This is a genomic window from Paenibacillus cymbidii (assembly GCF_004764705.1).
GTDB lineage: Bacteria > Bacillota > Bacilli > Paenibacillales > NBRC-103111 > Paenibacillus_AN > Paenibacillus_AN cymbidii.
The window spans coordinates 576,717-634,387 of record NZ_SHLX01000001.1 but is presented as its reverse complement, the minus strand read 5'-3'; the positions used below and the strand labels follow the sequence as shown (position 1 = coordinate 634,387).

Sequence of the window (57,671 nt, the reverse complement as noted above, 5' to 3'; positions counted from 1 at the left end):
ACGAGGTTGCCGATCGCGCCATTCTCAAACTGCATAATCACTTGCGTGTTGGACCAAATCGCCCGACCTTCGCCTTTCATCATGAACGCCGATACTTTCTTCACATCGCCGCAGAAGTAACGAATGACGTCGAACGAATGCGGATGAAGCGCGCGCAGATGGAACCACGGCGACGTTTCCACCGGATTGTTGATCCACATGCGCATGTTAATCATATGCAGCGCGCCGAGTCTTCCTTCGTTAACCCACCCTTTGGCGCGCAGCGCCGCCGGCGTAAACCGGTGGTTGAGGTTGACGGCGTACGGGATGCGTTTCTCCGCGGCAAGCGCCACCATTTCTTCGCCTTCGGCGATTTTGTTGGAGATCGGCTTCTCGCCCAGCACCGGAATGCCGGCGCGCAGCAGCTCCATCGTTGGCGCATAGTGCTCGCCGCCGTTCTCTTCGCCCTTCGTTGCGACGCTTACCGCATCGAGCTTGATGCCGCTGGCCAGCATTTCCTGCACGCTATAGAACGCTTGCCCGCCGAACTTGGCGGCGGCGGCGTCCGCCTTCTCCTTGACGATGTCGCAAACGGCGACGATTTCGGTGTTCGGGTTGTCCTTGTACACGCCTGCGTGGATGGAGCCGATATTGCCGACTCCGACGATGCCGACTTTTAATGTCATGAGGAGATGGCCTCGCTTTCGTTCGATTTGACACCAGTGTATCGAAAACGGGCCCCCTGCGGCATTGCCAATACCGCCATCCGCATGGTCGATTCGGTCATCCGCGTAAGCGTTTGCGGCATGAACGGGCGGCATTACGGGCGAAGACGTTCCCTCCCATTCATATATTTCCGCAAGGCATGCGGAATGCGAATGGAGCCATCCTCCTCCTGGTGATTTTCCAGAAGCGGGATGAGAATGCGGGGAGAAGCCACGGCAGTATTATTGAGCGTGTAGCAAAATCGCACCTTCCCGTTGTTGTCCCGATATCTGATGTTGGAACGGCGCGCCTGGAAATCGAGAAGGTTGGATGACGAGTGGGTTTCGCCATAAGCTTGCCGGCTGGGCATCCACGTTTCGATATCCACCTGTTTGTATGTTTTTTGCGACATGTCTCCCGTACAAACAGCCATGATGCGATAAGGAAGCTCCAACATCGTTAACACTTCCTCCGCATTTGCCGTTATTTCCTGAAACAGTTGCTCCGCTTGTTCCAAACTGTCCTCGCAAACCACGACTTGCTCCACTTTTGAAAATTGATGCACCCGGTAAAGGCCATGAACATCTTTCCCTGCCGACCCCACCTCGTTCCGGAAGCAAAGGGAGACGGCCGCCAGCCGGATGGGCTCCGTTACGTCAACGATCTCATTGTCATAATAAGCCACAAGAGGAACCTCCGACGTGCCAACCAGCCATTTATCATCCTCGGCCATTCGATACGTTTGCTCTTGACCGATCGGGAAATACCCGGTATGAAATAACGCTTCCGTCCGCACCATCAAGGGAACCTCGAGAAGCGTAAACCCTTTTGCGACCAGCAAGTCAAGCGAGAGCTGCTGCACGGCCCGATGTAAAATAGCCCCCGCACCGGCAAGATAATAATTCCGGCTTCCCGCTGTTTTTACCCCGCGAGGGATATCGATCATGTGGTGAAGTTCGCCGAGTGTCACATGATCCTTCGGTTCGAAGGGAAACGCTGTCGGTTCGCCTGCCCGTTTGACTTCGACGTTGTCTTGATCCGAAAGACCGATGGGCGTGTCCGGCGAAACCACGTTGGGAACGTACATCATGAGCTGGTTAACTTGTTTTTGCACCGCTTGATGTTCCTTCTCGACCCCGCTTAACCGACGGCCGATTTCCTGACCCAGCTGCTTGCGCTGCTCCGCTTGTTGAAGCTCGCCCTCTCGAAGGAAGGTTTCGATTTCTTGGGAAATCCGGTTTCGGTCTTGCCGAAGCCGCTCCACCTCCTGGAGCAGCATCCGCCGGTGGTCGTCCTGTTCGACCAGTTGGGCGATGGAGACAGGGATCCCTTTCCGATCGGCTGCCACTTGAACCTCAGCTTGATGTTGTCGGATCCATTTGATGTCCAGCATGGAAACGCACTCCTTTGTTCATTTTATGAAAATGCAAAAAGCGCTCTCTGTCCGATTGGGACGAAGAGCGCTATATTCTCGCGGTGCCACCCAAATTGATTGAACAGCTGATCTGTTCAATCCACTTAGTTCCGCGTTAACGGGCGGGTCCGGTTAACTTAGGGAGAAGGGTCGCTTCCCCTTGGCGAAAACGCCTCCGAGTTGGATTCTCTTCACTGGCTTGATGGCAATATTTTTATTAGTATAGCCGATGTGGCTCAGTTTATTCAAGTGCTAGACGCACATCACTTTTTTGATGGCTTCTTCCACCCGGTTCTTGTTGAACGGCTTGACGAGAAAATCGCGCGCCCCCGCCTGAATCGCGTCGATGACCAGGCGTTTCTGCCCCATCGCCGAGCACATGATCACATTGGCATGCGGGTCATGCCGGCGAATCGCCGCCAGCGCCTCAATGCCGTCCATCTCCGGCATCGTAATGTCAAGCGTGACCAGATCGGGCTTCAGCCGCTTGTACAAAGTCACGGCCTCCACGCCGTTGCAGCCTTCCGCCACTACATGGAATCCGCTCTCCGACAATATGTCCTTCAAAATTTCGCGCATAAACGCGGCATCGTCGACAACCAGTACGTTCATCGTTCGTGCCATCCTTTCGTCGGCAACCGCTCCTCTTCTGTTTGGCTCATGCTGCTGCGGCGCCGGAATCTTATTGCCTTACCCAGTTTACCAATCGATTCTGACAAATTTCTCACAAGCGCGCCCCTGCATGCAAAAAAAGCAAAACCCAACGGGTTTTGCTTCAGAGGCCCGATTCGCGGCGGCCGTTCCGATCGTTCTCCTACAAGACAACTTCTCTTCCCAGACGCGCCGATTCGTAAATGCCCATCAGCACGCGGATCATGTCGACTCCTTGCGCCGGTGTCACGACCGGCTCCGTGCGTCCCCGCACGACATCGACGAAATGCGCCAGCTGAGTCGCATGCGGCTGCTGGGAGTCGATTTTTTTGAACTGCGGCTCCAGGTTGCAAAGGGTGCCTTCGATTTCCGTGAACAGCTTCGCTTCGCCGTTCTTTAAGCTTAATCCGGCGTCCGAGCCGCGAAGCTCAAGAAACAGCGTCTCCTCCTCGATATTGGAGGCCCAGCTGAACTCGATCTGCAGCGTGGCGCCGTTATCGAAACGAATAAAACCCGTCGCCAAGTCCTCCACGTCGAACGTCCCCGTATCCTTCGTTTCGCCGAACTGGCTATGCACCGAGTCGGACAACGAGCTGCCGTCGAATTTGCGGTACGTCGCCCCCGACACCGCCACCGGCTTCGGATTGCCCATCAGCCAGATGGCCAGGTCGATATAATGAACGCCGAGATCGATCAGTGGCCCGCCGCCGGACAGCTCCTTCGTCGTAAACCAGCCGCCTTTGCCGGGAATGCCGCGGCGGCGGATCCAGCCGCAACGCCCCGTATACACGTCCCCCATATGGCCCGCCTGCACGTACCGACGCAAAAATGCGGCGACCGGCGTAAACCGGTTGTTGCGGATCGCCATCAGCACCTTGCCGCTTTGTTCCGCGGCCTGCGCCATCTTCTCCGCTTCCGACGCGTCGATGGCGTCCGGCTTTTCGCAGATCACGTGAACGCCTGCCCGCAGCGCGGCAACCGCCACAAGGGAGTGAAACAAATTCGGCGTGCAGATGTCGATCAGATCCAGCGACTCCTGCTCCAGCATGTCTTCGTACCGCTTGTACACACGCGCAACGCCATACTGGTCCGCCAGCGCCTGCGCCTTTTCTTCGACGATGTCGCACAGCGCGACGATTTCCACTTCCGGATGCTTCAGCCACGCAGGCAAATGCACAAGGCGGAAAATACCGCCCGTCCCGACGACGCCAAGCCGCAATTTGTCGCTCATCCCGGTCCCCCCTTATTGAAACAGCAGCTTCCGGAAATAGTCGATCGTAAACCGGATGCCCTTCTCTCCCAGCTCGTCTTTCCATGTGGCGGAATGCGGCTCGATGCTCAAATTGCCCGCATAGCCCTGGGCGTACAGAATGCTCATGAACGTCGGCCAATCGGTTTGGTCGAGGCCGGCCGGCGGATCGTCGAACCGCTTGCCGTCGATGACGACGGAGCCTTTGAGATGAACATGGTAGAAACGATGCCCCCAATCGCGCGCCTCCTGCAAATAATCTTGCCCGGCGTAACGGGCGTGGGAAGGATCGTATTTGATGCCCAGCTCCGGCAGATGGCCGTGAATCAGCTTCCATGCGTTCGCGTCGACCACGTAAGAATTCCAGTGACAGTTGTACGTGGCAATGCGCACGTTGCGGCTGCCGCCGTATTCGATCAACTTGGCAAAATAAGCGATCGCCGCGGTCGCGTTGTCATACAGCGACAGCTCTTCGACATAATTGCAGCCGCACACGAATACCGGACAGCCGAGTTGCTGCGCCGCATCGATCAGGCGGTAGGAGGTTTGCAGCTCCTCCTCGATCAGCGAGCCGTCCTTGGCGACACGGTCCGGTCCCCAGCGGCCGATGGAAGCGACGGCGACGCCGGTTCGTTCGGACTCCGCCCGATACGCCGCAACGCTCGCCAAAAAATCGGATAAATCCACATTCACATTGCACGTAAATTCGACGTACGAAAGCCCGAGCGACCGGACCTGCTCGAAGCTGGCCAGCTGCCGCGGCTTGATGATGCCCATATGCATGCGTTTGGTCCTCCCTGTAAGCGAAATGATGGTGTATACTGGATAAGTTCGCTATGTCTAGTTAACCACGACATGCCCGGGAAGCCAATATAGCCAATCGCAGAAAAGGTGGAAGTATTTGATATGAATTCATGGCCCGTCATTCGAATGGCCGGCGATTTCCTGCTCCCTCCCGGCAAAGGTTATACGCGCGTCATTCCCGATTTCGAGCTGATGTATTTCCCGGACCCGCCCGCCGGCTTATATCGGATGGACGGGCTGGACATTCGGCTGGATCGGCCCCTTGTCGTCGTGCAGCAGCCCGACATTACGCACACCTATATCCGCAGCGGCAGCCGGCCGGCTCGCCAGCAATTTGTCCATTTTGAGCCAGGTTCACATCTACGGGAGCTTGCGGCCCAACATCCGTGGAAAAGCCATTATTTGCTCGATGGCACATCGCCATTCCCCAAGCTGCTGAACGAACTGCTCGGTCTTCTCGCCGCCCGGCCGTTCAAATGGGTCGAGCGCAGCGAAGCGCTGCTGTTTACGCTGTGCAGCGAGCTGCTGACGGGCGAAGCGGAACGATCGCCGTCCGCGATGCTCCCGGTCGAATTGCAGATCGCGATCCGCTACATTGCCAGCCATCTGGAGCAGCCGATCACCGTTGCGGACGTGGCGAAGCAGGTCGGCTGGTCGCATGCGCATCTGACGCGGACGTTTCAGCGGCATCTGAAAATGAACGTGCGCGGCTACATCGTGAGGGAGCGGGTGGAGCGCGGAGCCAGGCTGTTGGCCGTCACCAACAGCCCGGTGAAAGAAGTGGCGCAGCAGACGGGGTTCGAGGATGAGCGCTACTTTTCGCGCTGCTTCAAAACGTTGAAAGGCTATACGCCATCGGGCTTTCGCGCGATGTTCGCCAGCTATATCGGGCCATCGGAGCCGCCCGCTGCCGATTCCGGTCTCCACCCGTTCAACGTGTATTTCCGATTGTAAATGCCAAAACTACGCGTTCAGCCACATCTCGCGGTATTTGCCGGGCGAGCACCCGACCGTACGGGCGAACAACTGGCTGAAAAACGCCGGGTCCTCGTAACCGACGGAAGTGGCGATCGTGATGACCTTCTCGTCCGTTTCCTGCAGCAGCAGCTTCGCCTTCTCGACGCGGATGTGATGCACGTGGTCGAGCACGCTGCAGCCGGCTTCCTGCTTGAACGTGCGGTTCAACTGGCGGGTGCTGATGTTGAACAGCTCGGACAACGACGTCAGCGAAATGCGTTCGTCGTAATGGCGCTCCAGGTAGCCGCAGATGCGGCGCACGAGCAGCTCGTTTTTGTTCGAGCGGGCCGGCTTTGTCCGCACCGCGTGCCGCATGCCGTAGCAGCGCGACAGCAGAATGAGCAGTTCGATCATTTGCAGCCGGATGAATGCGGTGAACCCGGGATGGCGCTGGTTCAACTCGCCCATCATGCCTTCGAGCAGCGCAAGCGCTCTGGCCGCATCCGGACCGCGCAAATTGAGCATATGATGAAACCGTTCGGTCGGATTCAGGAACGGGTGTACGTAGAAGTAGTCCATCGACTGCGAGACGCCCAGCTCCTTCAGCAGCGTATCGCTGATGAGGCCCGGCTCGAACAGGCAGTTGATGATGTCCAGCTGCTTGCCGGGCACAACGTGATAGGCGTGCTCTTCCCCGGGATTGATAATAAACACGTCGCCCGCGCACACCTCGTAACGCTCATCCGCAAACAAATGTTCGCCTTCGCCTTTGACAATGTACACCAACTCGACAAAATCGTGCCCGTGAAATTCGCCGGAATTATGCTCGTTATGGAATGCGGTCATGATCGAAAACGGGAATTCCCGTTTCATGAACCGGTCGCTGGTCAATGTTCTCATGCGCGTCACCGCCTGAATGGAAGTTTCGCTATCGAAACCAATTAGCCTTATTGTAGCACAATCCGGCACGTTTTACGTACGGCGGTTCGCCGCGAACCGCTCGTGATGCCGCTCGTCGAACAGGGCGCGGTCCGGACTGGCCAGCCACTCGTCCCAGTTCAGCCCGACTTCGGCCAATATTTGTTCGATGCGCCGGCGAAACGGCAATCCCGGTCCCGTGAGCTGGCGCACCATCGGATCGGGCCGGCCGTTCAGCGTGCGTTTCACCCACAGGTCGAGCTCCCGCTCCATCGCGTCGGCCAGCTCCGGCATCGTTTCCGCCAGGTTGCGAGTTTCCTGCGGATCGTCCTGCAGGTCGAACAGCTCCCGGCGCGGCCGTGCGAACGGTCCCGGATCGTAAATGCGGATAAACTTGTAGCGCTCCGTCCGGATGCCCCGGCACGCCTGCCAGGCGCATTCGCTCAAATAAACGCGGTCTCGCGTCCCTGCCTCGTCGTGCAGAATGCACGGCCACAAGCTGGCGCCGTCAAGCCCTGCCGGTACCGGCAAAGACGCGGCCTGCAGCAATGTCGGCATCAGGTCCGCCTGCTGCACAAGCCCCTTCACCCGTTTCCCCGGCGGGATATGGCCCGGCCAACGCATGATGACCGGCACATGCACCGTCGTATCGTACAAACCGCAGTGATCCCAATAAATTTCGTGTTCGGTCAAGCTTTCGCCGTGATCGCCGAACAGCACGAGCAGCGTATCGTCGCGCAAGCCCTGCGCTTCCAGGTATTCGTCCAGCTCGCGCAGCTTGTCGTCCAAATAGCGGATTTCCGCGTCGTACAACGCGTCGACATACGCGGCGTCCGTCACGCCGCCCAGCAAATCGTAGTGATGATGCTTAAAAAACGGATAGGCGCTATGGTTGTACGCCCCCTCCATGCTGCGGTTCGCCGGATCGAACGGGTCGCGTCCCGGTTCGTAAAAAGGCGGCACATACGATTCCGGTGGCAAATAAGGCGTATGCGCGTCCCAATAGTGCAGGAACAGGAAAAACGGTTCGTCCTTGTGGCCGCCGATCCATTCTTTAGCCAGTTGGTTCACCGTTTCGCCGTCGATCCAGCGCTGCTCTCCCACGGAATTGATGTAATGCCGATAGCCGCGGGCAAACCATTCCTTCAGTTGGTACAAGTTGTCGACGGCGGCCGTCTGGAAGCCCGCCTTGCGCAGCATCGTCGGCAGCCAGTCCGTCGTTTTGGGCAATTGGCTCAAATCGGAGCCGTGCGACACGACGCCGGTCGTCAAACCCACTTTACCGGTAAAAATGTCCGTATGCGCCACTTCCGTCGGAATATCGGCGGCAAACGCCCGCTCGAACAGCACTCCTTGCGAAGCGATCGTATCGAGATACGGGCTGGTCGGCTTCTCATAGCCGTAACAGCCGAGGCGCGAAGCCCGCAGCGTGTCGAGCGAGATCAGGATGATGTTCATGCGCCCGCTCCTCCGCTGCCCGTTCCGGCAGCAACGCGCGGCGCCAGCGCCTGCGGCACTCCGTTCGCCGCGAGCCATTCCAGAATGCGGCGCGTATTGTGTTCAAGCGGCGCCAGATCGGTGCGGATGGTCAACTCCGGCCGCTCCGGCGTTTCGTACGGATCGCTGATGCCGGTGAAGCGTTCGATTTGGCGGTTGCGCGCCTTGGCGTACAGCCCCTTCACGTCGCGTCGCTCGCATTCCGCCAGCGCGCAATCGACGTGGATTTCCACGTAGCCGGGCAATTGCTCCCGCGCATGTTCCCTCATCTCGCGATACGGCGTAATCGCCGAAACGAGCACCGTTACGCCGTGGCGCGAAAGCAGCTTGCTGAGATAAACGACGCGGCGGATGTTTTCGATCCGATCCTCGCGCGAGAAGCCGAGCCCCTTGCATATCGTCTCCCGCAGCTCGTCGCCGTCGAGCAGCTCGCACGCGACGCCGCTGGCGGCCAGCTCGCTCGCGACGGCGCGCGCCGTCGTCGTTTTGCCGGCGCCCGACAAACCGGTGAACCACAGTACTTTCCCTTGTTGACCCGAATCGTTGTGCATAACCGGTTCCCCTCTTCTGTCGCTTGTCATGGCAGCCAGCTTTCGACGACGTCGATCGCGGCTCCGCCTTCCTGCTGGGAGCGGATCGCCGCTTCGATCACTTCTTGCGCGGCCAGCGCATCGACGCCCGAGCCGGCGATCAGCTCCGGCGCCACCCGCTCTTTCACCTGGCTGATGAAATGGCCGATGCGATTGCCAAACGTATCGTTAAATCCGTTCATCGGCCCCATGATGGAGCTGTCGATGACGATTTTTTCTTCGCTTTCATGCGGATAGTAAACCAGCTTGTCATACACATTGTCGAGCGTAAACCGTCCTTGATCGCCGGCCACCTCGCAGCTTTCGATCGGATGCTTGAACGACATGTCGTAGCTGCCGGTCAAATGGCCGACCGCTCCCGAAGCGAACAACATGTTGATGGATACCGTCGACCAGCTAGTTCGTCCCGGCGCCTGCGTCATGAAAGCCTGTACCCGCTTGATGTCCCCGGCAAAATAGCGCATCACGTCGATCGAATGCGGATGAAGCGCGCGCAGATGGAACCAGGGCGTATCGTCGCGTTTGTTGCGGATCGTCAGCTTCATGTTGACGAACAGCAGCGTGCCGAGCTTGCCTTGGGCGATCCACTCCTTCGCTTTGTACGCCGGTTCGACGAACCGATGGTTCATGTTGCAAGCCAGTCGGACGCCGCGCGCCCTCGCTTCGCGGACGAGCGTCCGCGCTTCCTCGATATCGTTCGAAATCGGTTTTTCGACGAGCACGTCTTTGCCCGCCTGAATCGCCAGCATCGCCGGAGCAAAATGATGGCTGCCGTTCTCCAGCCCGGCCGTCGCCACATGAACGACGTCAACGTCCGTTTCCGCCAGCAGGCGGCTCAAATCCGTATAGGCCGTAGCCCCAAAAGCGGCGGCGGCGGTTTTCGCCCGATCCTCCATCAAGTCGCATACGGCCGTCAGCTCCACGTCTGGATGCGCCTTCAGCACGCGGCAATGAATGTTGCCGATATGGTTGCAGCCGACTACGGCAGCTTTAATCATGGGCAGGAGCACCTCGCCATTCGATATGGTGTCGCTTCCCTTTCATCGTAATCGCTCGCGCCGCGGCCGGCATTGCCGATTGCGCCATATCGATGGTGAAATCGGTCATATTGCGCCAGATGCACCGCTATCGGCGTGCATGAAAACCGCCCTTCCCAGGCATACGCGGTCATTTCCGCAACGAACTTCGTTTCATCCCGCTCAGCAACGAAATAGCCCACAAAAAGTGGCTTATTGCCCCCGTTTCGGCCGTCTCATCGAAAATAACCCGTGAAAACACTGGTTATTTCGGCCAAATAGCTTCAATCCGGGCTGATTGACACGAATAGCCAGTGAAATCACTGGCTATTATGCGACGACAGGCTATTTTTGACGATATAAGCAATAAAAGATGGCCTATTTCGCCATCCCCTTCGAAGTCAGCTAACGGAAAAAAACCGTACGGTACCGCCAAGCGGACCATACGGTTCTTGTGCATAGCCTGATCTTACCCGCCGTAACGATGCGTCGGCAGTCCCGGCACATCCAGCCGGATGCGGAACAACCCGCCGGATTGCGGATACTTTGCGAGCACGTCTTCGCTATTGTCGGTACGGGCAGACGTGATATACAAGTCGCGCAAATCGTCGCCGCCGAAGCAGCAAGACGATGCGTTGGCTGACGGCACGGCGATCGAGCCCAACTTCTCGCCGGTCGCAGGGTTCCAATGGGATACCTGGTAGCCGCCCCACTGCGCGACCCACAGATTGCCCGCCGCGTCGGACGCCATGCCGTCCGGAACGCCTTCTCCTTCGCCCAACTGCACGACGACCCGTTTGCCGGAGATGTCGCCGGTGGCGCGGTCATAATCGAAGGCAACTACTTGCAGCGTCGGCGAGTCGATATAGTACATGGTGCGATAGTCGGGACTCCAGGCGATGCCGTTCGAACAACTGACGTCGCCGAACAGCTTGCGTACGCCGGTTTTCGGATCGAGGCAATAGAACGAACCCGTTCCTTGTTCGCCCGACAACGACATCGTGCCCGCCCAGTACCGTCCTTCGGGATCGCATTTGCCGTCATTGAACCGGTTGTTCGTCAGTTCCGGCTCCGGGTCGACAATCGGCGTCAGCTGCTCCGTCTCGATGTCCAGCGAATGGAAGCCTTGCTGTGTGACGACATATACCAGATTGCCTTTGCCGGGCACGACAGCCCCTACCGGGGAACCAACCGAAATCGTACGATCCGTGCCTTGCGCCGGATCGTAAATATGTACTTCGCCTGCCATAATGTTAACCCAATAAAGCACCCGCTTCTCCGCATCCCAGCTCGGGCCTTCGCCCAAATTCGCCTTGACGTCAAGCACGAGTTCGACTTCGCTTCCCGCCATCCCGATTCCTCCCCATGATCGCTTTCGCCTCAACTTGCGCACTTGTTCCGCTGTCGGCGGTCGCCGCCGGAGCTGCTTGGCCGTTTAGTCGCTGCAGTTTTCCGGCTCGCCGGCAGTTTCCGTTTGTTCCACTTCAATCTGTTTCGACACGGTATCGCGCACGACCGACATCACCAGTTGCAGCAAGTAGTTGATGTCGCTTTGCGATTGCTGAAATTCGCTGACGATCGGAATGTTGTCCAGTTCGTCCTGAAGCGCGTTGATTTCCCCTTCGATCTTCTCGACCATCTTTTTGTTCTCGAACGATTCGAAGGCAACGATTTCCTTCTGTTTCTTCTTGATCGATTTGATCAGCGATTGCACATGATCGTTCGTATCGATCTGTTTTTCCGCCCGCTTGTAAAACTGCACCTCGGACGAAGTCGAGATCAAATCGGCGAGTTCCTTCGCCTTGGCCATAATATCGTCGCGAATGAGCAGTTCGTTCGCGTGGTGATGCTCGATGGCGCAATTGCCATGTTCGTCCAAATGCTCTCTCATGATCGTTCAACCCCTTGCCAATGGTAAAAATCGTTCCGATCGCCGCAATCGTCCGCCCGCCGGAAATGACTTGTCTCTTTCCCGGCGGCAGTGCGGCTAAATGGCGTTTCGCTGCGGCTCCCGAATCAGTTCCGCCCGGAGCAGCCACGACTGCGGTTCAGTAATGCGCACCTGGACGACTTGGCCGACAAGCGTGCGATCGCCGGTAAAATGGACCAGTTTGTTCGTACGCGTGCGCGCTGCCAGCACGTCGGGATTGGTCCGCGATTCGCCTTCTACCAGCACCTCGACGGTTTGGCCGCGCAGCCTATCGTTGCTTGCCTTGCTCAAGTCGGTGAGCAGATCGTTCAGCCGCTGCAGCCGTTCGCGCTTCGTCTGCTCCGGCACGTCGTCGGCCATCGCCGCGGCCGGCGTGCCTTCGCGCGGCGAATAAATGAACGTGTACGCGCCGTCGAAACCGACTTCGCGCACCAGAGACATCGTTTCCGCGAACTGCTCCTCCGTTTCGCCCGGGAAGCCGACGATTATATCGGTCGTCAGCACCACATCGGGCATCGCCGTGCGGATGTCGCGGACAAGCTGCAAATATTGCTCGCGGTTGTACTTGCGGCTCATGGCCTTCAAGATCGCACTGCTTCCCGACTGCACCGGCAGATGAATATGCTCCATCAGGTTGCCCTTCTTCGCCAGCACCTCGATCAGCCGCGCGTCAAAATCGCGCGGATGCGACGTCGTAAACCGGACGCGCGGAATGTCGATCTTGCGCACGTCGTCCATCAAATCGCCGAACGTATACGTGCGGTCGGTGAAATCTTTGCCGTACGCATTGACGTTCTGGCCGAGCAGCATAATTTCCTTGTAGCCTTGGCGGGCTAGGTCGCGCACTTCCGCCAGCACGTCCTCCGGACGGCGGCTCCGCTCTTTGCCACGCGTATACGGCACAATGCAATACGTGCAGAACTTGTCGCAGCCGTACATGATGTTGACCCAGGCTTTGATGCCTTCCCGCTTCTTCGGCAAGTTTTCGATGATGTCGCCTTCTTTCGACCACACCTCGACGACCATTTCCTTGCCGAACACCGCTTCCCGCAGCAAGTGCGGCAGCCGGTGAATGTTGTGCGTGCCGAAGATCAGATCGACGAACGGGTGCTTCTGCATGATGCGCCCGACGACCGACTCTTCCTGCGACATGCAGCCGCAAACGCCAAGCATGAGGCCCGGCTTCTCCGCCTTCAAGCCTTTCAGGTGGCCGAGCTCGCCGAACACCTTGTCCTCCGCATTTTCACGCACGGCGCACGTGTTCAGCAGGATGATATCGGCTTCCTCGCGGTCCTCGGTCGCCCGGTAGCCCATTTGCTCCAGCAGCCCTTTGATCGTTTCCGTATCGTGTTCGTTCATTTGGCAGCCGTACGTCACGACCAAATAACGTTTGCCTTCGCCAAACGCCTGCATATCTTCGGGAATGCCAAAATCGTAATGAACCTGTATATCTTCTTTGCCTCTTCGTTTTTCGTCCTTGTAGGAGGGCGCGGCATTGATCGTGATCTCTCTTCCTTTGATTCGATACGTCGTTTTGCCGTCTTGCTCGCGCACCACCTTGGCAGTCGAAAAATCGAAATAAGCCGAGTAGTCTTTCTGCGTCACTTGCTCACTTCCTTTGGCCTGGCCGCATCGCGGCAGGCAGCCTTAACAACTCAAAATTGCATCGCTCAATTTTTTATTATAGCATTCCGGCTGACCGGAATCCATCCCATAATGCTGCCATGTCCGGACCCGGGCGATTCGCACCGCTCCATCACCGCACGCCGCATCGGACTTCCGGATGCATCAGCCGATGATTTCGGCCAAATCGCCGCTACTGACGCCGGCGGCATTCGCTTCGTCCGTATCGATATGCATGTCGAGCGCGAACCGGTCTGACACGCGGGCAATCACGTCGAGAAAGACAAGTGGACGCTCTCCGTTCAGCTTCACCTGGAGGCGCTGCTTGTCGGCGATGCCCCAGGCTGCCGCCTCGTTCGGATGAAAATGAATGTGACGCGCCGCCACGATCACGCCCCGTTCCAGCTCGATGACGCCACTCGGACCAACCAGCCGAATGCCGGGTGTGCCGTCCAGCCTGCCGGACTCGCGAATCGGCGCCTGTACGCCAAGCGCCAGCGCGTCGGTACGGGACAGCTCCAGCTGCGTTTTCGGCCGGGCCGGCCCCACGATCCGCACAGCGGGGAATACGCCGCGCGGCCCTTCCACACGGACAGCTTCCTCGGCTGCATATTGATACGGCTGCGACAACTGCTTAAGCTTCCGCAGTTCGTATCCTTCTCCGAACAGCGCGGCGATATGATCGGTCTGCAGATGAATATGTCTGCCCGACACGCCGATCGGCACTACCTTCATCGTTTCTCCCCCTGCTTCTTCCAGCATTCCCATACCGTATGACGTCGCTTCCTCCGGCTTTGCAAAAAAGGCATACGGGCTGCCCCGTATGCCTGATTTCGGTACGATCGTTTATTTGAATTCGGCTACCAGCTTGTCGAATTCCGCTTCGGTCAACTTGATGTTCTGATTGGCAAGCGCTTCGGGCTTGAAGCCGCCGACCATGTCTTCATAGCTTTTCTTCTGTTCGTTCTGGTAAATGAGACCGGTCAACAAGCCGCCGGTTTCCATAATTTTGGTCATGGCCATGACGCGGTTCGACGGATCGTAGTCCGGCGTTCCTTCCAGATCGACGATATGCTCCTTGAACCAATCGTAAGTATTGACTTTGTTGAACGTGACGCAAGGGCTGAATACGTTGATCAGCGAGAAGCCTTTGTGCTTCATGCCCGCTTCGATCAGCGACGTCAATTGTTTCAGGTTACTCGAGAACGATTGCGCCACGAACGTAGCGCCAGCCGCCATCGCTACTTCGAGCGGCGACAAGGCTTGTTCGATGGTGCCCATCGGCACGTTTTTCGTTTTGAACCCTTCGGCGCTGCGCGGTGAAGGCTGGCCTTTCGTCAAGCCGTAAATCTGGTTGTCCATAACGATGTACGTGATGTCGATGTTGCGGCGAATCGCATGCACTGTATGCCCCATGCCGATCGCGAAACCGTCGCCGTCGCCGCCGGAAGCAAGTACGGTCAACTCGCGGTTGGCCATCTTCAAGCCTTGCGCGATCGGCAGCGAACGGCCATGGACGCCGTGGAAGCCATATGCGTTGACGTAGCCGGAAATGCGGCCGGAACAGCCGATCCCCGATACGATAGCGAGTTGTTCCGGTTCCAGCCCTACATTCGCGGCAGCGCGCTGAATCGCCGCTTGTACGGAAAAGTCGCCGCATCCCGGGCACCAGTTCGGTTTGACGTTATTGCGGAAATCTTTTAACGTTGCCATGCGATCAGCCCCTTACATTCTTTATACACTTCGGCCGGCAAGAACGGATTGCCGTTGTATTTGAGCACGCTGCTGATTTTGTCCGCGTGTCCCACGTTCAACTTGATCAAATTGGCCAGTTGGCCGGTTGCGTTGTTCTCGACGACGACCACTTTTTTCGCCTTCTCGATGTACGGGCGAAGCTGTTCCGTCGGGAACGGATTCATCAGCCGGACATGAATATGGCTCGATGCGATGCCTTCCGCGGTCAGACGGGCGCGGGCTTCGTCGATTGTGCCGCCGGTGGAGCCCATGCCGATGATGAGCATATCCGCCTTGTCGTCAGCGTCAACCAGAATCGGATTGGTCACCTGAATATGCTTCAGTTTCTCCATCCGCTTATCCATCATTTTTTTGCGGTTGACCGTGCTTTCCGACGGACGGCCGGTTTCATCGTGCTCGACGCCGGTTACATGGTGCAGACCGCCCTTGACGCCCGGCAGCACGCGCGGCGAAACGCCGTCTTCGGCGAAGGCATACCGCTTGAACAACTGGTTCTCTTCGAGCGCCGGCGGTTCGGTCACAAGATTGCCGCGGTCGATGACGATCCGGTTGTAGTCGAGCATTTCAGCCGATTGTTTGCCGAGGCTAAGCTGCAGGTCGGTGACGAGAATGACCGGCACCTGGTATTTCTCGGCCAGGTTGAATGCTTCGATCGTATCGTAGAAACACTCTTCCACGGTGCTCGGACACAGCACAACCTTTGGAATTTCCCCGTGCGTACCGTAAATCATGGCGAAAATATCGCTCTGCTCCTGCTTCGTCGGCAACCCCGTCGAAGGCCCGCCGCGCTGCGTATCGACGATAACGACCGGCGTTTCCGTCATGCCCGCCAGGCCGATCGCTTCCATCATCAGCGACAAGCCGGGGCCTGCCGATGCGGTCAACGTACGCACGCCGCCGTAGTTGGCGCCGATGGCCATCGTAATGGCGGCGATTTCGTCTTCCGTCTGGATGACCGTGCCGCCGAATTTCGGCAATGCTTTGATCAAATATTCCATGATTTCCGACGCTGGCGTAATCGGATAAGCCGGCATGAAACGACAGCCTGCCGCTACGGCGCCGAGGCCGATCGCATCGTTGCCGATCATGAACAGCTTCTGCTTGCCGTCGGCCGGCTCGAGGTTCAACTCGACTATCGGACCGCCCGCCTCGTCCAAAACGAACTTGGCGCCGCGCGCCACGGCTTCGACGTTCTTCTCGACAACCGCCGGACCTTTGCGTCCGAACTCTTCTTCCACCGCTTTATTGAATACTTCAAGCGGCAACCCGAGCAACGCCCAGGATGCGCCGGAAGCGACCATGTTCTTCATCAGGGAAGTTCCCAGCTCTTCGGCGATCGCCGTAATCGGCACCGCGAACAAACGAGCTTGGACACCTTCGGGCACAACCGGATTGAATTTGGCGTCAGCGACGATCACGCCGTTGGCGCGCAGTTCGTGCGCATTCAGATCGATGCTTTCCTGGTCGAAAGCGACCAAAATATCGAGATCGTCCGAAATCGCGCGAATCGGCTTCGTGCTGATCCGGATTTTGTTATTCGTATGACCGCCCTTGATCCGCGAGGAGAAGTGGCGGTAGCCGTACAAATAATACCCCAATCGGTTAAGCGCAGTCGAGAAAATACGGTCGGTACTTTCGACGCCTTCGCCTTGTTGCCCGCCGATCTTCCATGACAATTGACTAATCACTTCGTCCAACTCCTTTAGGTGGTCGTTCAAAAAGTTTTTTGGAAAGCCAACTTTCTGAACTTGCGCATCGGTACCCGGCGACGTCCAAAAAAAATCGCCGGCGAGGCGGCTTGTTGAAAACGCAATCTTGCCCGTCGCTACTGGTTTTCTCCGACAATTGGCAAGTTTGTTTGTCAACCAAATTTTAAGACGGGGAGTGACAAAAAGCAAGCGAATTCGCCGGAATATCGTATAGTTATTTTCGATGAAACCAATACCGGAAGAAGATTGTTCTAACGACTTAGTATCTACAAAATAGATGTGAGCTATTCACTGCGGCAGCTGATTTTGCAAAAAAGAGTGCCAATTCCGGAACAGAAACCCATCCACTTCCGAAGCGCGGTAATATTTCAGCAGCTCATTGTGCAGCTTGCCATAGTCGGCGGGAGTAGCCAGTTCGGGCACCCATTCGTCGATGCCGTCAAAATCCGAACCGAAGCCGAGCTGCGCCGCGCCGCCGAGTGCGCAAATATGTTCGATGTGGCGCAATACCCCGGCGATCGTCGGTCGTTCAGACGCAACAAAATAAGGAACGAACGTAATGCCGATCCGCCCGTCCACGCGAATGATCGCTTCGATTTGCCCGTCGCTCAAATTGCGGCGGTGCGCACACACGGCAGCGGCGTTCGAATGAGAAGCGATGAACGGTTTGCCGCGAAGCGTCTCGTGCAGCTCCCAGAACCCCGCTTCCGCCAAATGCGATACGTCCAGAATAATGCCGAGCCGCATGCATTCTTGCAGCAACAGTTTGCCTTTGGCCGTAAAACCGCCGCCACGCGGCTCCACGACCCCATCCGCCGCCCAGTTGGCATGATTCCATGTCACCCCCATCGCGCGCACGCCAAGCTGCCAGGCGATCCGCAAGTTCGCCAAATCGCCTTCCAACCCATCCGCCCCTTCAAGCGACAGCATCGCGCCGATTTTGCCGCCAACAAGCGCCGCTTCGAGTTCCCCTCGCGTTCTCACCGGTTTGACGTCGGGCTGCGACACGACGCGGCTGTAGAAATGATCGATCATCTTCAGCACCTGCGCGAACCGGGGTTCCCCAAGCCGCTGCGACAAATACACGGCGAACCACTGCAACGCTATTCCGCCTTCTCGCAAACGCGGTACATTCACATCGGAAGCGGTGTCTGCGGCGGCGATGTCGAGTGACAAGTCTTCGGTCAATTTGCTAAGCAAATCGCAGTGGGCATCGATGACGCGCATGGCTTCATCCCTCCGGCGAATCGATTTTTTGGCGCAAAAAAAACCTGCCTACAGGGTAAACAGGTGTATGTTCTTCGTTATATTGGCCCAAGGCCGCCTGAAGCGATTACCTCGGTTCTACGATAAGCTTGATCGCCGTTCTGTCTTCCCCGTCGATGACAATATCGGTGAAGGCCGGGATACATATCAGATCCACACCGCTGGGAGCAACAAATCCACGTGCAATCGCAACCGCTTTGACAGCCTGGTTTAAAGCGCCGGCGCCGATCGCCTGCAATTCCGCGGCGCCGCGCTCCCGCAGCACGCCCGCCAAGGCGCCGGCAACGGAGTTGGGGTTGGATTTTGCTGAAACTTTTAATACATCCATGGATAGTTCCTCCTCGGGAAAGATGGATTGAATCCAGTACCCATCATATTCTAGGTTTTTCGCAATAATTCCTGCTTTTCCTCCCCCTCCTTTCGCAATATTTCGAATATTCGCCTAATTCATATAAAACCGATCTTCCTCCAAACGAATCAGCTCGATGCCGCCCGAGCGCCCGGTTTGTTCGTCCATGTCGATGATAACGGCGTGAAAGTGCCATTTGCCTTCGTCAACCACGAAACGTACCGGCAGTTGCGTCTTGAATTTGTACAGCACCGCTTCGCGTTCCATACCGAGCACACCGTCGCGAGGCCCCACCATGCCAACGTCCGTCACGTATGCCGTTCCGCCCGGAAGCACCCGCTCGTCATGGCTTTGCACATGCGTATGTGTGCCGACAACGGCCGATACGCGTCCGTCGAGGTGCCAGCCCATGGCGATTTTCTCCGACGTCGCTTCCGCGTGGAAGTCGACCAGTACGCAGCGCGGCTTGCTGCCAAGCGAGTCCAGCAATTCGTCGGCCTTGCGGAACGGACAATCGAGCGGCGGCAGGAAAGTGCGGCCTTGCAGATTAATAATCGTAAGTTCCTTCCCGTTCGCCCGGATCGTCATCATGCCGCGCCCGGGCGTGTCCGGGGGAAAATTGGCCGGCCGAATCAGGCGCTGCTCGTCGTCAATGAAGGAAGCCGTCTCCTTCTGGTCCCAGGCATGGTTGCCGAGCGTGATGCCGTGAATGCCCATATCGTGCATTTCCTTGACGATTTGTTTCGTGATGCCGCGCCCGGAGGCGGCATTTTCGCCGTTGGCGATGACGATCGCCGGATGATGCTTGCGCACGAGCTCCGGCAGCTTTTCTTTGAGCGCCTTGCGCCCGACGGACCCGACAATGTCGCCGATGAATAACACTTTCAAATCGTGTTGCCTCCCTCTTCATTTCGGAACAAACTCGCAAGATATGGAAAAGTGGCCCCGTATCGGCGGCCACTTCTCGCGCGGTTCCAGCTTATTTGGCGTACTCGACGGCTCTTGTCTCGCGGATGACCGTCACTTTGATGTGACCCGGATAGTCGAGCTCGTTTTCGATCTTCTTCGTAATGTCGCGTGCCAGTCGGAACGCTTCCGTATCGTCGATCTTCTCCGGCTGCACCATGACGCGAATTTCGCGTCCAGCCTGAATGGCGTACGACTTCTCGACACCGTCGAACGATTCGGAAATTTCCTCGAGCTTCTCGAGACGTTTGATGTACGTCTCCAGCGTCTCCCGACGCGCTCCCGGTCTTGCCGCGGACAACGCGTCCGCCGCGCCGACGAGCATCGCGATGACCGACGTCGCTTCACAGTCGCCGTGGTGCGATGCGATACTGTTGATGACGACCGGATGTTCCTTGTATTTTTTGCCGATTTCGACGCCGATCTCCACATGGGAGCCTTCGACTTCGTGGTCAAGCGCTTTGCCGATGTCGTGAAGCAGACCGGCACGTTTCGCCAGCGTGACGTCTTCTCCCAGTTCACCGGCCATCAGTCCTGTCAAATACGCCACTTCCATCGAATGCTTCAGGACGTTCTGACCGTAGCTTGTACGGAATTTCAGTCTGCCCATGATTTTGATCAAATCCGGATGGAGCCCGTGAACGCCAACCTCAAAGGTCGCCTGTTCACCATACTCGCGTATGCGCTCATCAACTTCTTTACGCGACTTCTCCACCATTTCTTCGATGCGGGCCGGATGGATCCGGCCATCCGCAACAAGCTTCTCGAGCGAAGTGCGGGCAATTTCGCGGCGAATGGGGTCAAACCCGGACAGGATAACCGCTTCCGGCGTATCGTCGATAATCAGATCGATGCCCGTAAGCGTCTCCAGCGCACGAATGTTGCGCCCTTCGCGGCCGATGATGCGGCCTTTCATTTCTTCGTTCGGCAGCGATACGACCGATACGGTCGTTTCTGCTACGTGGTCGGCGGCACAACGCTGGATCGCCAGCGTGATGATTTCCCGCGCCTTCTTATCCGCTTCTTCTTTGGCCTGATGCTCGATATCCTTGATGAGCTGGGCCGTTTCGTGCCGCACTTCCTGTTCGACGTTCGTCAAAATGATGTTTTTGGCGTCGTCCATCGTCAAGTTGGAAATGCGTTCGAGCTCGGAAACCTGGCTTTTGTAAAGCTGATCGATCTGGGCTTGCGTCTCGTCAATGCGCTTTTCTTTCCCCGTGATCTGCTCTTCTTTGCGTTCCAGCGATTCCAATTTTTTATCCAGCGATTCCTCTTTTTGCAACAATCGTCTCTCTTGTCGCTGTGTTTCGTTTCGACGTTCACGAATGTCTTTTTCAGCTTCGGTGCGGAGCCGGTGAATTTCGTCCTTGGCTTCCAGCACCGTTTCCTTTTTCTGTGCTTCTGCGCTTTTCTTTGCATCTTCGATAATTTGCGCGGCAGCGTGTTCAGCACTCGAAATTTTCGCTTCAGCAAGAGATTTGCGGATAAAATATCCAATCCCAGCGCCTAGAAGAAGCCCGACAACGAGTGAGATCACGCCCCACATAATGGGCGGCATCTTGTACCACCTCCTCGTTGTTACTCCAAGGGGTTAGCTTGGGATCGATTCGGTTTGATCCGATTCAGTTGTCACACGAATGCGAAAACATGGGCTAGATCTACTGCATGCTGAATGGTTTCGTTCCTTTTGGCGAAAGGCGAAATCGGTGAAACATTTTGGGATATACAGGTTCATTTTATCTGTACACGAAGTTTCTTGTCAAGCTGGCGGGTTGACGGACAAGCAATAATTAAACCCGATAATGATTAATGGGGTGAAATTGAACAACCAATCAAAAATCGTCCAACGATTCCATCTCTTCGACGCTGCCCGCCTGCAAAGCGGCCAATACACGATTGACGATGGAAAGCGTATACCCCCGCCGCAGCAGGAAAGCTGCCAGCTTGCGCTTGCGGGCCGGAAGCTCGGCATTTGCAGACGAAGCCCACTTCTTCCGAGCCAGCTCATAAGCGCCCGTGTATTCCGTCTCTTCATCCATCCCGGCTAACGCTTCTGCGATATGTTCCTTATCGACGCCCTTCTCCCTTAGCTCCTGCTGCACCCAGCGTTTGCCTTTCTTCTGGGAACGAACGCGGAATTCGGTCCACTGCTGCGCAAATTGCCGGTCGTCGATGTAGCCTTGCTCCTTGAGCCGGCGCACGGCTTCCGCCGCGCCTTCTTCTTCGTATCCTTTGCCAAGCAAGTGCTGTTGCACTTCTTGCGCCGCCCGCGGCTGCCGACCGACGTATCGCGCCGCTTCGTGATAACAGCGCAGCCGCTCGTCTTCGGCCACGGCAGCCGCGGCGGAATCCGCATCGATTTCGGCGCCTTTCATGAGGCGAAACTTGACCATCACGTCCTCATGAACGGAAAAGGCAAACCGGCCATCGACAAAAATATGGTATCGATGCGCCTTCGTTTTTTGTTTTTCTACCTGTGTAATGATCGAACGGTTCGTTTCGTCCATCCCTGACCCTCCTCCTGCAGCAGTGCCGTCAACGCGCAATGGGGAACGTCAAACGGCAAATGTCAACGGCAAACAGCGCATCTCCGCTGCCGGAAATGCGCTGATGCCTCCTCGCCTGTATTATTATTCGAATTCCGCTTCGTCCTCGTCATCGTCGCTGCTGACCGGCGCGTGGGAACCAACCTGAATCAAGTTGCTGGAATTGCGAATCTTCTGCTCGATCACGTTTGCCTTCTGCGGGTTTTCCTTCAGGAACGTCTTGGCATTCTCGCGGCCTTGACCGAGCCGTTCGCCTTCGAACGAATACCAAGCGCCGCTCTTGTCGACCAAGTCCATTTCGGTGCCGATATCGATGATGCTGCCTTCCCTCGAAATGCCTTCCCCGTACATAATGTCGACTTCCGCTTGTTTGAACGGCGGCGCCACCTTGTTCTTGACCACCTTGATCCGCGTCCGGTTGCCGACCATATCGTTGCCTTGTTTGATCGTCTCGATACGGCGTACGTCAAGCCGAATGGTCGAATAAAACTTCAGCGCCCGACCGCCAGGCGTCGTTTCCGGATTGCCGAACATGACGCCTACCTTCTCGCGAAGCTGGTTGATGAAGATCGCAATGACCTTCGATTTGTTGATCGCGCCCGACAGCTTGCGCAGCGCCTGCGACATGAGACGCGCCTGCAAACCGACGTGTGAGTCGCCCATCTCGCCTTCGATCTCGGCCTTCGGCACGAGCGCCGCTACCGAGTCGATGACGAGGATGTCGACGGCGCCGCTGCTGACGAGCGCGTCGGCGATTTCCAGCGCCTGTTCGCCTGTGTCCGGCTGGGAAAGCAGCAATTCATCGATGTTGATGCCGAGCTTGCTCGCATAAAGCGGATCGAGCGCATGCTCGGCGTCGATAAAGGCGGCTTGTCCGCCGGCCCTCTGTACCTCGGCGATCGCGTGCAGCGCAACAGTCGTTTTACCGGACGATTCCGGTCCGTATATTTCAATGATCCGGCCTTTCGGGAAGCCGCCCACGCCAAGCGCGATATCAAGCGCAAGCGATCCGCTCGGCACCGTCTCCACCTGCATGTGGGTCGACTCGCCCAGCTTCATGATCGAACCTTTGCCGAATTGTTTCTCAATATTGCGCAATGCCATTTCCAGTGCCGCACGACGGTCTGCCAAATGTTTCACGTCCCCTATCAAATTATTATAGACTCATCATACCCTCTTTTTCCTGCTTTGACAAGCATTTTTACGAACATATATTCGTTTTTCTTCTTTACCTCCTCTCTTGCCCTCGCCAAAAACAAAAAACACCGTGCGAAGTTAGCTACTTCGACACGGTGCTTCCGTTCTCGATCAGATGGTTCCATTATACGCCACCGCAACCGCGAATGGCAAGCTTGCCCGGACAGTTTCCCTGCGAAACCGCCGTCAATGCGTGTCAATGCGGCCCGTTGGCAAGGATTGCTCGGGTTTGCTTTGAAATAGGCCATGTTTTATTGGCTATTTCCCCAAAAATGGCCTCCAACAACAAAATAGCCAGTGATATCGCTGGCTATTTCGCAAAAAAGGTCGATTTGGGGGCTGTTCGGTTCGAATACCCAGTATTTTCACTGGCTATTTTCGTCGAAACGGTCAGAATGGGGCCAATAGGCCATTTTTTATGGGCTATTTTGAAAAGGCACGCTGGAGCAATTTCGAGCAGAGATCAAACCTTGTCTACTCAAGATCCGCAAAGCCAAAGGCATGGTTTCGTTGCTCCTGCTCTTGTGTCTGCACCCGTTCTTGCTTCTGTTTATGCTTCTGTTTCTGCTTCTGTTCCTGTTCCTGTTCTTGCTCTTGTTCTGGTTCTGGTTCTTGTTCTTGTTCTGGTTCTTGTTCTTGTTCTGGTTCTGGTTCTGGTTCTGGTTCTGGTTCTGGTTCTGGTTCTGGTTCTGGTTCTGGTTCTGGTTCTTGCTCTGGTTCTGGTTCTAGTTCGGGTTCGGGTTCTGGTTCTTGTTCTGGTTCTTGTTCTGGTTCTTGTTCTGGTTCTTGTTCTTGTTCTGGTTCTTGTTCTGGTTCTTGTTCTGGTTCTTGTTCTTGTTCTTGTTCTGGTTCTTGTTCTGGTTCTTGTTCTGGTTCTTGTTCTGGTTCTTGTTCTGGTTCTGGTTCTGGTTCTTGTTCTTGTTCTGGTTCTTGTTCTTGTTCCTGCACCTGCCACTGCTCCTGTTGCTGCCACTGTTGCTGCCACTGGTCCTACTCCTGCACCTGCACCTGCACCTTTTCCTGTTCTTGTCCCTGCTCCTGCCCCTGTTCTTGTCCCTGCTCCCGTCCCTGCCCTGTTGCCGTACCTTCTCCTACTCCCTGCCCTGTTCCCGTGCCTACTCCTACTCTTATTCCTGCTCCTGTCACTGCTACCCTGCCGGTGCCTCCGCCCTACCACACTCTCCGCACCGGGTCCCTCGCTTACCCTCCGTGCCTGCCCTTCGGTCCGTCCCCTTCGTGCCGAACCGGCGCCCAATCAATCGGCCGCCACGCCCGCTTACGCCGGCTACGGCTGCCGAATCCGCAGCCATACCCGGTACATCGCCATCTTCGCCGCCCGCCGCTTGATCTGCTCGCGGCCGCCGGCGTAGTTCGCCTCATGCACCGCCGTCGCGCCGTCGGGCCCCGCGATGCCGACGAACACAAGCCCGACCGGCTTGCCTTCGCTCGGATCGGGGCCGGCAACGCCGGTGATGGCGACGCCGATGTCGGCGCCGGTCCGTTCGCGCACCGCCTCGGCCAGCAGCGCGGCCGTCTCTCGGCTGACGGCGCCCGGCGCCCCTTCGCCTTCGAGCACATCCATCGGCACGCCGAGCAGCCCGTGCTTCACCGCGTTCGTGTAGCAAATGACGCCGCCGCGAAAGACGCTCGAGCTCCCCGCCACCGAAGTGAGCATGTCGCCGAGCAAGCCGCCGGTGCAGCTTTCGGCGACGGCAAGCGTCAACCCGGCTTCTGCCAGCTTCCCGACGACGACATGCTCCAGCCCGACGTCCTCCGTCGCATACAGATGGTCGCCGACCCGCTCCCGAATCGCTTCGTATGTCGCCGCCATGCGCGCCTCGGCCTGCGCCGCGTCCGTCGCCCGCGTCGTCAGCCGGATTGCCACTTCGGCTTCCTTCGCGTAAGGCGCGATCGACGTGTGCGTCTGCGCCTCGATCAGATCGATCAGCGCATGCTCCAGCGCCGACTCGCCGATGCCGGCGAACTTCAGCATCTTCGAATACAGCGGCAGCTCGTCCGTCATGACGCCGCGCAGCCACGCTTTGCCGTAGCGGTCGAACATCGTTTTCATTTCCCGCGGCGGACCGGGGAGCAGCATGTAATGCGTTCCTTCGTGCGTCAACGCAACGCCGACGGCCATGCCCGCATCGTTCGTCAGCGGATCGGCGCCTTCGAGCGTCAGCGCCTGCCGCGCGTTGCTGTCGGCCATGACGATGCCGCGCTTCGCGAAGAAGTCGGCGATATAGGCCATCGACGGCTCATGCAGGTCAAGCTTCCGGCGCGTGTACGCCGCCAGCGCGTCCTTCGTCAAGTCGTCCTGCGTCGGGCCGAGCCCGCCGGTGCAAATGACGACGTCGGCCCGGCCTTTGGCGATGTCGAACGCCTGCACGAGCCGCCCTTCATTGTCGCCGACAACGGTCTGGAAGTACACGTCGACGCCGATCAGCGCGCACTGCTCCGCCAAATATTGCGCGTTCGTATTGACGATCTGGCCGAGCAGCAATTCGGTGCCCACGGCGATAATTTCCGCTTTCATAACCTGCGCCTCCGCATCTGGATTCGATTTTCGGCCAAACGGCCCCGCCCCCATCAAAAGAAGGGAACGGAGCCGCAGCCGGTACATTTATGTAGCTTATTTCTCGCTTACGCTGATGACATGCCAGTTTTTCGAAAAATAGTCGACGCCGGAATAAATCGTAATGATCGCTGCAACCCATGTCGCCCAATAATCGAAGCGAATATCGATAAAGGCGAACGGAAAATTGTTGACGAGCAGCGCGATAATTGCCGTGATTTGCGCCGCTGTCTTCCATTTGCCCCACTTGCTTGCAGCCAGCACGATGCCGTCGGCGGCGCAAATCGAACGCAGCCCCGTCACCGCAAACTCCCGGCTGATGATGACGATCACGATAAACGCGTCCACTTTGCCCATCTGTACGAGCGAAACCAGCACGGCGGACACCAGAAGCTTGTCCGCCAGCGGGTCGAGCAGCTTGCCAAGATTCGTCACCAGCTTGCGCTTGCGGGCGATATAGCCGTCCAGCGAGTCGGTGCTGGCGGCGATAATGAAGATGAGCGCAGCGATAATCTGGTTGTACGTGATGCTGAATTCTGCGAACTTGATCGCCGGAAACGGCACCTTGATCAACAGGAAAAACATAATGATCGGCACGAGAAAAATACGCGCCACCGTTATCCGATTGGCCAGGTTCATGCGATGCCCTCCCCGGTCAGATCAAATTCGTAGGCGTGTGTGATCCGCACCTTGGCGATATCGCCGATCTGCGCTTGTACGCCCTTCACGAACACTTCGCCGTCGATCTCTGGCGCGTCGAACTGCGTGCGGCCGATGTAGACGTCGTTGCGGCCGTCGTACCGTTCCAGCAGTACGTCGAGCTGGCTGCCGACGCGGCGCGCATTCTGCTCGGAGGCGATCAAGCGCTGCAGTTCCATCAGTCGTGCCGCCCGATATTCCTTTACGTCGTCCGGCACCTGGTCCGGCAAGCGCGATGCCGGCGTGTCTTCTTCCTTGGAGTAGGCGAACACGCCCAAGCGATCGAACTTGACGTCCCGAACGAACGCTTCCAGGTTGAGAAAATCTTGCTCCGTTTCGCCCGGGAAGCCGACGATCAGCGATGTGCGCAGCGACACTTCGGGAATGCGCGCCCGAATCTTCTCGATCAGTTCCCGCGCGTCGCGCTGGCGGCCCGGACGGCGCATGCGTTTCAAAATCGAATCCTCGCTGTGCTGCAGCGGCATATCGACGTATTTGCAAATTTTCGGGTTGGCGGCAATCGTATCGATCAGCTCATCCGTAAAAAATCCCGGATAAGCATAATGGAGCCGCACCCACTCCACGCCGGGCACTTCGCTGACCTTGTCCATGAGCGCAGGCAGCATGAATTTGTCGTACAGATCCGTGCCGTAGTTGGTCGAATCCTGGGCGATCAGGCTGATTTCCTTGACGCCCTGCATCGCCAGTTGGGTCACTTCGGCGATCACCGACTCCATGCTGCGGCTGCGGAACTTGCCGCGCATGATCGGAATGCTGCAGAACGTGCAGGCGTTGTCGCAGCCTTCGGCGATTTTTACGTATGCGGTGTAACGCGGCGTCGTGACGCGGCGCGGCAGCGCGGCTTCGTAATTAAACACCGGGTTGCCGACATGAACCGGCTTGTGGCCGGCCAGCGCTTCGTCAACGATGCCGGTGATGTTGTGAAAGTCGCCGGTGCCGACGATGCCGTCGATTTCGGGCATTTCCTTCATCAGCTCTTCCTTGTACCGCTGCGTCAGGCAGCCTGACACGATAAGCGCCTTCAAGTTCGCCGTTTTCTTCAAATCGGCCATATCGAGGATCGTATTTACCGACTCTTCCTTGGCCGCGTCGATAAATCCGCACGTATTGACGATAATTACAGTCGCTTCTTCTTTATCCTCGACCAGCGAATAGCCCCGGCCGTGGATCAGGCCCGCCATAATCTCGGAATCGACGAGGTTCTTCTCGCAACCGAGCGTGACGACCTTCACTTTTTCTGTCATGACTATGGTCCCCCATTCCGTTCATCCTACCAAGTATATTATAAATGAAAATAGGGTGTCAAAAGGAACCATTGCCATCCCGTCTGCGTTCCCCGCTTCGTTCGCTCCGCCCCGCCCGCGATCAGCGGAAATTCAAAAATTGCAGCTCCAGCGGCAACTCGGCTTGTTTGAGCAGATGGATCACCTTCTGCAAGTCGTCCCTGCTTTTGCCTGTGACTCGAATTTGATCGGCCTGGATCTGGCTCGTCACCTTCAGCTTGGAGTCGCGGATCAGCACGTTGATTTTTTTGGCGTTGTCCTGATCGATGCCTTGCTTCAGCGTCACGCGCTGCCGGACCGTGCCGGAAGATGCCGGCTCCACTTTGCCGTAAATCAAGTTTTTCAGCGAAATCCCGCGTTTGGCCATCTTGGCGTGCAAAATGTCGACTACGTTCTGCAGCTTGAACTCGTCGTCGGAAACGATGACCAGCACGTCCTTCTCAAGCGCGATGCTGCTTTTGCTGCCTTTGAAATCGAAGCGGGTCTGGATTTCCTTCTCCGCCTGGTTGATAGCGTTTGTCAGCTCCTGCATGTCGATTTTGGAAGCGATGTCAAACGAATTGTCAGTAGCCACGTCAAAATCCCCTTCCTGTTCACCCGATTTAGTTTCCATTATACCTGTTTTTTCCGCTCAAATACAAAGAAGGCACCTTTGCGTAAGGCGCCTCCCGAACTTGAAAACGATTGCGGCAAACCGGTTCAACGGCTTCTGGCGGGAGCGCGGAACATGTCGAGAATGCCGAGCACGATCCAGGCCAGTCCGAATCCGAAAATGCCGTAGCCCCAATTGCCCGGGGTCATGTACCAGCCGAGCAAACTGACAATCACGCCGATTCCGGCAACGATCCAACTCGCGGTCATGTGCATCTTCCCTCGTGTGCTGAAATATGTAGCTGCGGGTAGGATGCCCCATTCGCGAGGACGTTATGCGGGAACGGTCCGTTATGCCTTGACCAGCTCGAAGCGGAAATGCTTCACGTTCGGCAAATCGCCGACCGGAACGGGCGTGCCGTTCACGGTGACGGAGACGGCATTGGCTTTGCCGAGGATGAGGAAGGCGTTGGCGTCAATCTCCCACGTCTTCGGCCCAGAGCCGGTGCGGATAATACCCATCTCGATGCGTTTGCCGTCCGGTCCGTCCTCCGGGCCCATCCGATCGACTTCGTACCAGCATTCGTCGCCGGTTACGGCCAATTGCAGCGTCACTTTCTCGGCGTTCTGGATCGTATAAATATCGACGCCTCTTTCGCTCTTCGTCAGCTTCACGACTTGCGGCGTCGGCGTTGGCGTTGGGGTAGGCGTCGGCGTATGCGACGCATCCGGCGTCAGGCTCGGCAGCGGCGACGCCGTTTCGGACAGCGCCTTGTCGGTCAAATGCTGCCCTTGCTCGGACGACACATTGTTGTCGCTGTTGTCCTTGTAGTTGTTGCTGATAAAGTAGTAAATAATCCCGATAATAAGCAGCAGGAACGACCAAAGCATGATACCTGTCGCCCATTTGCTCCAGCGATCGGAATTTTTGCCGCCGGAGCGCTTCAGCCGGCGCGGCTCCGCTTTCGGTTCGGCCGGCCCGGCGGGGATGGCGTTTTTGTAATGGCGCATCACTTCGTTCGGATCGAGGCCGACGGCCTCGGCATAACTCTTGATGAAGGCACGCACGTAGAACGATCCGGGCATCACCTTGTAGTGGCCTTCTTCGATCGCTTCCAAATAACGTTTGCGTATTTTGGTCGTTTCCTGAAGCGTGTCGAGCGAGATGCCGCGATCCAGTCTCGCTTTGCGCAGCATTTCTCCCAGCTCCGACATGTCGCTCACCTCCCTGCTGTCAGGCGTCGCTTGATGTTCACTCAGAACCCGTCGTCATTGTTCACGGTAAAGCTTTCGTACGAAATTTCTTCGTCCGGCGTGTTGCGCAGTTCGACAATATAGTCGAAGTGGCTGAACTCGTATTCCGAATCGCGCACGAAGATGTCCGGATGCTCGATCACCTTGGTCGAAGGCATCGCCATCAGTTCCTGCATCAGGCTGTGATGCTTCTCGTTCGCCCGCATCGTCGACACGATGCCGTCGATGATGAACACGTTGTTCGGGTTCATCTCGTCCTCGGACAACTGGCTGCGCACCGTCTGACGCAGCAGCGTCGACGAAACGAACGTCCAGCGCTTGTTCGAGCAGACGCTGCCGGCAATAATCGATTCCGTCTTGCCTACGCGCGGCATGCCGCGAAGACCGACGACCTGGTTGCCTTCCTTCTTGAAAATTTCACCGAGAAAGTCGACCAGCAGTCCAAGTTCGTCGCGCGTAAAACGAAACGTTTTGCGATCGTCGGAGTCCCGCTCGATGTAGCGGCCATGGCGTACGGCCAATATATCGACCAGCTTGGGCGCGCGCAACGCCGTCACTGTAATATTATCCACTTTTTTTAACATTTTACCCATCAATTCGATTTTTTCGTCGTCGTTCGTTTGCAGCAGCATGCCGCGGGTTCGGTCCTCGACGCCGTTGATGGTCAAAATATTGATTTCCAGCATCCCCATCAGCGAAGCGATATCGCCGAGCAAACCGGGGCGGTTCTTATGAATTTTGTATTCCATGTACCATTGCTTCATTTCCATCCGCATCATCTCTCCATACCGCGCATCGGCGCATGTCATATTATTCTACACGTTTCGTCAATTTCCTCTCCCGAATCGGGAGCCGCCGCATTTATTTGTGCCCTACCGCAAGCATGTCGGGGCCGTAAACGGTTACCCCTTGCTTCCAGCGGTCATCCTTGATCTCCTGCAGCTGGCTTTTCAGCACATTAACCCAATCGAAGACGAGTCTCGCATCCTGCGCCATGTTCATGACCGGAATGCGAAGCGACTGCAGTTTCGTCTCGTCGGCAGGCTGCAGCGGCACAAGCGTCACCAGCCAGGACGGACGATGCTGCGCCGATTGCGCCGTCAGTTGGTTGAACCAATAAGTACCGAATATGTCGAGCATGACGATATGATCCGCCTCTTCGCTGGGCGCCCAGGAAGCCGGGACCGGATGCGCCGTATCGCTGATCCATTCGAACGTTCGTCCGGCCGCCGTCTGTTCCGCGACCCAATCGTTCCACATCCGGTCCTGAGCGGCGGGATCCGTTATGTAAAGCGCGACGTTGGCCTCATTGGCGACGGATGCGGACGGATCGGCGGTTGTGTTGGCGAAAAAAGTCCAGTTACGCTGCGGCGTTTGTTTGGCTGCCGCGACGCCGCCTTCGATCAATTCACTGCCAATCACAACGATTCTGTCGTAAGAAATCGATTTGATGCGGGCAATCGCCGCATTGTCAATGGCGGCGACATTCGCCTGCCATTCGAATGCCATATGATCGGTGCCCCTGGCGCGGACCAGCTCCGCTTTCAGTTTGGCCGCATCCGCTTCGCCGACGGACGGTGCCGCAAGCACAAGCAGCGAATGTTTCGCCGCCAGCTGCTGTTCGTCCGGTTGCGGCATGTTGCGGCCGCATGCCGTGAGCAGCAAGGCAGCGGCAGCCGAAAGCGCAAGCATTCGGCGGACGCCTGTTCGTTTCATGTCGGTGCGCAATCTCCTTTGGCCTTGGAAAAAAAGATAGACGCCTCCGGTTTGGCCGTTGGTGCTGCACGGAGGCAGCATAAAGTGATGGCCAAGCGGTGCGCTTTATGCGAGATGGAAGGACTCGCCTTCTATTCAGGCGTACAACCAGTATACCATGTTTGCAACAGAAAAGCCCCCTTATTACAGGAGGCTTGTCGCAAAGCTTCGTTACTTTTGTTGGCCGACCCACTTGATCATCAATTTGGCGATCGTCCTGCGTTCCTGCTCGTCGCCTACGTCCCATAATTCCTTGAGCACGCGCTCTTCCTTGTTCTCCGGGTCGATTTTGTCGGCGAGAAAATCGCCGATCTGGAACGCCAGCTTGGAGATCGTTTCATCGCTCATGCCCGCATGCTCTGCCTGGTTGATGCGGTCTGCCAAAAACTCTTTCCATTTTTCAAATGATTTCAATACGGTTGCCATATCGTCGTCCTCCTTCTTGCAATGTTGGCGGGATCAACAATATTGTGCTCGGGAGGACGTCGAACTATGCACAGTTATGTATGCCAGCCGCCGTTCGGGCTGATTATCTGACCGGTGATGTAGCCTGCTTCCGGCTGGGCCAAATAATGCACAAGCGAAGCGATTTCATCCGGCCTGGCAATGCGGCCGACCGGAATGTCGCGGGCAAGCGAGCCGCGCTCGTCTGCGTCAAGCGGCGCCAGCATGCGCGTGTCGACGGCGCCCGGCGCTACGGCGTTGACGGTTACGCCGGAAGGCGCAAGCTCCAGCGCGAGCGCTTTCGTGAACGCGTTGACGCCGCCCTTGGCCGCGGAATAAGCGACTTCGCACGAAGCGCCGGCGATGCCCCAAAGCGAAGATACGTTGACGATGCGGCCGTATTTGCGGCTCACCATCGCGCCCATAAACGCCTGCGTGCACAGGAACAGTCCCTTCAGGTTCGTATCCATCACTTCGTCCCATTCCGCTTCGGACAAGTCCGCCAGCATGCCGTAGTGGGCAATGCCGGCGTTGTTGACGAGAATGTCCGGCAGCTTCCCCGCGCGGTCCAGCATGTCGCGCATATGCGTGATTTCCGCCGCCGAACGGATGTCGGCGGCGACGGTCAGCGTCGTCGCCCCGAGCTCGCGGCAGCGCGCGGCCGTCGCTTCGGCGGCGTCCCGTCCTTCGCGATAATGAATGACGACCGTCAAGCCGTCCGCGGCGAACCGTTCGGCTACCGCGGCGCCGATGCCGCGGCTGCCGCCGGTGACGAGCACGGTGCCAACGGGAGCCGGCCGGCTCATCCGTTCGCGCGCACGACGGAAACCGCCATTCGCTCCCAATCGAAGTGAGCGCGCATCCGCTCGTTCAGCTCTTCAAGCGTCAGCGACTGGTACGTCGGCAGCACGTCGAACAGGTCGCCGTCCTTGAATTTGTACTTCGTAAATTCGCCCGCGATCGCTTCCGGCGAATTGAGCATCCGCATGTAGCCGCCGATCCGCTTCTTGCGGATGCGTTCGAAGTCGACTTCGGCGATGCCGGCGTCGCACACCGCCGCAATCAATTCGCGGATGCGGGCGAGCAGCCGGTCCGGATCGCGCGTATCGCCGCCGATGATCGAGAAGGCGTAGCCTTCGCTGATATTGTATTCGTGGCCGAAGCTATCCGATATCAATCGCTCCTCGTACAGCGTTTGGTAGATCGTCGAGCTGGCCCCCAGCAGCGTATCGAACATCAGCTTCGTCAGCAGCTCCTGCCGCATCAGCGCCGCGCCGCGCGCTTGCGGCGGAAGCTCCTTGAAGCCGAACAGGCATTTCGGCAGCGCAACCGGCAAATCGATCAACTTGCGCGAATCCTTTACCTGCTCCGGCTCGGGAGCGAACAGCCGGCGGATTTCGCCTTGCGGCGCAAACGTTTTGGACGCCTGATTGTCGCGAATAAGCGCCAGCGTACGCTCCGGATCGACGCCGCCGACCACGAAGAAGCTCATGTTGCTCGGATGATAGAAGGTGCGGTAGCACGTGTACAGCGTTTCCTTCGTAATTTCCGTAATCGACGGCACAGTGCCCGCGATGTCGATATGGACCGGATGCACGGCGTACATCGCCTCGATCAGCCCGAAGTACGAGCGCCAGTCCGGGTTGTCGCGGTACATGTCGATTTCCTGGCCGATAATCCCTTTTTCCTTCTCCACGTTCTCGTCGGTAAAGTACGGGTTCTGCACAAAATCGAGCAGCGTGGCGATGTTTTCGTCGATTCGTTCGGTAGCGGAAAACAAATACGTCGTCCGGTCAAAGCCCGTGTAGGCGTTAGCCGATGCTCCATTGGACGCGAAAGTGGCGAAAATGTCGCCGGTCGGCTCTTCGAACATTTTGTGCTCGAGGAAGTGGGCGATGCCGTCGGGAACCCGAACGTCGGCTTGCCCTTCCACCTGAAAATGATTGTCGATCGACCCGTATTTGGTGGAAAATGTGGCGTAAGTCTTTTGAAACCCCGTTTTGGGCAGCACATAAACATCAAGACCGTTCGGCAGCCGTTCGTGGTACAACGTCTCGCCCAATTGCTCGTAAACCAGCTTGTCGGCCACTTGTCACCCCTCCTTGCGATCGCGCAGGAAATAGATCGTGTCCAGCTTGACGTTTTCCGCCACCCGGACAATATCGTCAACGCCCGTTCGCTCGATGTCGCGGATCAGCGACTCGGCGCTGCGCTCCTTGCCGGACAGCACGCTGTTGAAATCGAAGCTGATCATTTCGAACGCCGAATCCTGGATTTCGCGCAAATGATTGCCGAGCATCGCTTTCGTCTGGGCCAGCTCCAGTTCGCTGATTTGTCCCCGGCGCATCGCCTCCAATTGATCCTGGATGATCGCAACGGCCTTGTCGAAATTGCCGATTTCGATGCCGGACTGAATCGTCAGAATGCCCTTATGCCCATCCAGCCGCGACGACGCGTAATAAGCGAGGCTCGCCTTCTCGCGCACATTGATGAACAGCTTCGCGTGCGGATAACCACCGAAGATGCCGTTATACAGCAGCGCCGCCGGATAAGCGTCGTCCGCATAAGTAACGCCGGCGCGCAGCCCCATGTTGAGCTTGCCCTGGCTGACGTCAAGCCGCTCGACTACGGTCCGCGGCTCGGCGGGGGCGGTCGATAATGCCGCCTGGGTGTAACCGGGGGAAGCTTCGCGGCCTGTAGGGAACAACTCGCCGACGATCGCCTCGACTTCGGCCAACGTCGTGTTGCCCACCACGTATAAATCGATTGGCGCCTGCTGCAGCCATTCCCGGTAATGGACATACAAGTCGTCCGGTCCGATCGCGTCGATCGCGTCGATGCGGCCGAGCGGATGCAGCCGGTACGGTTCGTTGCGGCACATTTCCTGGATGCAGCGTTCCGCCGCGTAACGAATCTTGTCGTTGACGATCGCTTCCAGCTTCTCGCGCACCGTCTTCTTCTCGGCTTCCACATAAGCGCGCACGAACGCGGCGTCCTCCAACGCCGGTCTCGCGATCGCTTCGGCGAGGAAGCGCAGCCCTTCGCGCAGCAGCGACCCGCTTTCGCCCACGTACCGATCCTCGATAATGTCCATCTTGAACTGGACGATCTGATGATCGCCGCGTTTGGTCACATCGAAGCCGAATCCGGCGCCGTACAGCTCGTCAAGCTTCTCGCGGAACGCTTTCGTTTCCGGAAGCGATTCCGTGCCGCGCCGCAGTACGAAAGGGATCACGGCAGTCGGGGTTACGGCGTCCTCCTGCAGCCTGGCGCCGATAAAGGCGCTGACGGCGAATGTTTTAAACCGGTCCGTCGGCAGCACATGCAGCCGAATGCGGCTGATTACGCTTTGTTCAAATGCCGTTTTGTTCAAACTCGATCCCGCTCCCTTCCCGTTATGCTTCACCTGCAAATGTATTCCTTGCGCAGTGGGCTTATGCCTCCATTATATTCCTTGGCAAAATGAAGAAGCAACCAAGCCGCGCGCGTGCCCGGCGGCCGAATGCCGACCGGGCCGTACGGCGAAGGTTGCTTCGTAGATCAAGCCGCTATTTGCAGAAAATGTGTTTGCCGATCTGTTTGACCTGCGGGCGCGACCAAATCCATTTGGACGTTGCCGTTTCCGGGTTGAAATAGTAGATGCAGCCGCCCGTCGGATCCATGCCGTTGACCGCATCCTGCACGGCGCGTTTGGCCGATTCGTTCGGCGTCAGCCAAATTTGGCCGTCGGCTACCGCCGTAAACGCCCCCGGCTGGAAAATAACGCCGTAAGGCGTATTCGGGAAACTCGGCGACTTCGTCCGGTTCAATATGACGGCGGCAACCGCCACTTGACCGATATACGGTTCGCCGCGCGACTCGCCGTATACGGCGTTCGCCATCATATTCATGTCCTCCTGGGAAAATCCTTGATGATTCGACGAAGGGATCGACGATCCCCCCCCCGCTCCTGCTCCCGCCCCGGTATTGCCTCCACCGCCTGCAGCCGCATTGCCGCCTTGCGGTTCGGTAGGCTTCCACGCCTTGGTGGCTTCCCACAGCTTCAGCTTCGTTTTTGCGCCGACGATGCCGTCCACCTTCAGACCGAACTCGCTTTGGAACCATTTGACGCTTTTCAACGTGTTGTATCCAAAATCCCCGTCGACTTTACCGGTATAAAAACCGAGATGCTTGAGCCGGCCCTGCAGTTCGTATATGTCGGTTCCCGTTGCGCCGTATCGCAGCTCGTAATCTCCGAACGTTTCGGCCGTATGACGGTGCTGCTTGAATTGCATGACGGCGGCGAGCATCGCAAAAATGGCGACCGTGGCAACGATAAGACGCAGGTTCGTTGATTTACTCATGATCGACTTGTCCTTCCTTCCTCCGCATGACCGGATGGCGTTTTGCGGTTATTATTGCAAAGGAAGGGATGGATTATACCATGCGGCGAATGTGGGACTGAAAGTGTATATTTGGAATATTTTATATTGTTTTCTAATATAAGATAGTCCGATTGGGCCATATATCGCAGGCCCATCCTTTCGGAGCCAGATGCATATATGCATCTGGCTCCGAAAATCGCGTCGGCCGCAACCCGCGGGTCCCGTTCGAGTTAAGCGAAAAAACAACCAGCGTAAGCGCTGGTTGTCCGGATAATCAATCGAATCGACTACGAGCTGATCCGATTCTGGAAAAACTGTTCGATCGTCATCAGCACTTCGCGCGGCTTGCTTCCTTCATAGGGGCCAACGACTCCTTTGGCCTCCATCGAGTCGATCAGTCGCGCGGCGCGCGTGTAGCCGACGCGCATGCGCCGCTGAAGCAGCGATACCGACGCCTGCTTCGCTTCCAATACAATTTGCACCGCTTGCTCAAACAGCTCGTCCTCGAACGTCTCCGCCTGCTCCGCCGCCTCTTCCACCATCGGCACCAGTTCCTCGCGGTAGTTCGCCTGCTCCTGGTCGCGCACGAAGGTGACCACCTTCTCCACTTCCTGATCGGACAGGAACGCGCCTTGCACCCGCACCGGCTTCGAGGCGCCAACCGGCAGGAACAGCATGTCGCCGCGGCCGAGCAGCTTCTCCGCGCCGACCATGTCGAGAATCGTCCGCGAGTCGACCTGCGATGAAACGCCGAAGGCAATACGCGACGGAATGTTCGCCTTGATGACGCCGGTGATGACGTCGACGGACGGCCGCTGCGTGGCGATGATCAGATGGATGCCGGCGGCGCGAGCCATTTGCGCGAGGCGGCAAATCGAATCCTCGACGTCGCCGGCCGCGACCATCATCAGATCGGCCAGCTCGTCCACTATCACGACGATCAGCGGCAGCGGCTCGCCCGGATTCGGGTTGTTTTTATCCGTAATAAGCGCGTTGTAGCCCTCAATGTTGCGCGTGCCGCTCTTCGAGAACAACTCGTAGCGCTTCTCCATCTCGACGACGATTTTCTTCAGCGCCAGCGAAGCGCGCCGCGGGTCGGTGACAACAGGCGCGAGCAAGTGCGGGATGCCGTTGTACACGTTCAGTTCGACCATCTTCGGGTCGATCATGAGAAACTTCACTTCGTCCGGGCGGGCCTTGTACAGCACGCTCGTGATGATGCCGTTGATGCACACCGACTTGCCCGAACCGGTCGCCCCCGCAACAAGCAAGTGGGGCATGCGGGCCAAGTTGCCGACAATCGGCTGGCCGGAAATATCGCGGCCGAAGGCGATCGTCAGCTTGGCGCCGGCGTCCTGGAACGCCCCGGTCTCCATGACTTCGCGCAGCGTCACCATCGACACTTCCGTGTTCGGCACCTCGATGCCGATGGCCGACTTGCCCGGAATCGGCGCTTCCATCCGGATATCCTTGGCTGCCAGCGCAAGCGCGATGTCGTCGGTCAGGCTGACGATGCGGCTTACTTTGACGCCGACGTCCGGCTGAATTTCATAGCGGGTGACCGCCGGGCCGCGCACGACATCCAGTACCCGCGCGCGCACGCCGAAGCTTTCGAGCGTCGCCTCCAGCTTGCGGCCGTTCGCATGCTGATCGGCAAGATCGCCGGCGTTGCCGCCGGCCGGCTTGCCGAGCAAATTCAGCGAAGGCAACGAATAATGCGACGCCGCATCCGGATCGGCAGCGGCCATATCGAACGGCTTGGCTTCGCCGTCGCCAATGTCCAGCTCCATCTCCGCTTGCACGAGCGGCCCGGCAGCAACTGGCTCCGGCGCAACCGTTGCCGGCTTGGCCAGAAGCGCCTTCGCTTCCTCTTCGCGCGCCTTGCGCAAATAGGCCAGCGCATCGTCTTCCGGTTCCGCCTGCCGCGGCTTCAGCTTCACTACCGGCGCTTCGTTCCATGCCGGCAGCGCCGCGGAATCCTCCTCCGCCTCGTCGTCGTCCACTCCGAACGACGGAGGCGGCGGCATCGGCGCAGCGCTCGCGGAAGGCGAAGCCTCCGGCTGCTCCTGCCGCTTCGGCGGATTCAGCAGTTGGAAAAACATCGGCTTCTTCTTGCGCGGCTTCGGCGACACTTCGATAACGTCCTCATCGTCGTCATCGTACAGCTGCGGGACGGGAATCGCGGCCGGCACCGACTTCGCCGCGGCGGCGCGTGACGGCGCCCGGCGGTTGCCCGAGCCGGCCAGCCATTCGCGCACCCGGTTGCCGAACCCTTTGCGCAGTCCGTCGGTCGATCCGCGCACGCGGCCGCCCCATTCCACGAACGACACGCCGGTGATGAGCAGAAAGGAAAGAACGAACAGCGTGTAAACGATGATTTTGGCGCCGGTGTTGCCGAACAGAAAGTAGAGAACCGCGTACAGAATGGCGCCCGCCATGCCGCCGCCGTAATCGATTGGCCCGTCGGCCATGCCGCTCTTGAACATCGTCCGCAATGTTTCGAAGGTTTGCGAAATGATGAACGCGGCATTGCTTCCATATAAACCGAACGGATCTTTTTTGTGAATCATCGCTTGTTCGAAATAAATCATCAGCCCGATCAGCAGCAGCAGCAGCCCGCTCTTGCGCACGCTCCATTCGCGCGGCCAGCCCCGTTTGATCATCGCGTACAACCCGATGTAAATGAAGATCGGCGGAACGACCCAGAACAGCTTGTCGCCGATGAGGAACGTAAACAAATTTTGAATGGCCTTCGGCACCGTGCCTTCCTGCGACAGCGCGATGACCGACAAGGTCAAAATAATAATGCCGTACAGCTCGTATTTGAGCGCGCCGGCGAACGATTTGCGCTTCTTCTTTTTGCGATTGCGGGCCAAGTCGTTTCACCCCCGATATGCTATCAGTATAGCATAATTTTCATAGTGGAAAAATCCGGGGGAGCGCCAGCATGCGCTTGCAAGCGCAGGGAAACGCAAAAGCCGCGCACATCAGGCGCGGCTTTCGATCGTTCGGCATACGGCCGATTACTTTTTGGTTTGTTCCATCGCTTTGAGCGCGTCGGTGACTTCCTTGTCGTACGTCTGACCGCCGAGCTTGTTCCAGCCGTCGACCAGGGAGCCGTATTCCTTCTCGAAATCGGGCGCCATAATCGTTTTCGCGATCGCCTCGTACAAATATTTGCTGAAGATGGCGTTGTTCTTTTCGGCGAACGGACGCGGCTGGTCGATCGTTTTTTCGGCCACGCCGTACTTTTTGGACATTTCCTGCTGGTCGTAGAGGAAGTCGCCGTTGTCCGGATTTTCCGGCGTGTCGTTCAGCTTCTTCAGCTGCGCCAGCGTGTACTCCATGCTGCCGTTGTAGAGCAGCGCCACGTCCGCGGCGGTAAACAGGTCGACCTTGCGCTGATCGGGATTGATCGGGATGTTCAGGCCGTCCTCGACTTTGTAATGCACGCCTTCCTTGCCCCGCAGCAGCGTCGTGATGTTCTCCTGCTGCACCATCCAGTTCAAATATTTGATCGCCGCTTCCGGCACCTTGCTCGTCTTCGGCACCATAACCAGCATGCCGCTCTTCTGGTTGACGGGCATCACTTGCTTGCCGTCTGGCCGCTTGAACGGCGGGACGTTCACCCATTTGGCAGTCGGCACCGATTTGCGCACGACCGGATTGGTCGTCGCCGCAGAGCCGTTCGAGTCGATGAAGCCGACCCAGCCTTTGGCCAGCGCTTCATTCAGCTTCTGGTTGTTGACGTCGGTCGCAAATTCGCGTGCGATCAGCCCTTCCTTGTACGCCTTGTTCATGAAAGCGAACGTGGTTTTGCCTTCCGGCGTTACCCAGCCGGACGTAAACGCGCCGTCCCTGTAGTTGCCAAACGGCATATAAATGATGCCGCCCGGGCCGTCGTGATTGATGCCGAAGCCGAAACCGAGGCCGAACCAGAACGCCTGCATCCCTTGCGACGGCGCCGCCAGCCCCCACGGCACGACGTTGTCCTTGCCGACGCCGCCCGGGTCCTTCTCCTTGAACGCCTTGAGCACGGCATACAGTTCATCCGGCGTCGTTGGCACTTGCATCCCGACTTTGTCGAGCCAGTCCTGGCGAATTTTCATCATGGAACCGGCGATCGCCTCAACCCGCGCGGGAACGGCATACCGTTTCCCTTTATACGTTCCTGCCAGGCCAAGCGCAACCTTGTTTTTCTCCTTGATGTTAGGCCCGTACTTGTCGATCAGTTCACCAAGCTCCTGCAGCCCGCCTTGCTCCGCATAACGCTGCATGATCGTGGCATTGTACGTGAAGATGATGTCGGGCGAACCGCCGGAAGCGAGCCAGACGTTCAGCTTCTCTTCTTCCTGGGCGCGCGGCACGGGCACGAACTCGATGTCGATGCCGATTTTTTTGACCTCTTCCGCGATCCAGTTCGTCAGGAAGTTGTCGGTGATCGTTTTACCCGGCGCCGCGTTGCTGCGGTCCCACAGCTCGACTCGCAGCTTGACCGGCGCAGACGGCGTCGGCGTTGCGGTCGGCGCTGCGGACGCCGAAGGTTTGACGCTCGCGCCGGCCGCGTCCGGTTCTTTTTTGCCGCCGCCGGAACATGCCGTCAACATCCCGACGACAAGAGTCGGCGCCAGCGCGGCGAGCAGCCCTTTTTTCCAAATGCGCATGGTGATCCTCCTTTTTTCTGGTGAAACGATTTATTTACAGGGAATGGAATCCCGCCCTGTCATCCTTTGACGGCGCCGATCATGACGCCTTTGACGAAATACTTTTGCAGAAACGGATAGACGAGCAGGATCGGAACGGTGGCGAACACGATCGTCGCCGATTTGAGCGACTCCTCCATCAGGTTGAGCTTCTGCGTCTCTTGCAGCTCGGTGAACGACACCGGCGTCTGCGACAGCAGCAGAATCGCCCGCAGCTTCACTTGCAGCGTCTGCAAGTCGGGATTGTCGATATAGAGCAGCGGCGCAAAATAGCTGTTCCAGTGGCCCACCGCATAGAACAGGCTGATCGTGGCGATCGCGGGAAGCGACAGCGGCAAAGCAACGCGCAGCACGTAGCGAATGTTGCCGCAGCCGTCCATCTTCGACGCTTCGCGCAGCTCTTCGGGCAGCCCTTGGAAAAACGTCTTCAATACGATCATGTTGAAGCTGTTGATCAGCGCAGGCACGATGATGGCGGCGAGCGAGTCGAGCATGCCGAGGCTCTTGATCAACAAGTAGCCGGGGATCAGACCGCCGCTGAACACCATCGTCACGATGATGTAGTTGAGCACGAGCGAACGGTATTTAAGCTCTTTGCGCGACAGCGGATACGCCGTCATCGTCGTGAACAGCATCTGCAGCGCGGTGCCGACGACGGTGACGAACACCGTGACGAACAGCGAGCGCATGACGCCGCGGTCGGCCAACACCGCCTTGATCGGGTCCCACGTAAAACCGATCGGGTAAATGGTTACCGCTCCCGTCTTGATCGCGTGATTGTCGCTGAAGGCGTTGGCGAACGTATTCAGGAACGGAAACACGCAGGATAACGTAAACAGAGCGAGCAGCGTGTAGTTGAGCGTATGGAAGACGAGCTCGCCCGCTCCCCGACGCTCGCCGCGTTTGCGAATGCGCCCGGCGCCGGCGCCCGGCGGAAGCGCCGCCTTCTTTTCTATCGTTGTCATGGCGTCACCACAGCCCTTCCCTGCCCAAACGGCGGGCAAAATAGTTGGCCGACAAGATGAGCGCCAGATTGATGACCGACTGGATCAAACCGACGGCCGTCGTCATCGAAAAATTCGCCTGCTTGATGCCGACATTGTAGACGAATGTGCTGATGACTTCCGCCACGCCGCCGACCAGCGGATTTTGCAGCGCCAATACCTGCTCGATGCCGATCGATACGAGATGCCCCACGTTCAGAATGAGCAGGATGACGATCGTCGGCATGATGCCCGGCAGCGTGATGTGCCATATTTTGCGGAAGCGGCCGGCGCCGTCGACGATGGCGGCTTCGTACAGCGATGGGTCGATCGCCGTCATCGCCGCAAGATAGATGATCGTTCCCCAGCCCGCCCCGGCCCATATTCCCGACCCGACGAAGGTGGCGACCCACCAGTTTTCGCTGGCCATAAAATAAATACTCGGCAGTCCGACCGCTTCCAGCGCATGATTCACAATGCCGTATTTGGGCGACAGCAGGTTGTAAATGATGCCGCTCAAAATAATCCACGAGATAAAATGAGGCAAATACAGCAGCGATTGCGCGAACCGCTTGAAGTAGCGGGAGCGCACCTCGTTCAGCATAAGCGCGAGCAGAATCGGCGCCGGAAACCCGAATACGAGGTTCAGCACGTTCAGCACGAGTGTGTTGCGAATCATCTCGTAGAAGCCGGGGAAATTGACCATCGCCCGGAAATTGTCGAGACCGACCCAGTCGCTGCCGAAAATGCCCTTGAATATGTTGTAATCCTTGAACGCAATTACAAGGCCGAACATCGGGACGTAGCAGAAGACGGCGTAAAAGATGATGGCCGGCACAAGCAGCAAATACAAGTCGTAATGTTTGGCCAGCTCCCTGGCAACGCCGTTCTTCAAACGGACTCCTCCCCTTCCCAAGCCCGCCATTTATGATGGGAGGTCTCCCACCTGGTCTCGTCGAAGACGAACGTCGAACGCACCGGGGCGGTGAACAACGGTTTTCCGCCTGCATGAAGCGCGCTGCCGTTCACAAATCCGTAGCGAATGGAGCCGGACTGCGCTTCGGCGAAAGCGAAGTCGGCGTCCGTTACGATATCCCCGTAGTCGATTCGGCCGTCCTCCCACGTATAACGCGGGCCGGAGCCGCCGAAGATCGGTTCGGCGAGCAGTCCTTTGCCGAGGTCGAGCTTAAACGCCAGCTGCAGCGTCGATTCCCCCGTCGTGTATGCGAGCGCCAGCGTATCCGCCTGCGCGGGAAGCTGGCGGACGACTGTTCTGCCGGCGGCGCCGGCAGCTTCCGCCCGTTTGCAGGGGGTCAGCGCGGTGACATAAACGCTCATCTCGCCCTGGCGCATCGGCTTCGTATCGGTTTCGTATACCATGACGCCGTCGCCGTAATTGCGGCGGATGTTTTCCCAGCCGGTCGCCCGCACCGTCTGCGGGAACTCGATCAACAGCGACCATTCGTCGAGGTTGCGGTACGGATTAACGCAGCCGACGCCGCGATGAATGTAGGGGACATGCGTCTCGAAGCAGCCCGGCGCGAGCTGCGTCGCCTTGCCGGTGTGCCACAGATTGCCCGTAGTCAGCTGCTGATCCGCGTCCGACTTCACCCAATCGACGACGATATACGCGTTGCCTTGTTTGACGAACACGATCAGCCGGTCCCAGACGAGGCGGCGCGCCTTGTCGTGCAGCCGGGTGCGGCTGTAGTCGAGCCGCTCGAACCGCTGGAAGTGGAGCCGCTCGGTGCTCGCCGGCTTGTAGAAGCCGTCGTCGTGCAGCCTGTCGTAAACGCCGGCGGTTTGACCGGGCAGCATGCCGGCTTCGCATTGGATATCGGCCGGAGCGGCGTCTCCTGAGCGAAACACCAGCCGGTTGTGGTAAAGGTCGGCGCGATATTTGCCATTCGGCACGTTCTCGCGATAGCCGCCGTCATGCAGCAGCACGTTGCGCGCCACGACGAGCAGCACAATCGCATTTTCGTCGCTGTGCCCGTGGTGCATCTTTTCCGCCTTGACAGGAATCGTCGTGCGCAAGTAATCGCGCGCCACGAGCGCATACGGACCTTCGTCGCGGTAATTCAGCAGCAGATAGGAAGCATCCTCGTCCCAGCCGCTGCGGAACACGATCTTTTTGCCGACCAGGTCCTCGAGCACTTCTTCGCTGCCCCGGTCCGGCCGAACCGGCTCCACTTCGTCGTCGGCCCATTGGTGCGCCAGCGCAAGGAAAACGGCGGCCGTCAGCGACACCTCCTCGGCGGACGACGCCATCGCAAACTCCCACAGCTTGCGCGCCGCGTACTTCATATGGCCGTCGCGGTAAACGGCTGCGCCTTTCTCGAGAATCGGCAGCCACAAATACCAGGTGGCGTTGAAATTGGAATCGCCAAAATCGGGCACCTGGCCGTACGGCGTAATGAGCCGGGCGATGAAGTCGAAGTAGTACTTCGTTTGCGGCAGCGCGTAATACTCCCGTTCGCGCCCGCGGTATTTGGCATACTCCATCGTGCCGATCAGCCACAGGTTCATGTATGCCTGGGCGTCTTCGATCGACCAGCCGCCGAACGAATCCTGGGCCATCTGATCGCACAGCTTGTTCCAGAACGTCGTTTCCTCCGTTACGCCGATTGCGCGGGCGGCGAGCGTCGCCCCCCACACCCGCAGCATCGAACGGTTATGAGCGCCCCACTCGGGAAAATAAAACGTCGTCCGAATCGAGCTGGCGATCATCTCCTCGATCCGCCGTTTCTCCTCGTCGCTCAGCACGCCGCTGTCCTTGATGTGCAGGTAGCCGTAGCTGTAATGCGGCGACTGAAACGCCGCCTCCATGGCGGGAATGCCGCCTTCGTATTCGGGGTGAGTCCGCCGCTGCTCCTCCGTGACGACGGACATGCACGAAGCGATATCCAGCAGGCACGTTCGGGCATGCTCCGCGTATGCGACTTCGCCGGTAACGCGGTACAGGAAACCTTCCAGGTGCGCCTGTACCGGAATGACGGCGGGCGGCATATACATGCCGAAAAACTGCTTCGGGTTGTACGCGTTCCGCCATCGCTCCACCGACTCGGCGTAGGTCGCTCTGCCGTGCTCGAGCGCCTGGCGCACATACTGCAAATACACCTCTTTCATCCTGCCCTTGCCCCTCTCGTCGGTTTTCGTTCCTGCTCTCATTAAACCCGAAGCTGGAAGCGCTTCCTATCCGATTTTTTATCGTTTTATATGAAAAATGCCGATCGAAGTCTATTCAAGATGATTGACTCATGCCCGCTTCCGTTCCCGGGAGCCGGATGCGAATCGTTGTGCCTTGCCCCGCCACGCTTGCGATGCTCAGGCCGTACCGGTCGCCGTACAGGATGCGGACCCGCTTGTGCACGCTGCGCACGCCGACTCTTGCCCCCGTCCCTTCTTCCTCCTGGCGCATCAACCGGCTCGCTTCGTCCGGCGACATGCCGACGCCGTTATCGTTGATCTCGAGCACAACGGTCCCGTCCTCTTCGCGGCATCCGATCGCGATCGTGCCGATGCCCGGCTTGGTTTCGATGCCGTGAATGATCGCATTTTCTACGATCGGCTGCAGGATGAATTTCGGCACAAGCCGGTCCAGCAGCGTTTCGTCCAGCTCGTAGGACACGCGCAATTTGTCGTCGTAGACAAGCTGCTCGATGTCCAAATATTTGCGGATATACGCCACTTCCTCGCGCAGCGTCACCTCGTTGTCGGTATTGCGCACCGTATCGCGCAGCAGCGAGCCGAGCAGGTAAATCATCCGGCCGATCTTCTTTTCGCCGCGCAGGATGGCCAGACTCTGGATCGATTCCAGCGTGTTGTACAGAAAGTGCGGGTTGATCTGCGCCTGCAGCGCCTTGTACTCGAACTGCAGCGTGCGGAACTCCGCCATCTGTTTCTGCTCCTGCTCCTCGTAAATGCGTTTGATCAAATCCTGGATCTTGTCGCTCATCAGATTGAATTTGTCGGCGAGCAGGCCGATTTCGTCGCGGCTGCGCGGCGGCTGCACTTTCTCGAAGAACCCTTCGGACACATGCTTCATGCGGCTGACGAACAGGCGCAAATTGGAGGTGATATGGGTCGAAATGACGAACGTCAGCACCATGGCGGCGGCGAACGAAACGAGGAAGGCGATCAGCACCCAATAACGGATTTGCTCGGCCGGGGCGGTGATCGCATCGCGCGATACGACGTTCAGCAGCTTCCAGCCTTTGCGCGGGGAAACGTGCACGGAGGCGAGATAACGAGTGTCCTTGGCGACGAATTGCTGTTTGTCGACGATGCCGGCCAGCTTGCCGGAGATCGCTCCCCATTCGTCTTCAGACCGATACAGCAGCGGCTGGCCTTGCTCGTTGAGCACGTACACTTGGCCATACTGCAGCGCTTCGAACGGCGCATATTCGCCCTTCAGGTAGCGGCTGTTGATCCCCAGCACGACATAACCGCAGTATTCCGACGTATTCACGTCGTAAAGCGCGCGCTCCATGTACATCATTTGTTCGTTCGCAGCCACCCACAATGCTTGTCCGCGGTATTCCCGCAGCACGGCGGGATCGACCTCCGGCTCCGGCAAGTCGCTTGCCTGCTCATGGAGCACACTGCTTTTGACCTGAAAATAACGTTTGCCCTGCGCATCGTACAAATAGCCGCGTTCGACGCCGGCCATCGTATAGACGAGGCTGTACAGAAACGTGCCGATCCGCACTTCGTTCTGCACCTGCTCATGCTGCCCGCCCGCCGTCTCTGCCAGCAGCACCGTGCTGATGCCGGAGTTGGCGAATCGGTCGAACATCGCTTCCTCCAGCTCCGTCGCCCTGTCCTCCAGACTTTTGCCGATCTGCTGCAAAATATAATGGGAATAGTTCGTCGTCGTCGTTTGCAGCGACTGCACCGAAATGGAGTAGGCGATCAAGCTTACCGTCCCGAGTGCGATCAGGATGACGAAGGTGAACGACAGCAGCATTTTGGTTCGCAGCTTCGTTTGCCGCAGCGGCGCAAGCAGTTTGCTTGCGGCGGCTTTCATGACGTCCCTCCGTCGCGCGAAAACGAGCGCGGCGCGCCGCCCGGCTCATCGCGAAGGAACGATTGCTGGTATTCCTTCGGGGCAAGGCCGGTCAAACGCTTGAACACGTAGTAGAAATAGGCGTACTCCTTGTAGCCGACCATGGCGCCGACTTCGTTCACTTTGCGCGTCGGATCTTCGAGCAGCCGTTTCGCTGCCTGAATTCTCATTTTGGCGACGATGCCGACGAAATTTTCGCCCGTTTCCTGGCGCACCATCCGGCTCATGTAGTTCGGGCTCAGCTTGAAATGTTCGGCCACCGACGTGAGGCTGATCTCCTCGTCATAATGCAGGTTGATGTAGTCGAGAATCAGTTGGGTCATCCGGCTGTAGACGGCCGCTCCCCCATCCAGTGCGGATTTGACCCGCAGCACGATGTCGAGTACGTAATCGCGCGCCTCCGGCAAGCTGTTCAGCCGCGATACGTCGCTGACAATCCGGTCGATGCCTTTGTCCAGCGCAAATTCGTTGCCGGTGTGGCGGTAATGGCAGCGGACCGCCAACAGGCAAACTTCCGATAAGAGCGCTTTCAACACCAGCGTACTGCCAGCGCTGTATTCCTCCAGCCGCTCCATCAGCCTTTCCGCCTCGAACAGCAGCTTCTCTTTCGGCTCCTTCTCCAGCGTGCGGGCAAAATCGTCCAGTTCCTTGACGATCGACTGCTTCCCCTTGCGGTTGTCCGGGAGCGACATTTGCGGCGTCAGCACTTTGCGGTCATGCAGGAAGAAGCCGCGCTCCAGCAGCGCCACGGTTTCCTCGTAAGCCGGCCTCAAGCCGCTCAGCGATCGATAGAACGAGCTGGAAGCGATATTGACCACGACCCCGTGCCGGAGCTCGCACTGCACCGCAAGTTCGTGCCCGAACCGGCGCAAATTCACTTCCATTTCCCGTTGCGGCAATCCGCTTCGGAATAACAGCACGACGGCCAGATGGCCGTTCGGAAACGACTCCAGCGTATCCACGCTCATCCTGCCGCTGATTTCGCGCACCAGGCCCGATACGAGCTGCAGCCCGTCCGGCGGTCCCCCGTCGAATCCGGCGTCGCCGTTCAAACGCACGCAGCGCACGAGCGCAAGCGAGAAGCGGATCGTTTCCGGGTCGTATGCGCGCATTGCCTCCCGCCACTCCCGCTCCTCGATCGTTCTGCCGCCGAGCGCGTCCGCCAGCAGCTTGCCGCCCACAGTCGGCGCAAGACGCGCGAATTCCGCGGCCAACCGGCTGACCTCCCCGGCCAGCCGCGTCTTCTCCAGCGCATCCCGGCGCGCTTGCGTCAGCTCCGTCACCGCCGCATCGATCACCCGGTGCAGATCGTCGTAATCGATCGGCTTGACGATCAAATCGTATACGCCCTGCTTGACGGCCATACGGGCATATTCGAACTCCTGGTGGCCGGTAATCAGAATCGTGCGCGATTGCGGCAGATGATCGGCCATCCAGCCGGCCAGTTCGATTCCGCTAAGGCCCGGCATGCGGATATCCGTAATGAGCAGATCGGGAAGCTCGCGGGCAAGCAGTTCCTGCCCTTCCAAACCGTCTTCGGCCGTGCCGGCGACGGTGCAATTGAGATGTTCCCAGTCGATTGCCTTGACGATCGCCTGGCGGATCATCGGTTTGTCGTCGATAACGGCTACCTTGATCACGGCTTCAACCTCCATCGGATGAGGGTACGATCATGCTGCATAAAGGCCAAACCCCAACAGTGCTTGTTCAAAATGTCGGCGATACCTCCAATAGGCGGCAACGACCGGCGGGTTACCCGCCGATCGTATTCACGCGTATGTGCCAGCCCGCCTCCGGCGGGCATTCGATCGTCGTTTCGATCGCTGCCGGTACGGTCACGACCATCGACGGGACATCTCCTTCCTTCGTCCAGCTGACGTCGATCCTGCCGTGCGGCGTCGGCAGCGAACCAGTCACCCACGCAAGCGGCGTTTGCGGCGGGTCGATGCCGATGCGGGCGAACCCCGGCGCCATCCGCCGAATGCCCAGCAGCTGTTCGGCGAGCGCGTAGACGGGAGCGGAGGAACTGCCGTGCGCCTCGCTGCGGTGCGCCGTCTCGAACGTTTCCCATGCCGTCGTCGAACCGTGCGCCACCATCGTCCCCCAACCGGTGCGGATGCGCTCCAGCGTCAAATCCGCCCGCCCCATCCGATTCCAGCACGCCATCAAATAGACGGCCATGAACGGCATTCCGATGTCAGGCCAATGCGCCGGCCGCTCGACCAGCTTGCGTTCGACGCCTTGCTTATCGTCCGGGTGCAGGCAGCCGGTCAAATACAGAAACATGTGCGTATGCACGCTTCTCGTTGCGGAAACCGCGCCGCTGCGGTACAGCCCGTCGATGTATTCGCCGCTCTCCGCATCGCGGAGATGCCGCCATATCGCCTCGCGGAGCTGTTCGTAACGTTCGTTGTATCGCTGCGCCTCCTCCGGTCGGCCGGTTGCCGCGGCCATCTCCGCCGCGATGCGGTGGCAGTGGGCGAACAGCGCCTGCTGGGCCGTAACGACGCCCGCCTGCGGCAAATCGAGCGGCGCCCAGTCGAGCAAGTTCCAGGAAGAGGTGTCCAGCAGCCCGCGCGCATCTACGAACCGGTCATAATCGCGCAGCGTAGCTGCCACTTCCGGCAGCAGCGACGCATACAAGCTGAAATCGCCGGTATGCTCCACATAGTCTCGGATCGCCATAATCCAGCTGAACGTCCATACCGGGATGGCCGCTTGCCAATCGGAAGGCAGTTGCGCGAGCAGCAACCGGCTTTGGCTGCGCGAGCGCGGCACGAGCTCCAGGCAGTGCCGCGCCAAATCGGCCGCACCAAAAGCGGCATACGCAGCGAGCGCGCTGACTCGGAAGTCGCCGGTCCAGAACACCTGCTCGAACGTCGGGCAATCGGTGAACGCGTCTTCCATGCAAATTTGCAGCGTTTGCCGGGAAATGTCCCATATATCGTTCAGCAGCGGGTCGGAGCAGCGAAATGCTGCGTGTGTGGTCGTCGGGTAAGCGGCGTATTGCAGCCGGAATTCAAACACCCGGACCGGCGCGCTCATGCGGCGTACCGTCATCATGGCGTAACGCAGCCCCATTCGCGTGCCGCTCGCAAACCGCTGACGGCCTTGCCGGCATACGTAGCGGAAAGCGTTGTTGCAGCCGAACGTAAACACCGGCTTGCCGTCCTTCAGCTTCTCGAAGCCGTAGACATCGATCACCGTGCCGGCTTCCGCCTCCACTTCGAATTCCACATGCCCGATATATAACGTGCCAAAATCGAAAATCGTTTCGATATCGCCTCCGTCCGCCGGCATCGGAAGCACCGTCGGATGCGGATGAGGGTACACCATCTCCTCCAGCGCCGCGGTTACCGGAAACGTGCGTTGCACCCGCTTGCGATGCATAAGCGAAATGAGCAGTTTGTTGTGCATGACCCATTCTTCCGGTACATTCCGGCACAAGCCGCTTCGCGACGCAAGCTCCTCCAGCGTGCCGATGCGGCCGACCTCCACAAGCAGCGGCGCCGTCTCGTCCAGCCCGGTCCGCTTCTCGACGCCGCCGTAAACGGGCTGCACGCCGTCCGCCGACGGCACGATCGTTTGCACAGGGCCGATTGTGACGAATGTTGCGGCGGAAAAATGTTTTGCACCGTTATCCGGCAGCGGCGGCACGAACCGGACCGGACGATCGAACTGCAGTTCGATATGCGTCAGCACATCGTTGTGAATGCCCATGATTTCCAGCAGGAACAGATGGCGGCCCGGCGTCAGCGCGATCGGTTCGCCGGCGGCGAACCACGTGTCGTCGATCTTGAACCGGCCCTGCACGCCGTTCCAGCGGGAATGGGCGAACGATATCGTCCCTGTCGCTTGCGTCTCCGCTTCCAGCGCGGAAGCAAGAAAGCCGCTGAATATTTTGGCGTTGGCGTCACGGCTTCCCGGGAAAAAGTTGTCGCGCATGTTGACCGAAACAATGTGCGCAGCGGGAACGGTTTCACTGACAGCGCTTACTTGTACGGGGTGGATCGTGCGCCGCGCCATATGCGGAATCGGCCTGGGATACAGCGTTCCCCAGAACCCTTCCCCACTATCGGCGACAACGAAGCTGCTCGCCCAATCGCTGTCGTCGAAGTCCGCTTCGGTCCAGCGCTCGTCTTGCCGATTCGCGTCGAACCATTCCATCCAGCCGAGATTGACGTTGCGCTTGACCACATAACGCTCGTACGCCTCGTGCCGCTTTTGCTTCCAGCCGGCATCCGTCGCCAGCGTCAGCAGGCTTGCACCGTCTGCGCCCGTCACCTCGAGCAGCGCGGCCAAACCGGCTTCGCCTTCCACATACTGATAATTGGAATGGCCAAAATGCCAGACACTGACGGCAATCGCATTGATGCCCGGCCGAAGGTGGTGTCCCACTTCATACGTATCGTAAAACCAATGATCGGCCGTCGATCGAATCGGCCCGCTGCCGATTTCCGTTCCGTTGATCCAGACGCGATAACGCGAATCGGCCGTAAGCCGCAGTTCGGCACTCCGGCGGTCGCCGTCCCGAAGGACGAACGTTTTGCGGAAGATCCGATGTTCATTAATCGGCTGGCGGTCGCCGTCGTCCCAGATCCATTTCGCCCGTTTGTCCATGACGTTCCCCCTGGTTGTGCTGCTGCCGCGAACCGGCGCAGTGAGCCGGTGGCGCGTTTTTCTTAATTAAACCCGATTTTGGCGAGCGCCGCTAATTGAATTTTTATTTTTTTATGCGAAAATTTATCGACTTTCCCGGCAAGCCGGATTTTATACAAAAAAAGAACCCGGTTGGGGGCGGGTTCGACTGTGTGGCTGACTGCCGGATGTTCCTGTCAGCCGCGTTTGTCCGACGGGAAGTTTGGCGCAAAGGCGATGATCGTCCCCGGGGTGTAGTGGGGATTCAAATAATCTTGCGGGTCCGGGCTGAACAGGCGCACGATGCGTACCCGGCGGGCATCGACCGTTTCGACCTGCATGGTGACGCCGCCCAGCTCGATTTCCTGGAAAGCCGGCTGGTGCTCGTCAAACCCTTGCATGACCGTTTCGATCGGCATGACAGAATGGATAATCATTGCACGTATCCTCCGTTGCCTTCCTGCTTCCGTTCGGCAATGCGCCGGTTCAGTTCGCGGATCGCTTCGCCCACGCCGCCGATGACGTCGATCAGGCCGTATTTGACCGCGTCCGCACCGATCACCGTCGTGCCGATGTCGCGCGTCAGCTCGCCCGTTTTGAACATCAGCTCCTTGAACTTCTCCTCGGTAATCCGCGAATGTTTCGTTACGAAGCGAATGACCCGCTCCTGCATTTTATCCAAATATTCGAACGTTTGCGGCACGCCGATGACGAGCCCGTTCAGCCGGATCGGGTGCACCGTCATCGTCGCTGTTTCGGCGATGATGGAGTAGCCCGCGGATACGGCGATCGGCACGCCGATGCTGTGGCCGCCGCCGAGCACGAGCGTCACCGTCGGCTTCGACAAGGAAGCGATCATCTCCGCAATCGCCAGACCCGCCTCCACATCGCCGCCAACCGTATTAAGAATGATCAGCACGCCTTCGATTTTCGGATTTTGTTCGACGGCAACCAGTTGCGGAATGATGTGCTCGTATTTGGTCGTTTTGTTCTGCGGCGGCAAAATGATGTGCCCTTCGATTTGCCCGACGATCGTCATGCAGAACACGTTCGATTCGGCCGGTGCCGGCGTGTTCGTTTGCCCGAGCTGCTGGATGTTGTCGAGCACTTTTTTGTCCTCCTGCGCCGGCGCCGGTGCGGGGGCGGGTGCTTCTTCGTTCGTCGCGCGCCAATCGTTCATCGTTCGCTGCTCCTTCCGGGACGCTGGTCTTAAACGGCATGCGTCGCCCTATTCCCGTATAGTATGGATGCCGGAAGCCGGCGATTATACGTTGACTGGCGATTTGCCGCGGCCTCACGCCGTGCGTTTAGCGTTTGTTACCGATTCTCCATGCCAAGCCCAGCTCTCCGCTCCCGCCCTGTTTGAACGATCGCCAAGCAGACTCTTTGCACACAGGGGCGGCATTCTCCCTCCACCAACCAACCAATTTGCTTTCTTGGCGCTCCGATCAAACGTTCCGGAAAAATAGGCCATGTTTTATTGCCTATTCCGCCCAAAACGAGCATTCCCAGCAAAATAACCAGTGAAATCACTGGCTATTTCGACTAGAAGGCCTGATTCGGGGCCTACTGGAGCAATAAGCCATGTTTTCACTGGCTATTTCCGACGAGGCGCCCGAAATCGGGCAAATAAGCCATTTTTCATGGGCTATTTTCGTAACCCGGCGCGGCATGATGCCGCGCCGGCCGCAACAGCGGTATTTTATACTTTTTTGAAATCAAATAAGCGCCTCTCCGTATAAGGAAAGGCGCTGCTGGATGTGACAAGGTTCCATTAAGTGACCAGTTGGCGGTATTAAACTTCCATGATAATTGGCAGAATCATGGGGCGTCTTCTTGTCTGTTCATATAAAAATCGTCCGAGTGCGTCTTTGACATGTGTTTTGAGCGAGGCCCATTCATTGACATTCTCGCTCATTAACCTGGTGAGCGTGCTCGTTACGATCCGATTCGCTTCTTCCAGCAATCCTTCGGATTCCCGAACGTATACGAAGCCGCGGGAAATGATATCCGGTCCGGACAGAATCGTGCCGTCCTGCTTGCTGAGCGTCACCACAACGACGAGAATGCCGTCCTGCGACAACAGCTTGCGGTCTCGAAGCACGATATTTCCGACGTCGCCGACGCCGAGACCATCGATCAGCACATTGCCGGAAGACACGCGCGACCCTTTGCGGGCGACACCGTTCTCGATTTCGACCGTTTCGCCGATATCGATGATGAAGATGTCTTCGCGGTCGATGCCGACCTTCTCCGCCAGTTGCCCGTGCAGGCGCAGCATCCGGTACTCGCCGTGGATCGGGATAAAGTAGCGCGGCCGCATCAGGTTGAGCATCAGCTTCAGCTCTTCCTGGCTGCCGTGACCGGATACGTGAACGCCCGATACCGAACCCGGGCCGTAAATGACGTGCGCGCCGAGCCGAAACAGCTCGTCAACCGTGCGACCGACATACTTCTCGTTGCCGGGAATCGGCGTCGCCGCAATAATGACCGTGTCGCCAGGCAGGATGTCCACCTTGCGGTGCGTGGAGCGCGCCATGCGCGTCAGCGCCGACATCGGCTCGCCCTGGCTGCCGGTCGACAGAATGACCACGCGGTCGGCCGCCATCCGGTTCACTTCCTCCGGCTCGATCAGCATGCCGTCCGGGATGCGCAAGTAGCCGAGCTCCGAAGCAATCGTCACCACGTTGACCATGCTGCGCCCGATCACCGCCACCTTGCGGCGCGTCGCTTCAGCCGCGTCGATGACCTGCTGCACGCGGTGCACGTTCGATGCGAATGTCGCCACAACGACGCGCTGCTTCGACCTGCGGAATACTTCCTCCAGCTCGACGCCGACGCTCTTCTCCGATCCGGTAAAACCGGGGCGCTCCGCGTTCGTGCTGTCCGACAGAAGCGCAAGTACGCCCTTCTTGCCGATCTCGGCCATCCGGTGCAAATCCGCATACTGGTCGTTGACCGGCGTCTGGTCGAACTTGAAGTCTCCCGTATGAACGACGGCGCCTTCCGGCGTGTCCAGGCAAATCCCGACCGAATCGGGAATGCTATGGTTCGTCTTGAAGAACGTCGCCGTAATCGTTCCCATATGCAGCACGGATTCGGCATTGATGAGCACACGCTTCGTTTCGCCGAGCAATCCCGCTTCCTTCAGCTTCGCCTCGACAAGCCCGAGCGTCAGCTTCGTGCCGAATATCGGTACATTCAGCTGGCGAAGAACATAAGGCAAACCGCCGATATGGTCTTCATGTCCGTGCGTGAGCAGAATGCCGCGTACCTTGTCGCGATTCTCGATCAAATACGAGATGTCGGGAATGACGATATCGATCCCCAGCATGTCCTCCTCGGGAAATTTCAAACCGGAGTCCACGACCACAATATCATTCGCGTACTGGATAACATACATATTCTTACCGATCTCGCCCACGCCGCCAAGAGCGAAGATCAACAACTTATCAACTGATTTCTTGGACAAAGCAATACCTCCTTGTTAGTTTCGCGACGATTTCCATATGATCCCAAATCAAAAAGAACCGCACCAGCCACTTAGCATCATTATACAAGATAAAAAGAGGCAAACACAAGCCAGCCATTCGGTACCCTTATGGTTCCCCCAAAAAGCGATTCGATGCTTGCCGGCCGCACTTGATGACGCGGCTTTAGGGCCTGTTTGAACACCCGCTCAGGTGCATCTTGCACCGCCTTTTCGCCCCCTGCTGCGTCAGGGTGTGTCTGGTAACCCGCTCAGGTGCATCTTGCACCGCCTTTTCGCCCCCTGCTGCGTCACCTTTGCTTGACTTACCCCCGGTAAGCCTGCGCAAAACTTCCTTGCATGGAACGAAAATTCGGCCCAATCTGCTGTCTTCGGAGTATTCAAACACGCTCTAGGCGAACAGCGCTTCGATGAACGCCGCTTCTTCCTTCGTCACTTCCACGAGCGGCAATCGCAAGCCGCCGACATCAATGCCGCGCGCGTTCAAGGCATGTTTGACCGGAGCCGGGTTCGGCACGCGATGCGGGCACTCGAACAACCCTTTGAAAATCGGGTGCAGCGAAGCATGCAGCTGCGCCGCTTCCTGAACTTGTCCGCTTGTGAACGTGCGGATCAACTGTTGCAACCGTTTGCCAACCACGTGGCTGGCAACGCTTACGATCCCGTATGCGCCAACGGCCAGAAACGGCAGCGTCATGAAATCGTCGCCGGAATACACGCGGAAATGCGCCGGCGCCTTGGCCACCAGCGTCGTAATATGATCGAGATCGGCATGCGCCTCCTTCGAGGCGACGACGTTCGGCAGTTCGGCAAGCCGAAGCGTCGTTTCCGGCGACACGTTGATGCCGGTTCGCGACGGAATATTGTACAGCATGACCGGCAGCTTGGTCGACTGGGCGATCGCCGCAAAATGGCGGTACAACCCTTCTTGCGATGGCCGGTTGTAATAAGGGGCAACGAGCAGCACGCCGTCGACGCCGGCCCGCTCGGCCGCTTGCGTCGCTTCGATCGACGCCGCCGTATCGTAGCTGCCCGTACCGGCGATGACGCGGGCGCGCCCGTTCGCACGTTTCACGACCGTTTCGAACATGCGCGCCTTCTCATCGTCGCCAAGCGTCGGCGACTCCCCCGTCGTCCCGCAGACGACGAGGCTTTCGCTTTGCTGTTCTTCGATCAAATAATCGACAAGCTCTTCCACTTTGGTCCAGTTCACTTGAAGCTGCGCGTCAAACGGCGTCACCATAGCCGTGACGACTCTGCCGAAATCCATGTCGGTACCTCCCACAATAGTTCCCTCTCATCCGCGATGCAGCTCGAACGCCGCATGCAGCGTGCGCACGGCCGCGATCAGGTCGGCGCCTTTCACCAGCACCCAGATCGTTGCGTTCGAATCGGCCGATTGCAGGATGGCAATATCTTGCTCCGTCAACGCTTCGACAATGCGCGCCATGATGCCCGGCACGCCGTTCATGCCGCCGCCGATGACGGATATTTTGGCGCAGCCGGGCAGCGCTTGCGGCTCGTACCCCATCTCGCGCAACAGGCGCACCGCGCGCTCCGCTTCGCGGTCGAACACGGTATAGGCCACGCTGGCCGGATTCACATTGATAAAATCGACGCTGATCTGCCGCTTCGCCATCGCCTTGAACACATCAACCGGCATGTCGTACCGGCCGGCTTCGCCCTTGACGCGAATTTGCGTAATGCCGGTTACATGGGCAATGCCCGTTACGAACCGGTCGTTGACGATGCCGGGCGCCGGATACAGCGCGTCGCTCGCCACAACGAGCGTGCCTTCGCCCGACGAAAACGTCGAGCGGACGCGAACCGGCAAGTTCGCCTGCATCGCAATTTCGACCGCCCGCGGGTGCACCACTTTAGCGCCGTTGCTGGCCATATTGCAAATTTCCGCAAACGACACGCGTGCGATCGGCCGGGCGTCGGGCTCCACTTTCGGATCCGCCGTCAGAATGCCGTCCACATCGGTATAAATATCGACGATCTCGGCTCGCAGCGCGGCGCCGAGCGCCGTTGCCGACGTATCGCTGCCGCCGCGGCCGAGCGTCGTCACATCGCCTTGCGGCGTAACTCCCTGAAAGCCGGTCACGATGACAACCTTGCGCTGCGCCAGCAAATCCAGCACGCGGGTCGGCTTTATTTCCGCAATCGAGGCGTCGCCGTACCGGTCGTCCGTGACGATGCCGGCTTGGCCGCCGCTGAGCACCGAGGCCGGTATTCCCGCCTCTTCCAGCAAGCTGCAAAGCGTCGCGGCGCTGATCGTTTCGCCGCAGCCGAGCAGCATGTCGAGTTCCCGCTTCGGCAGCGCGCCGCCGTTGCGGTCGATCCAATCGAGCAACGTGTCCGTTGCGTAAGGTTCGCCTTTTCTTCCCATCGCGGATACGACGACTACGACGTGATACCCTTGCTGCAGCTCGCGCTTGATATGCTGGATGACTTCATTACGGGCGTTTGCGGTGGAAAGGGAAGTGCCCCCGAACTTCTGCACCAGGATGCGCATTGTTCTTCCCCCCGAGCCGGCCTTGCCGGCTGCCGCCTCATGTTCGCTTACGGCTGTTCAATGGCGATGTACTCGCCGATCTGCACGGCGTTCCATGCCGCGCCTTTGAGCAAATTGTCGGACACGATCCACATATTCAGCGCGCGAGGATTGCCCAGGTCGCG

50 protein-coding genes (2 of these 50 cut by a window edge) are annotated in these 57,671 nt (G+C 58.2%); 1 reads left to right on the top strand and 49 read right to left on the bottom strand.

From position 1 onward, the window contains the following. The 5 genes from EXY20_RS02785 to EXY20_RS02765 form a co-directional block, all read right to left on the bottom strand. Positions 1–665, bottom strand: partial view of a Gfo/Idh/MocA family protein gene (locus tag EXY20_RS02785; RefSeq protein WP_135547351.1) — the 5' portion only. 325 nt of this gene lie to the left of the window's left edge; only the first 665 of its 990 coding nucleotides appear in the window; its start codon is at positions 663–665; its stop codon lies off the left edge, out of view. A 134-nt stretch (positions 666–799) separates the two neighbouring features. Continuing rightward, positions 800–2,077 carry a serine--tRNA ligase gene (serS, locus tag EXY20_RS02780; RefSeq protein WP_135547349.1) on the bottom strand — a complete coding sequence of 426 codons (1,278 nt, stop codon included), beginning with the start codon at positions 2,075–2,077 and terminating at the stop codon, positions 800–802. A gap of 273 nt (positions 2,078–2,350) precedes the next feature. Next, positions 2,351–2,710, bottom strand: a complete 360-nt coding sequence (locus EXY20_RS02775; protein ID WP_407944885.1) for a response regulator — start codon at positions 2,708–2,710, stop codon at positions 2,351–2,353. A 202-nt stretch (positions 2,711–2,912) separates the two neighbouring features. Continuing rightward, positions 2,913–3,980, bottom strand: a complete 1,068-nt coding sequence (locus tag EXY20_RS02770; protein WP_135547344.1) for a Gfo/Idh/MocA family protein — start codon at positions 3,978–3,980, stop codon at positions 2,913–2,915. Positions 3,981–3,992: 12 nt separating this feature from the next. Then, complete coding sequence (locus EXY20_RS02765) at positions 3,993–4,781, bottom strand: sugar phosphate isomerase/epimerase family protein (protein ID WP_135547342.1); 789 nt, start codon at positions 4,779–4,781, stop codon at positions 3,993–3,995. Positions 4,782–4,904: 123 nt separating this feature from the next. Between EXY20_RS02765 and EXY20_RS02760 the strand changes: the two genes are divergently transcribed. Beyond that, entirely contained in the window at positions 4,905–5,756 is an 852-nt protein-coding gene (locus EXY20_RS02760) for an AraC family transcriptional regulator (RefSeq protein ID WP_135547340.1), read from the top strand. A gap of 9 nt (positions 5,757–5,765) precedes the next feature. Here EXY20_RS02760 and EXY20_RS02755 read toward each other — a convergent pair whose 3' ends face one another. The 44 genes from EXY20_RS02755 to EXY20_RS02545 all read right to left on the bottom strand — a co-directional run. Beyond that, positions 5,766–6,659, bottom strand: a complete 894-nt coding sequence (locus tag EXY20_RS02755) for an AraC family transcriptional regulator (RefSeq protein ID WP_135547338.1) — start codon at positions 6,657–6,659, stop codon at positions 5,766–5,768. Between the two features lie 72 nt (positions 6,660–6,731). Further along, the gene (locus tag EXY20_RS02750; RefSeq protein WP_167858944.1) at positions 6,732–8,135 is read right to left on the bottom strand and encodes a sulfatase family protein; all 1,404 of its coding nucleotides are present in this window, start codon (positions 8,133–8,135) and stop codon (positions 6,732–6,734) included. After that, positions 8,132–8,725 (bottom strand): adenylyl-sulfate kinase, encoded by a 594-nt coding sequence (gene cysC, locus EXY20_RS02745; RefSeq protein WP_135547334.1) that lies wholly within the window; start codon positions 8,723–8,725, stop codon positions 8,132–8,134. Before cysC ends, EXY20_RS02750 begins: the two co-directional genes overlap by 4 nt. A 26-nt stretch (positions 8,726–8,751) precedes the next feature. After that, the gene (locus EXY20_RS02740) at positions 8,752–9,762 is read right to left on the bottom strand and encodes a Gfo/Idh/MocA family protein (protein ID WP_135547332.1); all 1,011 of its coding nucleotides are present in this window, start codon (positions 9,760–9,762) and stop codon (positions 8,752–8,754) included. 487 nt (positions 9,763–10,249) lie between these two features. Beyond that, a complete protein-coding gene (locus EXY20_RS02735) occupies positions 10,250–11,131 on the bottom strand; it encodes an SMP-30/gluconolactonase/LRE family protein (RefSeq protein WP_135547330.1) in 882 nt (293 codons plus the stop codon). Between the two features lie 84 nt (positions 11,132–11,215). Then, positions 11,216–11,671 carry a RicAFT regulatory complex protein RicA family protein gene (locus EXY20_RS02730; RefSeq protein ID WP_207671207.1) on the bottom strand — a complete coding sequence of 152 codons (456 nt, stop codon included), beginning with the start codon at positions 11,669–11,671 and terminating at the stop codon, positions 11,216–11,218. Between the two features lie 96 nt (positions 11,672–11,767). Continuing rightward, positions 11,768–13,315 (bottom strand): tRNA (N6-isopentenyl adenosine(37)-C2)-methylthiotransferase MiaB, encoded by a 1,548-nt coding sequence (miaB, locus tag EXY20_RS02725; RefSeq protein WP_135547328.1) that lies wholly within the window; start codon positions 13,313–13,315, stop codon positions 11,768–11,770. A gap of 183 nt (positions 13,316–13,498) precedes the next feature. Then, positions 13,499–14,068 (bottom strand): phosphate propanoyltransferase, encoded by a 570-nt coding sequence (pduL, locus tag EXY20_RS02720; protein ID WP_135547695.1) that lies wholly within the window; start codon positions 14,066–14,068, stop codon positions 13,499–13,501. A gap of 111 nt (positions 14,069–14,179) precedes the next feature. Further along, the gene (locus EXY20_RS02715) at positions 14,180–15,046 is read right to left on the bottom strand and encodes a 2-oxoacid:ferredoxin oxidoreductase subunit beta (RefSeq protein ID WP_135547326.1); all 867 of its coding nucleotides are present in this window, start codon (positions 15,044–15,046) and stop codon (positions 14,180–14,182) included. Then, complete coding sequence (locus EXY20_RS02710; protein ID WP_135547324.1) at positions 15,034–16,776, bottom strand: 2-oxoacid:acceptor oxidoreductase subunit alpha; 1,743 nt, start codon at positions 16,774–16,776, stop codon at positions 15,034–15,036. The genes EXY20_RS02715 and EXY20_RS02710 overlap by 13 nt, the downstream gene beginning before the upstream one ends. Before the next feature lie 309 nt (positions 16,777–17,085). After that, entirely contained in the window at positions 17,086–18,024 is a 939-nt protein-coding gene (locus tag EXY20_RS02705) for a dipeptidase (protein ID WP_135547321.1), read from the bottom strand. 106 nt (positions 18,025–18,130) lie between these two features. Beyond that, the gene (locus EXY20_RS02700) at positions 18,131–18,391 is read right to left on the bottom strand and encodes a stage V sporulation protein S (RefSeq protein WP_028597363.1); all 261 of its coding nucleotides are present in this window, start codon (positions 18,389–18,391) and stop codon (positions 18,131–18,133) included. Positions 18,392–18,505: 114 nt separating this feature from the next. Beyond that, on the bottom strand, positions 18,506–19,300 hold the full coding sequence (locus EXY20_RS02695; RefSeq protein ID WP_135547319.1) for a TIGR00282 family metallophosphoesterase: 795 nt from the start codon (positions 19,298–19,300) through the stop codon (positions 18,506–18,508). A gap of 91 nt (positions 19,301–19,391) precedes the next feature. Continuing rightward, the gene (gene rny / locus EXY20_RS02690) at positions 19,392–20,936 is read right to left on the bottom strand and encodes a ribonuclease Y (RefSeq protein WP_135547317.1); all 1,545 of its coding nucleotides are present in this window, start codon (positions 20,934–20,936) and stop codon (positions 19,392–19,394) included. A 274-nt stretch (positions 20,937–21,210) separates the two neighbouring features. Then, positions 21,211–21,885, bottom strand: coding sequence for a regulatory protein RecX (locus tag EXY20_RS02685; RefSeq protein WP_135547315.1), 675 nt, complete (start codon positions 21,883–21,885; stop codon positions 21,211–21,213). Between the two features lie 123 nt (positions 21,886–22,008). Then, on the bottom strand, positions 22,009–23,055 hold the full coding sequence (gene recA, locus EXY20_RS02680; RefSeq protein WP_135547313.1) for a recombinase RecA: 1,047 nt from the start codon (positions 23,053–23,055) through the stop codon (positions 22,009–22,011). A 540-nt stretch (positions 23,056–23,595) separates the two neighbouring features. Continuing rightward, a complete protein-coding gene (locus EXY20_RS39435; protein WP_207671206.1) occupies positions 23,596–24,069 on the bottom strand; it encodes a hypothetical protein in 474 nt (157 codons plus the stop codon). A gap of 337 nt (positions 24,070–24,406) precedes the next feature. Beyond that, positions 24,407–25,657 (bottom strand): competence/damage-inducible protein A, encoded by a 1,251-nt coding sequence (locus EXY20_RS02670; RefSeq protein WP_135547311.1) that lies wholly within the window; start codon positions 25,655–25,657, stop codon positions 24,407–24,409. A 96-nt stretch (positions 25,658–25,753) separates the two neighbouring features. Further along, a complete protein-coding gene (gene pgsA / locus EXY20_RS02665; protein WP_135547309.1) occupies positions 25,754–26,335 on the bottom strand; it encodes a CDP-diacylglycerol--glycerol-3-phosphate 3-phosphatidyltransferase in 582 nt (193 codons plus the stop codon). Beyond that, positions 26,332–27,660: a 30S ribosomal protein S12 methylthiotransferase RimO gene (gene rimO / locus EXY20_RS02660; protein ID WP_135547307.1), complete on the bottom strand. Its 1,329-nt coding sequence runs from the start codon at positions 27,658–27,660 to the stop codon at positions 26,332–26,334. Before rimO ends, pgsA begins: the two co-directional genes overlap by 4 nt. 121 nt (positions 27,661–27,781) lie before the next feature. Beyond that, on the bottom strand, positions 27,782–28,273 hold the full coding sequence (locus tag EXY20_RS02655) for a YajQ family cyclic di-GMP-binding protein (protein WP_135547305.1): 492 nt from the start codon (positions 28,271–28,273) through the stop codon (positions 27,782–27,784). Positions 28,274–28,398: 125 nt separating this feature from the next. Next, positions 28,399–28,560 (bottom strand): DUF4175 domain-containing protein, encoded by a 162-nt coding sequence (locus EXY20_RS38765; RefSeq protein WP_167858943.1) that lies wholly within the window; start codon positions 28,558–28,560, stop codon positions 28,399–28,401. A gap of 81 nt (positions 28,561–28,641) precedes the next feature. Next, complete coding sequence (locus tag EXY20_RS02650) at positions 28,642–29,505, bottom strand: helix-turn-helix domain-containing protein (RefSeq protein ID WP_135547303.1); 864 nt, start codon at positions 29,503–29,505, stop codon at positions 28,642–28,644. Between the two features lie 41 nt (positions 29,506–29,546). Then, positions 29,547–30,314, bottom strand: a complete 768-nt coding sequence (locus EXY20_RS02645; RefSeq protein ID WP_135547301.1) for a DUF3388 domain-containing protein — start codon at positions 30,312–30,314, stop codon at positions 29,547–29,549. 91 nt (positions 30,315–30,405) lie between these two features. After that, positions 30,406–31,260: a hypothetical protein gene (locus EXY20_RS02640; RefSeq protein ID WP_135547299.1), complete on the bottom strand. Its 855-nt coding sequence runs from the start codon at positions 31,258–31,260 to the stop codon at positions 30,406–30,408. A gap of 210 nt (positions 31,261–31,470) precedes the next feature. Beyond that, positions 31,471–31,725 (bottom strand): DUF3243 domain-containing protein, encoded by a 255-nt coding sequence (locus EXY20_RS02635; RefSeq protein WP_135547297.1) that lies wholly within the window; start codon positions 31,723–31,725, stop codon positions 31,471–31,473. A 74-nt stretch (positions 31,726–31,799) separates the two neighbouring features. Then, the gene (ymfI, locus tag EXY20_RS02630; protein ID WP_135547295.1) at positions 31,800–32,549 is read right to left on the bottom strand and encodes an elongation factor P 5-aminopentanone reductase; all 750 of its coding nucleotides are present in this window, start codon (positions 32,547–32,549) and stop codon (positions 31,800–31,802) included. Next, a complete protein-coding gene (gene yfmH, locus EXY20_RS02625; protein ID WP_207671205.1) occupies positions 32,546–33,832 on the bottom strand; it encodes an EF-P 5-aminopentanol modification-associated protein YfmH in 1,287 nt (428 codons plus the stop codon). Before yfmH ends, ymfI begins: the two co-directional genes overlap by 4 nt. 3 nt (positions 33,833–33,835) lie before the next feature. Next, positions 33,836–35,116: an EF-P 5-aminopentanol modification-associated protein YfmF gene (gene yfmF / locus EXY20_RS02620; protein ID WP_135547293.1), complete on the bottom strand. Its 1,281-nt coding sequence runs from the start codon at positions 35,114–35,116 to the stop codon at positions 33,836–33,838. Positions 35,117–35,291: 175 nt separating this feature from the next. Beyond that, the gene (gene sleB / locus EXY20_RS02615; RefSeq protein WP_135547290.1) at positions 35,292–36,086 is read right to left on the bottom strand and encodes a spore cortex-lytic enzyme; all 795 of its coding nucleotides are present in this window, start codon (positions 36,084–36,086) and stop codon (positions 35,292–35,294) included. A 308-nt stretch (positions 36,087–36,394) separates the two neighbouring features. Continuing rightward, a complete protein-coding gene (locus EXY20_RS02610) occupies positions 36,395–38,983 on the bottom strand; it encodes an FtsK/SpoIIIE family DNA translocase (protein ID WP_135547288.1) in 2,589 nt (862 codons plus the stop codon). 147 nt (positions 38,984–39,130) lie between these two features. Further along, the gene (locus EXY20_RS02605) at positions 39,131–40,771 is read right to left on the bottom strand and encodes an extracellular solute-binding protein (RefSeq protein ID WP_135547286.1); all 1,641 of its coding nucleotides are present in this window, start codon (positions 40,769–40,771) and stop codon (positions 39,131–39,133) included. A gap of 59 nt (positions 40,772–40,830) precedes the next feature. Continuing rightward, positions 40,831–41,775: a carbohydrate ABC transporter permease gene (locus EXY20_RS02600; RefSeq protein ID WP_135547284.1), complete on the bottom strand. Its 945-nt coding sequence runs from the start codon at positions 41,773–41,775 to the stop codon at positions 40,831–40,833. Positions 41,776–41,779: 4 nt separating this feature from the next. Further along, positions 41,780–42,688, bottom strand: coding sequence for an ABC transporter permease (locus EXY20_RS02595; RefSeq protein ID WP_235885313.1), 909 nt, complete (start codon positions 42,686–42,688; stop codon positions 41,780–41,782). Then, the gene (locus EXY20_RS02590; protein WP_135547280.1) at positions 42,685–44,922 is read right to left on the bottom strand and encodes a hypothetical protein; all 2,238 of its coding nucleotides are present in this window, start codon (positions 44,920–44,922) and stop codon (positions 42,685–42,687) included. The genes EXY20_RS02595 and EXY20_RS02590 overlap by 4 nt, the downstream gene beginning before the upstream one ends. A 115-nt stretch (positions 44,923–45,037) precedes the next feature. Then, a complete protein-coding gene (locus EXY20_RS02585) occupies positions 45,038–46,822 on the bottom strand; it encodes a cache domain-containing sensor histidine kinase (protein ID WP_135547278.1) in 1,785 nt (594 codons plus the stop codon). After that, the gene (locus tag EXY20_RS02580; protein WP_167858942.1) at positions 46,819–48,501 is read right to left on the bottom strand and encodes a response regulator transcription factor; all 1,683 of its coding nucleotides are present in this window, start codon (positions 48,499–48,501) and stop codon (positions 46,819–46,821) included. The genes EXY20_RS02585 and EXY20_RS02580 overlap by 4 nt, the downstream gene beginning before the upstream one ends. 112 nt (positions 48,502–48,613) lie before the next feature. Further along, positions 48,614–51,481 (bottom strand): family 78 glycoside hydrolase catalytic domain, encoded by a 2,868-nt coding sequence (locus EXY20_RS02575; RefSeq protein ID WP_135547274.1) that lies wholly within the window; start codon positions 51,479–51,481, stop codon positions 48,614–48,616. A gap of 215 nt (positions 51,482–51,696) precedes the next feature. Then, a complete protein-coding gene (locus EXY20_RS02570; RefSeq protein ID WP_135547272.1) occupies positions 51,697–51,936 on the bottom strand; it encodes a YlzJ-like family protein in 240 nt (79 codons plus the stop codon). After that, the gene (locus EXY20_RS02565; RefSeq protein WP_135547269.1) at positions 51,933–52,679 is read right to left on the bottom strand and encodes a ClpP family protease; all 747 of its coding nucleotides are present in this window, start codon (positions 52,677–52,679) and stop codon (positions 51,933–51,935) included. The genes EXY20_RS02570 and EXY20_RS02565 overlap by 4 nt, the downstream gene beginning before the upstream one ends. Before the next feature lie 615 nt (positions 52,680–53,294). Further along, positions 53,295–54,971, bottom strand: coding sequence for a ribonuclease J (locus EXY20_RS02560; protein WP_135547267.1), 1,677 nt, complete (start codon positions 54,969–54,971; stop codon positions 53,295–53,297). Positions 54,972–55,380: 409 nt separating this feature from the next. Then, a complete protein-coding gene (gene dapA, locus EXY20_RS02555; RefSeq protein WP_135547265.1) occupies positions 55,381–56,259 on the bottom strand; it encodes a 4-hydroxy-tetrahydrodipicolinate synthase in 879 nt (292 codons plus the stop codon). 27 nt (positions 56,260–56,286) lie between these two features. Beyond that, positions 56,287–57,507, bottom strand: coding sequence for an aspartate kinase (gene dapG, locus EXY20_RS02550; RefSeq protein ID WP_135547263.1), 1,221 nt, complete (start codon positions 57,505–57,507; stop codon positions 56,287–56,289). A gap of 47 nt (positions 57,508–57,554) precedes the next feature. Continuing rightward, on the bottom strand, positions 57,555–57,671 hold the 3' end of the coding sequence (locus EXY20_RS02545; RefSeq protein ID WP_135547691.1) for an aspartate-semialdehyde dehydrogenase. The gene runs 924 nt beyond the window's last position; 117 of the gene's 1,041 nt are visible here — the last part of the coding sequence; its start codon lies beyond the right edge, outside the window — the gene reads right to left on this strand; its stop codon occupies positions 57,555–57,557.

Bases quoted from the DNA above. Each gene is read 5' to 3' on its own strand.
- serS (WP_135547349.1), bottom strand. From the start codon at position 2,077: ATGCTGGACATCAAATGGATCCGACAACATCAAGCTGAGGTTCAAGTG.
- EXY20_RS02775 (WP_407944885.1), bottom strand. From the start codon at position 2,710: ATGAACGTACTGGTTGTCGACGATGCCGCGTTTATGCGCGAAATTTTG.
- EXY20_RS02770 (WP_135547344.1), bottom strand. From the start codon at position 3,980: ATGAGCGACAAATTGCGGCTTGGCGTCGTCGGGACGGGCGGTATTTTC.
- EXY20_RS02765 (WP_135547342.1), bottom strand. From the start codon at position 4,781: ATGCATATGGGCATCATCAAGCCGCGGCAGCTGGCCAGCTTCGAGCAG.
- EXY20_RS02760 (WP_135547340.1), top strand. From the start codon at position 4,905: ATGAATTCATGGCCCGTCATTCGAATGGCCGGCGATTTCCTGCTCCCT.
- EXY20_RS02755 (WP_135547338.1), bottom strand. From the start codon at position 6,659: ATGAGAACATTGACCAGCGACCGGTTCATGAAACGGGAATTCCCGTTT.
- EXY20_RS02750 (WP_167858944.1), bottom strand. From the start codon at position 8,135: ATGAACATCATCCTGATCTCGCTCGACACGCTGCGGGCTTCGCGCCTC.
- cysC (WP_135547334.1), bottom strand. From the start codon at position 8,725: ATGCACAACGATTCGGGTCAACAAGGGAAAGTACTGTGGTTCACCGGT.
- EXY20_RS02740 (WP_135547332.1), bottom strand. From the start codon at position 9,762: ATGATTAAAGCTGCCGTAGTCGGCTGCAACCATATCGGCAACATTCAT.
- EXY20_RS02735 (WP_135547330.1), bottom strand. From the start codon at position 11,131: ATGGCGGGAAGCGAAGTCGAACTCGTGCTTGACGTCAAGGCGAATTTG.
- EXY20_RS02730 (WP_207671207.1), bottom strand. From the start codon at position 11,671: ATGAGAGAGCATTTGGACGAACATGGCAATTGCGCCATCGAGCATCAC.
- pduL (WP_135547695.1), bottom strand. From the start codon at position 14,068: ATGAAGGTAGTGCCGATCGGCGTGTCGGGCAGACATATTCATCTGCAG.
- EXY20_RS02715 (WP_135547326.1), bottom strand. From the start codon at position 15,046: ATGGCAACGTTAAAAGATTTCCGCAATAACGTCAAACCGAACTGGTGC.
- EXY20_RS02705 (WP_135547321.1), bottom strand. From the start codon at position 18,024: ATGCGCGTCATCGATGCCCACTGCGATTTGCTTAGCAAATTGACCGAA.
- EXY20_RS02700 (WP_028597363.1), bottom strand. From the start codon at position 18,391: ATGGATGTATTAAAAGTTTCAGCAAAATCCAACCCCAACTCCGTTGCC.
- rny (WP_135547317.1), bottom strand. From the start codon at position 20,936: ATGCCGCCCATTATGTGGGGCGTGATCTCACTCGTTGTCGGGCTTCTT.
- EXY20_RS02685 (WP_135547315.1), bottom strand. From the start codon at position 21,885: ATGGACGAAACGAACCGTTCGATCATTACACAGGTAGAAAAACAAAAA.
- EXY20_RS02670 (WP_135547311.1), bottom strand. From the start codon at position 25,657: ATGAAAGCGGAAATTATCGCCGTGGGCACCGAATTGCTGCTCGGCCAG.
- pgsA (WP_135547309.1), bottom strand. From the start codon at position 26,335: ATGAACCTGGCCAATCGGATAACGGTGGCGCGTATTTTTCTCGTGCCG.
- rimO (WP_135547307.1), bottom strand. From the start codon at position 27,660: ATGACAGAAAAAGTGAAGGTCGTCACGCTCGGTTGCGAGAAGAACCTC.
- EXY20_RS38765 (WP_167858943.1), bottom strand. From the start codon at position 28,560: ATGACCGCGAGTTGGATCGTTGCCGGAATCGGCGTGATTGTCAGTTTG.
- EXY20_RS02650 (WP_135547303.1), bottom strand. From the start codon at position 29,505: ATGTCGGAGCTGGGAGAAATGCTGCGCAAAGCGAGACTGGATCGCGGC.
- EXY20_RS02645 (WP_135547301.1), bottom strand. From the start codon at position 30,314: ATGGAAATGAAGCAATGGTACATGGAATACAAAATTCATAAGAACCGC.
- EXY20_RS02640 (WP_135547299.1), bottom strand. From the start codon at position 31,260: ATGAAACGAACAGGCGTCCGCCGAATGCTTGCGCTTTCGGCTGCCGCT.
- EXY20_RS02635 (WP_135547297.1), bottom strand. From the start codon at position 31,725: ATGGCAACCGTATTGAAATCATTTGAAAAATGGAAAGAGTTTTTGGCA.
- ymfI (WP_135547295.1), bottom strand. From the start codon at position 32,549: ATGAGCCGGCCGGCTCCCGTTGGCACCGTGCTCGTCACCGGCGGCAGC.
- sleB (WP_135547290.1), bottom strand. From the start codon at position 36,086: ATGAGTAAATCAACGAACCTGCGTCTTATCGTTGCCACGGTCGCCATT.
- EXY20_RS02605 (WP_135547286.1), bottom strand. From the start codon at position 40,771: ATGCGCATTTGGAAAAAAGGGCTGCTCGCCGCGCTGGCGCCGACTCTT.
- EXY20_RS02600 (WP_135547284.1), bottom strand. From the start codon at position 41,775: ATGACAACGATAGAAAAGAAGGCGGCGCTTCCGCCGGGCGCCGGCGCC.
- EXY20_RS02590 (WP_135547280.1), bottom strand. From the start codon at position 44,922: ATGAAAGAGGTGTATTTGCAGTATGTGCGCCAGGCGCTCGAGCACGGC.
- EXY20_RS02585 (WP_135547278.1), bottom strand. From the start codon at position 46,822: ATGAAAGCCGCCGCAAGCAAACTGCTTGCGCCGCTGCGGCAAACGAAG.
- EXY20_RS02575 (WP_135547274.1), bottom strand. From the start codon at position 51,481: ATGGACAAACGGGCGAAATGGATCTGGGACGACGGCGACCGCCAGCCG.
- EXY20_RS02570 (WP_135547272.1), bottom strand. From the start codon at position 51,936: ATGATTATCCATTCTGTCATGCCGATCGAAACGGTCATGCAAGGGTTT.
- EXY20_RS02565 (WP_135547269.1), bottom strand. From the start codon at position 52,679: ATGAACGATTGGCGCGCGACGAACGAAGAAGCACCCGCCCCCGCACCG.
- dapA (WP_135547265.1), bottom strand. From the start codon at position 56,259: ATGGATTTCGGCAGAGTCGTCACGGCTATGGTGACGCCGTTTGACGCG.
- dapG (WP_135547263.1), bottom strand. From the start codon at position 57,507: ATGCGCATCCTGGTGCAGAAGTTCGGGGGCACTTCCCTTTCCACCGCA.